A 54,131-nucleotide genomic window follows, 5' to 3' on the forward strand; every position below is an offset into this window, starting at 1 on the left:
AGCCAGCCCCCCGCACCCCCGGATGGGCACATCGCCCCCAGTGTCCACGTTCGGACGACGAATCCGGCTGTCCACGGTGCAATGAGGGTCACCATGGGTACTCCGCTCCGGCCGCGCGGGCGCTGGTATCGTTCTCCCTCGTTGCCTCGCACGCGGGACGACACGCGCCATTAGCTCAATTGGCAGAGCAGCTGACTCTTAATCAGCGGGTTCGGGGTTCGAGTCCCTGATGGCGCACCACCCTCGACCAGCGGCTTCGTCCTGACGGACGGGGCCGCTTCGTCGTCCCGGCCCTTCCCCGAGCTCGTCAGGTGCACGTGTGGGCACCCCGCGCAGGCCGCCGTCGACCGGCTTCGATCCCCTAGCGAGGTCCGTACACGGTGTTCATCCCTGTCCAGTCACCCCGCCCCAGCGTCCGCTGGAAGGTGGAGCACGCGGTCAGGTAGGGATTCATCGTCTGCTGACGGTGATCAGCTGCCGGATCGGGAGTGTGGCCGAGTCCGAATGCGTGGCCCCACTCATGGGTCATCAGTGCCATGACGTCGTACGAGTTCTCACAGGCCGACGTCGGCAGCGCGGCGAGATAGGAGTGCTTGTTGCCGATCTTGATGTCGGCCTCGATGATCTCCTCATAGCCTGGCAGGTCGAGCAGGAAGTCGTACCGACAGGTCAGCCCGAGGTGATCAGCGTTGTTGATGCTGCCCCAGTCCACGACGTTGACCCCGTCGAGACCGTTGCAGGTGGAGTCCGAGCTGATGTTCGACCGCGCCGTCGTGTTGCCCAGATAGGTCTGAGAGGCGCGGAACCCTCCAGCGAGCCCGCAGTCGTTGTACCCGGCGAGGAGATTGACCACCGCCGAGGTGACCCCCCGCTCGTGGTACAGCGCCGCCGGCGAACCGACGGTCGGATCGGTGTCGCTGTTGTAGTACCAGAGGCGGTCGTCCGACTCCTTGGACCCATAGCTGGTGAACGACCGGTCGCTGCACGCCGCCTGCCCGCCGACCATGTCCTGCGTGATGATCCCGGCCTGGTCGGGCGCATTCTCCGGGCCGAGCACCGATAGCAGGCCGGTGACGCGTCCGTCCGTCTCGTGTCGGACCTGGAGGACGACTTCGCCGTCGACCTCGAGGGCGTGGATGGAAGTGGCCTGACCGGCCGGCGGGACGCGGACCCCCACGCCTTCCCCGGTCACGAGCCGCCCGGTGAGATCGCACATCGGGGAGATGAGCGGCAGAGTCGTCACGGCGAGGGTCGCCCCGTCCATGCAGGGGTCCTCGGCGGCGGACCCGGTCGACGCTGCCGCCGGTTCGACAGCGAGAGCCAGCAGCGCGCAGACGGCCAGGGCGACGCGTCGACGACAACGGTGGGCAGACATGCGGTTTCGCCACCTCTCGGGCTCGGGGGGCCTTCTCGTGGGGTCTGCTAGCGGCTCGGCTGCTCGGGCCAGACCTGGATGAGGTAGTCCTCGGTCGGTGTGTCGACGAAGCGGCCGGGGGCGGTGTCCCTCCCCCTCGCGTACACCCGCAGTCGGTATTCCCCCGGCCCTGACGTGAGGACGCCGATCTGCGGGACCGGGTCCTCGAACAGCGGCGTCACCCGAACGCTGCCCGTGGGGGCGGCGAACACGATCTCGGCCACCTCGTCCCACGCCGCCGTCTCCGGCGGTGGTGGCGTCGCGGACACCTGCGCCCGTACGTGCACCGGGCCGGCGCTGATCCCGCAGAGCACCGCTGCTCCCCCGTTGATCAGCGGGACGGCGAGCCCACCCACGTTGTCACCGATCTCCGGGACGACGTCGTAGTCGGTCAGCTGGAAGATCGCGTGGGAGATGGCGAAGACGGCCTCGTACTCCTGTGGCTCCGTCATGGGGTGATCTCGACCATGAACGGATCGGCGTTGATGACCCGGTTGCGGGTGTAGAACCCGCCGAGGTCCGCCCCTGCGTTCCGGTTCTGGTCGAGGTTGACCGAGCAGATGCTGTAGCCGCTGGATCCCGTCGACGGGTTGACGATGACGTAGTAGCAGCCGGCCTGCGTGCGGGCCGTGCCCCCGCCGGTGTAGGCACCCTCGTAGGTGCTCCGGAACGGGTACTCGTCACAGCTGCTCCCGGCCGGAGCCAGTGGTGCCGGAGGCGGCGACCCGCACGCGGTGCTGCCGTTCTTGGTGGTCAGGGTGCTGTTGGTCAATCGGTGGAGGAAGGACCGGGCCGAGGCCGAACCTGGCAGCCCGGACGCCTGCGCCTGCTGGATGTGTGCCGCCACCTGGGCGCGGGAGCCGCTGCGCGAGTACTGCATGGTCGGGACGAACTGGTCGAAGGCGCAGCCGGTGTTGATGGTTCCGGGCATGGCGTTGTCGCACCGGATCCGCGGCGCGGTGATGGAGCCCTCCGTGCTGGTGCCGTTGGACCCGGTGAAGTGGTAGTAGGTGGTCGCGCTGCTGTGCGCGATCGCGCCGGATGTCGTCGCCGTCGTGGTGTTCAGGGCCGTGGCGTAGGCCTGGCGACCGACGGTGGCCGGCTGGCTGGGGAAGTCGAGAGTGTTGACGTAGCAGTTGCCTGTGCAGCTCGCTCGTCCCGAGATGGTCTGCGGCAGGGTCTGGCCCACACCGGTCGCTGCGTGGAAATCCCACTGGACCTGGTGCATGAAGTTCACCGACGTGTTGGACGAGTAGATGTAATCGACGACACCGTATTCGAGGGTTCCCACGATGGCGCCGGTGCGCGTGTCGATGAAGTTGAGTCTGTTGAGCCACACACCGCACATCCAGAAACGCGTCATCGTGTAATAGCCCTGCGTACCGCAGTTGCTGGGCGGTGGGATCGGCCCCCCGGCGGTCGTCTTCGGGAGCGCCACCCCCGGCTCGGCGGTGATGCAGGCGGCGAGGTCGCGTCCCGCCTGGATCGCGTCGGCGATGAGGGCCGGGACATCACTGCAGGTCGACCACGCGACCATCGGCACCCGAACGGCCTCCACCCCCGGATCGAGCGCGATCGGAGCAGGAACGGCCGGATCGACCGGCGCAGCGGAGGTGCTCGGTGCGGCGAACGGCGAGAGGAGTACCAGCAGAACGGCCATCACCGTTCCTGCCCGGACAGCACGAAGCCGAGAAGTGCTCATAGGGGACATCCCTTGGAGGAAAGCGAATGAGGACGTTCGTGCGACCCGGGTGACGTGCGCTCGGTAAACGACGGTGTTCCGGCGGGGTTACTACCGCAGCGCGGGCCAGAAGCGTCGGTCCTCAAGGCGTCACGCCGGACCACTCCCCGATACGTCCCCGGCGTGACTCTTGATCAGCGGGTTCGGGGTTCGAGTCCCTGATGGCGCACCCTCCAGCTCGTCGTGGCCCGGCCGTCCGCCGCGCGGCGAGCGGTCCCATCCGGCTCCGGTCCGTGCCACGATGTCGCGCCCGAACTCCAGTGGTTCCGAGGGATCGCAGCGTGAACGGACGACGGATCCGGACCCCCGATCAGCGTCTCCGTGTCTTCGTGTCCTCGACCCTCGGTGAGTTGGCGCAGGAGCGCGCGACGGTCCGGGACGCGGTGCAGCAGCTCCGGCTGACCCCGATCATGTTCGAGCTGGGGGCGCGGCCCCACCCGCCGCAGGCGTTGTACCGCTCCTACCTCGAGCAGTCCGACGTCTTCATCGGCATCTACTGGCAGAGCTACGGCTGGGTGGCTCCCGACATGAGCATCTCCGGCCTGGAGGACGAGTACGTCCGGTCCGCGGGCATGCCCCGGCTCGTCTACGTCAAGCGCCCGGCGCCCGACATCCAGCCGGGCCTGGTGGCGCTCATCGGGCGCCTCAAGGACGAGGACAGCGCGTCGTACAAGTCCTTCCGCGACCCCGCCGAACTGCACGACCTGGTCCTCGATGACCTCGCGGTCCTGCTCACCGAGCGGTTCGACGCCGTCGATGAGGGGGCGGCGGCTCCGGAGGACGTGCCGACGAACCTGCCCGTCCACCCCTCGTCGTTCATCGGCCGGGAGGCGCTGCGCGGCGAGCTGCGCGGCCTCCTCCGGTCCCGCGACGTCCGCCTGGTGACGCTGACCGGCCCGGGTGGGGCCGGCAAGACCCGGTTGGCCCTCGAGGTGTCCGCCGACGTCGTCCCCGACTTCGCGGACGGCGTGTTCTTCGTGGATCTGAGCGCGGAGCACGAGCCGGACGAGGTCTTCGCCGCCATCGTTCGTGCGGTGCCCCTCCCGGGAACGACCGAGGACCCACCCCGCGAAGCGCTCGCGCGCGGCCTGCGCAATGCCCGGATGCTGCTGGTGCTCGACAACTTCGAGCAGGTGACGGACGCGGCCACCGGCGTCAGCGAGCTGCTCCAGCGCTGTCCCCACCTCACGGTGTTGGTCACCAGCAGGGAGTTCCTGCGGGTGCGCGGTGAGATCCGCGTCGCGGTCCCGCCCCTGTCGCTCCCCGAGCCGACGACGACGCTCGCCGGCGCCCGGGGGTCCGAGGCCGTCCGCCTGTTCGTCGACCGAGCCGCCGCCCTGGTGCCGGGATTCGCCTTGACCGACGAGAACGTCACCGACGTGGCCGCGATCTGCGCGCTGCTCGACGGCCTGCCCCTGGCCATCGAGCTCGCCGCGGCACGGGTGAACCTCTTCGCCGCCCACGAGCTGCGCGCCCGCCTCGAGAAGCGGCTCGACGAGCTCCGGGGCGGACCGCGCGACCTCCCGGAGCGGCAGCGGACGCTCCGCCGGACGATCGAGTGGAGCACCGAGCTGCTCCGCGACGCGGACCGGGCCGCCCTGGCCGCGCTGTCGGTGTTCAGCGGTGCACGCATCTCCGACGTGGAAGCGGTCATGGAGCGCGTGAGCGCCCTCGGCGATCTCGACGTGGTGGAGTGCCTGGGCTCACTGCTCGACAAGAACCTGCTGCTCAACGCCCTGTCCGGCGACGGCCGGCCCCGTCTGGCGATGCTCCGGACCATTCGCGGGTACGCGGCCGAGCAGCTCGACTCCCGACCCGACGTCGCGGAAGCCGTCCGTCGCGCCCACGCGGAGCACTACACCGACCTGGCCCGCCAGTGGCAGGGCTGCTTCGGCCCCGCCGATCGCGACGACGTGCTCGCGACGCTGTCGGTGGAGCTGGGCAACCTCCGGGCCGCCTGGTCCTACTGGGTGAGCGCGGGCGACATCGTCGGGCTCAACGACCTGCTGGAGACGTTGTGGGGTTACTACGACCAGCAGGGCAACTACCGGGAGGCGGTGGAGCTGGGCAACGACCTCCTCGGCGTCCTCGCCCTCCAGCCGGAGACGCCCGAGCGGGTCCGCGACGAGATCGCCGTGCAGACGAGCCTGGCCCGGTCGATGATCGCCGTCCGCGGCTACACCGCCGAGGTCGAGCGCAGCATCCGGATCGCCATCGATCGATCCGACGCCGTGGAGCACGCTCGCCAGCGCTTCTCGGTGCTGCGGTCCCTGGCGACGCTGCACATCCTCCGGGCCGACATCGCCAGCGGCGATGTCGTGGGGCGTGAGCTGCTGGCCCTCGCCGAGCAGCAACGCGAGCCCGCGCTGCTGGCCGACGCGCACCTGGTCCTCGGCGTCACCGCGATGGGTCGCGACATCGCCGAGAGCCTGCGGCACCTCGACGAGTCGATCGAGCAGTGCGACGCCCAGCGCACGTCTCAGGTCCAGTTCCGCGTCGGCCCGAGCCCCGGCGTGGTCGCCCACCTCGTCTCCGGGCTCCTGCTGTGGCACACCGGCTTCCCCGATCGCGCCCGGCTGCGCATCGATCGGGGTATCGAGGTGGCCGCGGAGATCGGGCACCCCTACTCCGCGGCCTACGCGTGGTTCCACGGGTCGCTCGCGGCGCTGTGGCAGCGGGACCTGGGCCGCGTGGCCCAGCACGCCGAGGAGATCCTGCGCATCGCCGAGGCACACGACTACCCCGTCTGGCGGGCGCTCGCGTTCATCCTGCGCGGGACCGCGTGGATCGGGTCCGGCCGGCACGACGACGGGCTCGCCGAGGTCGAGCGGGGCTTCTCCCTGTACGCGGGACTGTCGACGCCGCCGGTGTTCTGGGGCGAACTGCTCGCCGTCCGAGCCGCCGGGTGCCTGATGGCCGGCCGGCTCGACCACGCCTCCGACCTCGTGGCGGAGGCCGCGGCCGCGATCTGGGACGGCGACCCCGTCGAGGCCGATCTCGAGATCCTCCGGGGCGACCTGCTCCTCGCCTCCCCGGCCCCCGACAGCGCCGCAGCGGAGGTCGCGTTCGAGCGCGCTGCGGCGATCGCCGGCGAGCGCGGCGCGCGGATCAGCCACCTCGTCGCGGCGACGCGACTCGCGGAGCTCCGACGAGGAACTCCTCGTGCCCGCGAGGCACACGCCGTGCTGCAGGACGTCTACGACAGCTTCACCGAGGGGTTCGGCATCCCGCAGCTCGTGGCCGCCCGCGCCCTCCTCGACGGCGGTCCGGCGACGACGCCTGTCGAGAGCTGAACGGCCGGATCAGCCGGCCAGGACGTGCGCCCGGATCGCGGCGCCGATCACCGCCGCCGCGGCGTCGGTCGGGTGCACCCCGTCCCACGACATCCCGTCGGCGAACCGGTCTCCGGACCGGATCCCGGCCATCGCGTCCACGAACTCCCAGCCCTCGTCCGCGGCGAACAATCGGAGCAGGTCGTTGTAGCCGGTCGCGAGGCCCGGCGCGTAGTCGATGGGCGGGATCGTCGACACGACGACCCGCGCGACGCCGACGGTGCCCGCGATGCTGCGCAGGTTGGCCGCGCACGTCGGGAACGGGAGCCCCCTGGCGACGTCGTTGGTCCCGGCCAGGATCACCAGCACGTCGGCGGGGATCCGCCAGGCCCCGCGGGCCATCTGCGACGTCAGCGCTCCGGACACCGCCCAGCCACCGGCGAACCGGAGGTCGTCGCCGACGGCGTGACTCACCCACGACCCGGGCCCCAGCAGGCCGGCGGAGAAGTCGCGGCTGTCGGCCTCGCTGATCGAGTCCCCCACGACGGCGAGGGCGATCGAGGGGACCGCCGGATCACCGGCGGGGGCCGCGGCCATGCGCGGCAAGATAGTCGCCGGCGCACGTCTCCGGACCCGCGTCAGCGACGGCCCGCCCCATCGACGGCGGCGGCCGGTCGGTCCGGGGTCAGCTTCCGCCAGATCCAGCTCGAGGGCGTCCGCCGTCCCGACGTCACGTACTCGCGGACGGCGTCGACGAACAGGATCGTGCCGAGCGCGCGGCGCGCGGCCGGCCAGCCGGCGATGAGCAACTCGTCCCCCGCCGCGAGCTCGAAGTCGTCGTCGGGCGCGAGCGTCGTGTCCGAACCCCGCAGCACGAGCAGCACCACGGCGTGCAACGGCTCGTCCCGGTTCTCGGGGTTGCGCAGCAGGTCGCCGATGCGCACCCGGCCCTCCCCCAGGCACGACACCAGCGCGGGCGCCTCGTCGCGGGTCAGGCGCACCTTCCACAGCGACTGCAACTTCTCCCCGCACAGCCCGCCGAGCCGGTCGATGAGTTCCTGCGCCCAGGCGTCCCCGCGCTCGGGCATCTCGCGCAGGAACCGCCACAGCAGCGGCGTGGACAGCTGGGCATAGATCTCGTGCGCGATCACCTCGCTGGGGACGAGCAGCGCGTCGAGGTCCATGGCCGCGAACAGCGGGGCGCTCGCGGCCCGGTTCTGGCGGGCGCCGAGGAACAGCCGGGGGTTCGCCCGGCGGGCGGCCGCGACGAGCGAGAGGTTGGTGGTGTCGTTGTCGGTGCCGGCGACGAAGCCGACCGCCCGGTCGAGGTCGGCCTGCGCCATCACCCACGGGTCCGAACCGTCGCCGACCAGCAGGCCCTCGTCGTCCGGATCGTCCGGATCGGGGTCGATCACCGTGACCTCGAGGCCTTCCGCGCGCAGGTCGGCCGTGAGCTCCTGCCCGAGGCGGCCGTACCCGCACACCACCCAGCGACCACTGCGCGGTGGGTCCCCGCGCGGGGGAAGCGGCTCCCCGGGACCGCTCTCCAACCAGGTCAGCAGCTGGTAGGAGGCCGGGGCCTTGAGCGCGAGGCGCAGGTGGTCGCCGAAGCGGTCGAACGGGTTGACCAGGCTCGGGTTGCCGAACTCCTGCATGCGCTGGGCGAGGCTGCGCGAGGTGACGCGGGCGACGACCGGGACGTCGGGGCGCAGCAGCGCGGCCGCCATGACGACGGCCAGGTTGGCCTCCTCGTCGTCGGTCAGCGCGACGACGGCCTCGCACGAGGGATGGTCGAGCCCGGCCACCGCGAGGGTCCCGGGATCGCGGACGTCGGCGGCCAGACCGGGCACGTCGGCGAAGTAGGAGTCCAGTTCCAGCCCGTCGATCCGCTCGGCGGAGTCGTCCAGGACGACGAAGCGGCGCCCCAACCGGTCCAGCGAATGACCGAGCAGTTCGCCCGTGCGCCCGTAGCCGGCGATGAGCACGAACGGCCCGCCGAGGCGGGCCACCTTGCGGGTGAAGTGCTGCAGCGCCAGCGCCTGGCGGAACGCGCGGTCCTGGAGGAGCGCCAGCAACGACCCGATGGCGTACGCCCACCCGATCACCGTGAGGTAGATCGAGATGGTCACCCACATCCGCTGGTTGTAGGTGAACGGGTACGGGATCTCGCCGAAGCCGATCGTCGAGGCGGTGTAGCTCATGACGTAGAAGGCGTCGAAGAAGCCCATGCGCCAGGGGCGGCCCTGCGCGTCCTCGCCCGGGATGAGCGTCAGCCCGAGCACGCTCACGGCGAAGATGACGATCAGCACGATCAGCGGGGCGCGCATCCGGCGCAGGACCAGGAAGATCGACGCCGACGCCCGGGCGGCCGAGGCCGCGGCCACCCGCACGGTGGCCCGGTGGGGCCGCCGCTCCTCGTCCCGCCGCAGCAGGTCGACGAGGAAGGCGAGCAGGGGGTTGCTCATGACGCCCTCCGGTCAGCCGCGGTGGAAGGACACCGTCTCGACGACCAGCAGCACGACGGAGATGATGTTGGCCAGGAGGGCGCCGCCGGAGAGCGAGACGACGCTGGCCGTCCACGAGGCGGTCATGCCCGCGGTGGAGACGTAGGTCGCGTAGCCGAACAGCAGCGCGGCGCCGATGAGCTGGAGGTCGGCGACCAGGCTGGTCGCCAGGTGCACCGCGCCGATCTGCGTGCGGTCCCCGAACTTCAGCACGGTCGCGATCAGGTTGACCACGACCGCCGCGAACAGTTCGTACGGGTTGTGCAGCTCCGGATCGGAGATGTCGCCGATGAAGAAGCCGAAGTTCAGCGTCGCGGCGAGCACGACGAAGAAACCGAAGACCACCTTCTCCAGGTTCACCCGGCCCGCCTTTCCTCGGTCAGGCCTGATCATGGCGGTCAGCGCCGGGTTCGGCGCGCCGTCCACCGGGACGGGTGACGTCGCCGGCCCCCGAACACGGCAGAGCGGCCCCGTCCCCCCCAGGAACGAGGCCGCTCCGCGGCTCAGGTGGGCGTCAGCGAGCGGCGCCGGCCCGCTGGGTGCCCAGGAACGTGAAGTCGAGGGAACTGGTGGCTCCTTCGAAGGCGTCGCCGGAGGCGGTCGACGGGAGCGCCGCCGTCAGGAGGAGGTGGTCGACACCGCCGGCCGCGAGGCTGGCCGCACCCGCGAGGGCCCGGTCCGAGGCCACGATCGGGCCGGAGTAGAAGGTGTTCTGGGTGCCGGCGCACGAGAAGTCGGCGGCCCAGGAGACCGAGCAGGACGTCACGGTCAGCTGCAGGCCGTTGACCGTGTCGGTGTCGAGGATGCTCGAGGCGGTGGCCCGCGACGTCATGGTCAGCGAGCTCAGCGCCGCGTTGCCGTCGTTGACGAGGTCCACGCGGTAGCTGCGCGAGTCCCCGGCGAGGAACAGCCCGCCGCCGAACGGCATGGCCAGCGAGTCACCGGCGTCGGCGACGTTGATCGAGAGGACGCCGGTGTCGACCGTGGTGTCGACCGGGGCGCTGCTGGTCGTGAAGCTGCCGAAGGTGCCGAGGCCGGCGATCGTCGCGGCCACGCCCAGGACACCGACGGTGCCGACGATGCGGGCTGCGGTGGCGTGGCGGCTGCGCGCCACGCGGGTCTGACTGGTCACGGTTGCGGTCTCCCTGGCTCGCTCCCGGCGGTGGTTCCGCTGGGGACGGACCCACCGTGGGCCCCCAACCGCAGGCAGTCCGCGAGGGAACCGCAAGGAACCCGCAAGAAGTTCGGACACGAACGAGACGATGCGGTACCAGAACCCCTGGTGCCCGGAAGCCGCGAGGAGGACGCTCCCCGCGTCGGCCGTGACCCCGCCGACGACGGCGGCCCCCGGCCTGCCGGAGCAGGACGGGGGCCGCCGGTCGTGCGGGTGCGCCGGTCAGGTCACCGGCGGCCCGGAGGGACGGTGCCGTTCGGCGTCGTGACCGTGACGTCGGCCTCGTCCACCGACGTCGACGTCCCGTCGTTCACCTGCACGGCCACCGTGTGGTGGCCGGGCGGGCGGTTGCCGCGGAAGGACGCCGTCGGACCGGTCGCGTCGTCGAACGCGCCGTCCCCGTCGAGGTCCCACGCGTACGTGAGCAGGTCACCGTTGCCGTCCGAACCCTCAGCCTCGAGCTGCACGGTCTTCCCGACCCGCGTGGTGTACGGCCCACCCGCATCGGCGACCGGGGCCAGGTTCAGGTCCAGGCCGACGAGGACGGGGTCGTGGTCGGACGAGGCGAACGCGTCCTCCGAGTACAGCGCCTCCTGGTTGAAGTCGTTGTAGTCGTACGCCGGGGCCTCCGCACTGTTGATGTGCCAGATGTCGACGCCGGTGAGGCCGCCGGCCAGACCCGGAGACGCGAAGACGTAGTCGAGCGTCCCGAACTCGCCGTCGAAGCTGTAGCTGTACCTGTCCTCGACGGGCAGGGTGGCGGCTGCGCTCACGTAACCGGCCCGCTCCAGGACACCGATGGGCTCCTCCGTCTCGTAGGAGTTGAAGTCACCGAGCAGGAGCGCATCCTCGGCCCCGAGTGCGTCGACGAGTTCCACGAGGGCGGCGGACTGCCGCTCCCGCAGGTCGTCACAGTTGCCGCCGAGCGGGTCGGGCTCGCCGCACTGTTCGTTGGTCGACCCCTTGGACTTCAGGTGGTTGACCACCACGGTGAACTCCCGCTGGTCGCCCACCGGCACGAATGTCTGCACGGCCGGCGGCCGGTCGAAGACCGGCTCCGCCGGGTAGTCCTCGTCGACCGGGTTCAGCAGCGCAGCGTCGCTGGGCGGATCACCGAGCGTCGAGACGACATCCGCCCGGTAGATGATCGCCGTGCGGATCGCGTCCGTGCCGTACGTCCCGCCGAGCGACGTGGGGTCGTTGAGCCTCGGGGCCACGACGGCGGTGTAGTGATCGGCCGGGTCGGACTGCGCGCCATTGAGCAGATCGACGAGCCTGCTCAGCGCAGCGCCGTCGTCGTTGGCGATCTCGATGAGACCCACCACGTCGGCATCGAGGGCCGTGATGGCGCTGACCAGCTTGCTCTCCTGGCGCTGCAGTTCTACTGCGTTGTTCGCGCCCCGGTTCTGGCCGCCGAAGCGGGTGAAGTAGTTCAGCACGTTGAACGACGCCACCTGGATCTCGCCGCCGACCGCGTCGGGCGCGGCAGGGCGCGGGTTCAGTGATGCGAAGGCCGCTTCAGTACCGACCACAGGCTCGACCCGGTACTCACCGAAGCCGAACCCGAGGACACCGGTCACGTCCTCGGCGAGCCGGTCCCCGGCTCGAGGCAGCCTCCCGTCCTCGACGGTGTAGGGAAGCTCGTCGAGGTTCTGCCACGACATGCCGTCGTCCAGCAGGATGACGTCCCGCTCGTTCGCCTCGTCCTGTTCCAGCGAGCTGGGGATCCGGAGAACCTCGTTGGTGGTCAGCCCGACCTCCCCGTACCTGCCCAAGGTGTACAGATCGGTGGCCACCAGACCGGCGGGCACCGTGACGCGCATGCCTTCCAGGTGCTCGCGGCCGTCCACGCCGTCCACGGTCGGGGCGAAGGGCAGATGCAGGCCCACGGGCAACGGCAGCGACGGTGCCGTGCCCGTCACGGTGACGACGGCGCCGCCGAGCTGCGTCTCGCTGCCGGGGTAGCCGCCATCGACGTACTCCTCCACCCAACCGGTCACTCGGACGGTCTGGCCGACCTCGACGGCGGTGGCGTTGTCGTAGACGCGGATCCCCTCGCTCGTGGCCTGGTCGCCGTCCGGCGCGAGACTCTGCACGTAGATGCCACCGAACTGGCCCTGGCCCTGGAAGTCGCCGACGACGACGCCGTCAACAGAGACCTTCCGGTACACCAGGGGGCTCTCCGCACCGGCGCCCTGCACCTCGGCGATCGACGCCTCTCGCGCCGTGTCGTCGCAGGCGAACGTGGGGCTGGCACTGTTCCGCGGCGCGGGAGCGACCCGGCCGAAGTCCACGACGTTGTTGTCCGTCTCGGCGCAACCGGCCCCGCGCCGCAGCGCGGCGGTCGTCGCGGAGAGCGCAGACAGCGGGGTGCCCTCCGCCTGGTTGGCGGAGCCGTATCCGACGAGGTCGATCAGCGTGGCCGGGGAGCTGTACCGCGCCGTGCCGTTGACCAGGGCGACCTTGCCGTTGGAGCCCGACAGCTCGGTCCCGCCGGTCGCGTCGGCTGATGGGAGGGCGGTCGTGCCGCCGCTGCCGCGAGCGAGCTGCACCAAGAAGTAGCCCCCGGCGGGCACCGTCGCGCTGGGCAGCGTCGTGATCAGGCCCGCATTGGAGCCGATGGCACCGGATGCGCTGCCGTACTGGACGGAGAGTCCGCTGGTGGAGATGGGCGTCGTGCCGCGGTTGTACAGCTCGACGAAGTCGTGGGTGAACGTGGCGCCGGAGTTGCCGCCGCCGCCGTAGACCTGGCTGATCACCAGGCCGGTGGAGGGGGCCGCGTTGGCTGCGGTGACGGGGATGGTGGCGAGCAGGCCCGCGCTGAGTGTGGTCAGCGCGACCCCGGCCACCGTGCGACGGATGCGCATGGAGGTCCTCGTGCGAGAAGGGAAAGGGCAGGGCGAAGCAGGGGCCACGAGAATCGAGTGCCCCACGAACTGGTCAGGGTGAGAAGAGGTGGGGCCCGCCCCTCCGGGCGGAAGGACGGGCCCCGGTGACGCAGGGGTTACGGCTGGCCGACGACGCTGATGCGGTCGAGCGGCGGGGCGACGATCCCGGGGTTGGCCGCGATGTACTGGATCAGCGCGGCCAGGTCGTCCTCGGGGTCCACGACGTTGACCCGCTCGGTCCCGGCAAGCAGGGTCGAGAAGCTGTCACCGCCGTCGGCGAGGAAGTTGTTGACCGTGATCCGGTACTCCGTGGTGGGGACGACCGCCGTGCCGCCGATCTTCACCGTCGAGTCCACGACGCGGCTGCCGGTGCAGGGGTCTGCCGACGACCCGAGGGCGCCGGCCGGGTCGACCGTGTAGCGCAGCGTCGACGACGGCTGCAGCACGGTCCCGAGCACGAACTGCTGCTCGAGCACGCACTGGAGCTGCGCCCCGGTGAGCGTGATGGTCGACAAGTAGTTGCCGAAGGGCTGCACCGTGAACGCCTCGCCGTAGGTCACCTGACCGGTGTCGAGGCCGCCCCGGACTCCGCCCGGATTCATGAGCGCAGCGACCGCATCACCGCTGGTGGCGGCGAGCTGGCCGTCGGCGATGAGGTTGCCCATGGGCGACTCGCCCCGCTGAGTGCCGAACAGGGTCTCCTGGCTGCTGCTGATCGCGCCGCCGACGGTTCCGACAGGCTGATTGGCGATCGGGTCCACGAGCTTCTTGTAGAGCGCGATCAGCTCCGTCTGGTCGGCGTCCGGTGTGACCGTGCGCACGACGGGCACGTTGTCCGCGACGGCGGAACGCACATCACCGGTGCGCGGGTCGAGCTGCAGGTCGATGTCGGTGACCAGGCGTCCGATCGAGGCGCCGCTGGTGACCAGCCGCCCCTTCGTCGTGCTCGAACTGGGGACGAAGCGACCGTTGACCTCGCGGCAGTTGTAGGCCTGGTGCGTGTGCCCCGTGATGACCACATCGATGGCTCGCGACATCTGCGGGACGATCCCGGTGACGGGACCGGTGAGCTGGTTGCAGCCGTCGACGTCGGTGGCACTGGTCTGGACGCCGCCCTCGTGCATCAGCACGACGATCGCCTCGACGCCCTGCTGCTGCAGTTCCCGGGCATACCGGTTGGCGGTCTCCGCCTCGTCGGCGAAGTCGAGTCCGGCGACGCCGGAAGGCGTGACGACGCCCGGGGTGCCCTCCAGGGTCATGCCGATGAAGCCGACCTTGATGCCCTGCACCTCGTGGACGGCGTACGGCGGGAGCAGCGTCTCGCCCGAGTCCTCGTAGAACGCGTTGGCCGACAGGTAGTCCCAATCGGCGCCCTGGAACGTGTGGTCAGGGCAGCTCTCCAGCTCGAGCTCCCCCTCGAGGCAGCCGCCGTTCTGCATGCGCAGCAGCTCCTCGGGGCCCTCGTCGAACTCGTGGTTCCCGACGCTCGCGTAGTCCAGGCCCATGAGGTTGAGCGCCTCGATGGCCGGCTCGTCGTGGTAGGCGGCCGACAGGAGCGGCGACGCGCCGATCAGGTCACCGGCGGCGACGGTCAGGGTGTTGGGCTCCTGGCTCTGGCCCTCGAGCTGCTTGATCTGGGTGGCCAGGTACGCGGCGCCACCGAACGCGGGGCCGCCGTCCCGCGGAGCCGCGTAGCCGGGCAGGCCGCTGGACGAGCTGGTCGGCGACGACGGCTCGAGCTGGCCGTGGAAGTCGTTGATCGCGAGGAGCTGGAGCGGGACGGCCGGGGCGTGCGGGTGCGGCTTCTTGGGCGCGGCACCGGCGGGCGAGGCGCCGGCGATCAGCGTCGCGGTGAGCGCCGCGATGCCGAGACCGGCTGCGAACGCCCTGCGGGCAGGGAGAGACGTCATGAAGTGAGGGCTCCTACGTTGGGTGCGGACCTGCCCGCAGCCCATCAGCGCGGCGTGACCGCGAGACGTCGCGAACGTCAACTGATGGTTATGGCTCGGTGACCGAGCGCGTTCTGAGGGCACGCAGATCACACATCGAGATCGCCCAGAAGTCCACCCTTTGTGGTGACGAAATCACGATGCGTGAGCTTTCAAGAACTCCTGCCCCACTCGACCCCGACGAGCGTGACCTCAGGGGCGATGCGTCGTTTCCTCGGCAACTGGTCCTGTCCCGGGAGGAACACGATGACCGCGCCCACACACCCCCGCCGGTGGCTCCCCCGAGCCCTCGGGCTCAGCCTCGCCGTCGCCCTCGCCGTCTCGCTCCCGCAGACCGCGCTGGCGGCACCCCGGGACGACAACCCCGGCCGCGGTCACGCCAACCGGCCCTCCCCCGCCGAGCCGGCCCAGGCGTTCGACTACACCCAGGTCCAGGGCCTCACGACCGACCGCTACGGGACGGTCGAGGAGACCCTGTCGCTGCCGATGGCCGACGGCACCGAGGTCTACATCGAGGTCACCCGCCCCGCCGACGACGCCGGCCAGCCGCTCGACGGCCAGTGGCCGGTCATCCTCGAGGCCAGCCCGTACCACGGCACGCTGGCCGACCGGGAGGGCCGGCGGATCCTCCCCGACCCCCGCGACGAGGACGGCACCTCGCTCGGGCTGACCGGCTACTTCGTGCCCAAGGGCTACGCCGTCGTGATGATGGACCTGCGGGGCACGGGCAAGAGCGACGGCTGCCTGGACCACCTCGGCGCCAAGGACGCGCAGGACCTGAAGGACGTCGTCGAGTGGGCCGCCTCCCAGCCCTGGTCCAACGGCCGGGTCGGCATGACCGGGCACTCCTACGTCGGCTCCACACCGTCGCTCGCCGCGGCCATGCAGCCCGAAGGCCTGGCGACGATCGTGCCCAGCGCCGGCATGGCCACCATGTACGACCACCAGTTCCAGGCCGGTGTCCCCTACTTCCTGCAGTGGGCCGGCCCCATGGAGGCCTACGAGCAGATCGCGCTCGAGCGGGACCTGCCCGGCGGTGAGCACTTCGGCGAGAAGCCCGAGGAGACCGGCTGCGGGCTGCCCAACAGCTCGCTGACCGCGGGCGAGGCCCAGCTGTCGGGCCAGTACACCGCCTGGCACGGGGAGCGCGACTGGCGCGAGGCCGCGACGGCCGCCGACGTCCCGGTCTTCATGGTCCACGGCGTCAACGACAACGCCGCCCGCGTCGCCGGCATGCAGTGGTTCACCGACCGCGGCGGCCGCGAGGGCGACAAGATCTGGCTGGGCCAGTGGGACCACGGCTCCGGCTGCTGCCCGACCCGCCGCGGCATCCAGTGGACCTACGCGCTGCACGCGTGGTTCGACCACCACCTCGCCCAGCGCGACGTCGAGACCGGCCCCGCCGCCGAGCTGTTCCTCTCCGACGGCACCTTCGAGGGCGGCCGCACCGGTGACCGCAGCCAGATCCTGACCGACTCGCAGTGGCCGACCAGCACCGAGCAGAGCCTGACCCTCTACCCGTCGTCCGACGGGAGCCTGGGGACGACGGCGCCGGTGACGCCGGGCTCGGTCAGCTTCAGCGGCGACCCGACCGGCTTCACCGACCCGCAGGCAACCGGCGGCGTCGACTTCGCCACCGCCCCCATGACCGAGGACACCGTGCTCGCCGGCGTCCCGGTGCTGGACCTGGTCGCGTCGGTGACCGCGCCCCGCATGCACCTGATCGGCACCGTCTACGACGAGGGCCCCGACGGTGACCGGCGCCGGATCAGCCAGTTCGCCATCAACCCCGAGCTCCGGGTGGGCGTCGCGACGCCGAAGCCGGTGATCCCCGGCGTGCTGATGGACATGCAGCCGCCCGGCTTCGCGATGGCGCACGACCTGCGCGAGGGCCACCGGCTGGTGCTGCGGTTCACGACGTCGGACCCCGACAAGGTGCCGACCTTCGCCGTCGACCCGCGGGTGACCATCGCGACGGGGCCGGGCGGCACCGTCCTCCAGGTGCCGGTGGTCGGCTCCCCCGCCCTCGCCGACGACACCGTCCCCTTCGACCTCGACGGCGAGCCGACGGTCGGCCCGGCGCAGCCGGAGGAGACGGCGTCGGTCACCCCGGCCGCCGGCGGGCCGGAGCGCACGCCGGTCACGGTCGCCTACCACGAGTTCGACGTGCAGGAGGGCTTCGACAACGCCGCCCTGCTGGTCAGCGCCGTGCCGAGCATGTCGGCCGACATCGACCTGTACCTGCAGCGGCAGAACGCCGACGGGACGTGGAGCGCCGACCTGGCCTCGGGCGGCAGCAGCAGCCTGACCGAGGAGCAGCTGCGGCTGGCCAATCCGGAACCGGGCCGCTACCGCCTCGAGGTGCACAACTGGGCGGGCCTGCCGGGCACCCGGGTCGACCTGACGCTGACCTACCTCAACACCGCAGGCGAGCCCGGCCCGGCAGCCTGAGCCGGGCGCCGCGACCCGTCGAGGGTCCCCTCCGGGGCAGGGAGGGGCCCCTCGGCGTCCAGCGGGTGACCGCATGACGATGGGGACGGGCCACCTGGCCCGTCCCATCGTCTCGCCCCGGCCTAGGTCACGGTCCTTCGGCGGGCCGGCGGTCCACGCCGGCGTCCTCCTGCGCGGCCCAGAGGACGTCGAGGTCCACGTACTTCGTCCAGTCGGTGCCGGAGGGAACCTGCTCGCCCTCCACAGCGCGCTCGACCATGGCCTCCATGTCCTCGAGCTCGAACCCGGCGTCGGGGCTCTGCTGGCCCAGCTCCGGCTCGTAGGACCGCTCCAGCTCGGTGGTGTCGAAGCCGTTGTCGGCCATGATCTGCAGGACCTCGTCCTTGTTGGCCGGGTCCGAGTACCACTGCTTGGTCTTGATGAGCCCGGCGAGGAACGCCTGCGCCGTCGCCTCGTTCTCGCTCAGGAACGCCTCCGTCGTGACGAAGCCGTCCTGGGGCGCCGCCCGCAGGTCCTGGTAGAGGAACGAACCGCCCGCGTCCTCCAGCGGAGCGATGTGGCGGGCGAAGAGCATCGCGCCGTCCAGTTGCTCGCCGAGGACGGCCGCCAGCCAGGCGTCCGACCCCGGGTTGGTGGGCACGATCTCGACGTCGTCCTCGGACAGGCCGATCTCGCCGAGCACGAAGCGGAGGTTGGCCTCGTTGGCACTCCCCGCCGGTCCGGCCGTCACCTGACCGCCCCGGAGATCCTCCGGCGACTCGATGCCCGGCCGGACCCCGAGCTGCAGCAGCTCGTTGTCGCGCAGCGTGCCCATGAACCTCAGCTCCTCCCCCGATGCCTCCCCGGCGGCGAACCAGTCCAGCGTCGCCCCGTGCGAGATGTCGACCGAATCGCTGATCAGTGCGGACACGAACTGGTCACCGGTGACGGTGACCTCCACGTTCTCGATGCCGAACTCCGCGAAGAATCCCTTCTCCTGGCCGACGTACAGCGGCATGTTCGTCATGAAGTTCTCGGAGTCCACGCCCACGGCGAGCGTCGACATGACCTCGCCGCCACCGTCGTCACCCGCCGATTCGTCACCGTCCCCCGACCCGCAGGCGGCCAGGACCAGCGAGACCGCTGAGATGCCTACTCCCAGCCGGAGCCGGGAGCTTCGGTGGCGCTCGGTACGCCGGGACGTTCTCGGGAATGCGCGCGAGGTGTGCACGGGTCTCCTTCTCGGGTTGGTGGATCGATCGGGCCGTTCGGGAACGGGCTAGATGGCCACCTGCGTGCGCCAGGGCGCCAGCCGTCGCTCGAGGCGGTCGACGACGGCGACGATGACCAGCGCGGCGAGCACGATGAAGACGAGCAGGGCGTAGAGCAGAGCCACGTTGAAGCGCTGGCCGGCCATGACGATCACGAAGCCGATGCCCTGGGACCCGCCGAACATCTCCGAGACGACGACCGCGGCCAGGGCCCTGGTCATGCCCTGCTTGAAGCCGCTGACGATGTAGGGCAGCGCGTGCGGCAGCACGATCATCACGTAGCGGTGGCGCCACTTGGCTCCGAACACCTTGCCTGCGGTCAGCAGCGTCCGGTCCACCGTCTTCACCCCGGCGAGACCGTTGATGATCATGGGGAAGACCGCGCTGATGAAGATCAGGATCAGCTTCGACATCTCGGAGAAGCCGAAGATCAGGATCAGCAACGGCAGCCAGGCGATGCGCGGCACGGACGACATACCCCAGATGTAGGGGCTCAGCAGGCGGTAGAAGAGCCGGTTGCTCCCCGCGGCGAGGCCCAACGGAACACCGATCACGATGGCGAGCAGGACGCCGATCGCGAAGTTGCGGGCGCTGTAGCCCAGGTGCCCCCACAGGTCGCCGCGGGAGAACTCGTCCACCAGCGCCGTCCACATCCGGGTGGGTTCCGGGAGGAAGAGGGAGCTGACCACGCCCGACCGGGCGAACAGCTCCCAGCCCACGAAGAAGAGCGTCAGGTTGACGACCGTGAACAGGGTCCAGAAGACCCGCTCACCGAGCCGGCGCCGGAGCCGTGCGACGGCGCCCATCAGAAGAGTTCCATCAGATGCCGTCCAGGGTCTGCCAGGGGGCGACTCGCGCTTCGAGCCGGCGCATGATCTCCACGAACGTCAGGGAGATCACGACGAGGAGGATCAGCACGCCGTACAGCAGGGGGGCGTTGAAGGACTCCTGCGCACGGACCATGAGGTAGCCCAGGCCCTGCCGGGTCGCGAACATCTCGGCGACGACCAGCCCGATGAGCGCCTGGGACATCCCCTGGTTGACGCCGCTGATCACGAAGGGCGCCGCGCTGGGGAGGACGACGCGGCTGTACAGCTGCCGCTTCTTCGCACCGAAGACCTGCCCGGCGGTGAGCAGCGACTTGTCGACCGTCTTCACGCCGGCCATGCAGTTGATCATGATCGGGAAGACCGCACTGAGGACGATCAGGCTGATCTTCGCCGCGTCCGTGAAACCCAGCATCAGCACCAGGAGCGGCACGAGTGCCACGCTCGGCATCGAGGCGAGCGCCCAGACGTAGGGGCTGACCAGCGCGTCCACGTACCGGTTGGCCCCCATCACCAGGCCGAGCGGGATGGCGATGAGACAGGACAACCCCAGACCGATGGTGAAGTTCTGGAAGCTCGACCCGATGTGCACCCAGAGGAAACCGGTGCTGAACCCCTCCCAGAGTTCGGCGAAGACGGCCGTCGGCGCCGGGAAGAACAGGTCGCTGAGCACTCCTGCCGAGGCGAGCCACTGCCACAGCAGCAGGAAGGTCCCGACGTTCGCGACGCTGAACAACCACGGCGCGCGGCGCCACGCTCCCGCCATCCGGCTCCGTAGACCGCCGGGCGCTGGAGGAGTGGACGGGTCGTCGGTCGCTCTCCCCCGGGCCACCGTGGCGGCAGATGACACTGCCGTCCGGGCACTCATGCGGCCGGCCCGGACTGTTCGTGCGCCCCGAGAGCCTCACCCTTGAGCAGGTTCCAGGTGTACTCCCGCAGACGGGCGTACTCCGCACTGCCGCGCACGGCGTCGTCCATCCGCGGCCGTGGCAGCGGCACGTCGACGACCTCGAGGACGGTCCCCGGCCGATGGGAGACGACGACCACCCGGTCGGCGAGGGTGATCGCCTCGTCGATGGAGTGGGTGATCAGGACGACGGTCTGGCCAGTGGCGGCGAGAATCCGCTCGAGTTCGCCCTGCATCGCCTCGCGGGTCATGGCGTCCACGGCGCCGAAGGGCTCGTCGGCCAGCAGGATCGCGGGCTCGCCGACGAGCGCGCGGGCGATCCCGACACGCTGCTGCATGCCGCCGGACAGTTGGTACGGGTAGCGCTTCTCGAACCCGCGCAGGCCGACCAGGTCGATGAACCGCTCGATCCGGGCGTCCGCCTCCGACTTGCTCAGCTTCCTGCCCTGGAACTCGAGTCCGAACCGGATGTTGGCCACGACGGTGCGCCACGGCATCAGCGCGTAGTTCTGGAAGACCATCGCCCGGTCCGGCCCGGGCCCGACGACGGGCTTCCCGCCGACGCGCACCTCCCCCTGGCAGGGCTTGACGATCCCCGCGATGGTGCTGATCAACGTCGTCTTGCCACAACCGGACGGACCGACCACGGCGATGAACTCGCCGGCGCGGATCTCCAGATCGACGTCCCGGAGCGCCACGAAACGGCCGGCACCACCGTCGGTCTCGTACGCCACGGTCATGCCGGAGATGCTCACGAGAGGGGCACCGCCGGCCGTGGGACGACCTGTCGCCGACTCGGGATCACTCGTCCGCTGGTCACTCATCGCGATGCCGGCTCCTCGCTCACGGTGCAATCGGTTGCTGCACGCTAGGGGTGATGCGCATCACGGTCAAGAAGGAAGTCCGGTCATTCTCGAAGCTCGTTGATCAGCACAATCACCGCATCGATTTGGTCGAGTTAGTGTCGTTGACCAACCACTTGATCAGCCCTAGGGTCCTGTTTCGCAAACGTTTGTTTCCCTGTCGGTGACCCCGTTCGGTCCTGTTCCAGGACCCAGCGGGCCGTCCAAGGAGCTGAGATGGTCGACCGCGGAGCCAGTCAGGAAGTCGTCGGTATCGCCGAGACGCTGCTGTCGCGGGAGGTGCTCTCCCGCAGCCTGCACGGCAACATCTCGGTGCGACTTCCCGACGGCGAACGTCTGGTCATGACCGGCAGTTCGCTCGTGGGCCTGAGCGAGGACGACCTGGCAACCGTCGACCTCGACGGCCAGGTCCTCGACGGCCACATGGCGCCGACCGAGCGAGAGATCGTGCTGATGCACGCCGCGATCTACCGGGAGCGCCCGGACGTCACGTGCATCGTGCACACCCATTCGCCGTACGCGACGACGTTCGCGGTGGCCGGCCGTCCCCTGCCACTGGTGGCGGAGAGCCTGGCGCGCTGGGGCGTGACCGATCCGATCCCGGTGGCCCGGTGGGCTCCCCGCGGGTCGGACGACGCGGTCGGCTTCATCCTGGACGCCGTCCGGACCAGCGACACGACGCCGGCCGTGCTGCTGGAGAGCCACGGGATCCTGGCGTGGGGCGGCAGCAGCAACGAGGCCCTACGCCGGACGATCGCCATCGAGGAGAACGCCCAGCTCGCCGTTCTGGCGCAGGCCCTCGGCGGCCCGAAGGAGCTCACCCCCGACATGGCGCGTGCCGCCGTCGCGCGCAAGGACGCGTTCAGCGGGACCACCGGCCAGCGCTGACCCGCCCAGCCGCCTACCGGAAGAGGGAGACCATGCAGGTTCAGGTGCAGCAGGTGCAGGGGCATCGACTCGAGGTGACGAACGGAACCGCGGTCGCGGTCGTGGATGGTCAGTCCGGCACCGGCGAGTCCTTCCGCTCGGTGGAGCTGCTGCTCGCGTCGCTGGGGTCCTGCATGATCGGGACGATGCTGACCGAGGCCGAGAAGCAGGGCATCGAGGTGTCCGACGTGCGCGTGCAGCTGCGGCCCGTCGTGACGATGGCACCGGAGCGGGTCTCGCGGATCCGGATGACGATGACGTTCAAGGGCAAGGTCGACGACGTGCAGCTGAAGATCCTCACCGAGGCCGCCGAGTCGTGCAAGGTGCACAACAGCCTGCACAACGGCGTCGCGACGAGTCTGGAGATCGTCCCCGAGTCGTAGGAACTCCGCGCAGGTCTGCGAGTAGCGTCCGCCGGGTGCGGCAGGCGGGGGTCCGACGGAACCCTGCCCGCCGCCACCTCGACGCCCTCACCCTCGGCCTGTTCACCGTGGCGCTGGGCACGAACATCCCGACCCCTCTGCTGCTGATCTACCGCCGCACCCTGGGCCTGTCCGATTCCGACCTGACGGCGATCTTCGGGTGCTACGCGATCGGTCTGATCGCCGCCCTCACGGTGTCCGGGGCGGCATCGGACCGGTTCGGCCGCCGGGCGCTCGTCCTCCCCTTCGCCGTCCTCGCCGGTCTGGTGTCGCTGCTGTTCATCCCGGCCGTGAACTCGCTCCCCCTGCTCTACGCGGGCCGGCTGCTGCAGGGGGTCGTCTCCGGCGTCGTGTTCTCGGTCGCCAACGCCTGGCTGCAGGAGCTGGCCGGACCGGACGGGCAGCGGTCCGCGGCGACCCGGGGTGCGGTGTCGACCTCGCTCGGCTTCGCGATCGCCCCGGCCATGAGCGGCGTCCTCGCGCAGTACGGCCCCGCGCCGACGACGCTGCCCTACCTCGTGCACGTCGCCGTCCTGGTCGTCGGTCTCGGGGCGCTGCTCGCCGTCCCCGAGACCGTGCACGAGCGGCGGCCGGGCCGGCTGATGCACCTCGGACTTCCACCGGAGGCACGGCGACCTTTCTGGGCCGTGCTGGCCCCGACCGCCGTCGGCGTCTTCGCGTTCCCGGCGGTGGCGGCGACCCTGCTCCCGCTGCTCGTCGTGCCCGACGGTGTCGGCGTCGCCTACGCCGGCCTGATCGGCGGGGTGTCGCTGGCGGCCAGCGCCGTGGCCGCCCGGCTGGGGCGGCGGTCCGATCGTGGCGCCGCGCCGCTCGGGATGGCGCTCGGCGCCGCGGGCTACGCCCTCGGCGTGGTGGCCATCGTGGCGACGTCGGAGCCGCTGCTGCTGCCCTCGGCAGCGCTGCTGGGCGCCGGTGGCGGGCTGTGCCTGACCGCCGGGCTCACCCTGACCGCCCGGCTGGCCCCGCCGCACACCCGCGGCGCGATGAACAGCGCCTTCTACGCGTTCGCCTACGCCGGATTCGGCACTCCCCTGCTGCTGGCGTCGCTCGGGTCGACCTTCGGCACCGTCCCCGCCATGTCGGCCTTCCTGGTCGTGCCGGTCGCCCTCACCGCCTGGCTCGCCGTCGAACTGCGCCGGGTCGGGCGCTGACACCCCGAGTCGCAAGACCAGGGACGGATCCGGGTGTTCCCCGATGGTTCCCGGCCCCCGCCCCGCGCAGGCTTGCTGCCATGACCTCCGCACCGATCCCCGGCCCGCCCCTCGACCAGCCCCGCAGCCCGTCCGCCCGGCCACCCCTGCTGCGCAGCGGCACCGACCGCATGGCCGGCGGCGTCTGCGGCGGCCTCGCCGACTACAGCGGCATCGACTCGCTGCTCTGGCGGGTCGGATTCGTGGCGCTGACCCTCGCCGGCGGTGCCGGCATCGTCGTGTACCTGCTGCTGTGGGTGCTCATGCCGTCGGCCCCGCTCGCACCGGGCGAGCAGCCCAGCGCCGCCGAGCAGCTGGTCGGCCGCCTGCACGGCGCGGTCTCCCGCCCCCGCTCCACCAGCTGACCGTCGAGGGCCCCTATCCGGCGAGGAACGGGGCCCTCAGGGCGGAGTGATCACGAACGCGCGCGCCCACGCCGCGCGCCCAGGCCGTCGAACAGCGTCGCGGGCACCAGGTCCGTGGCCTCCTGGACGGTCACCACTCCCGCGGCGGCCGCACGCACAGCGCTCATCAGGAGACCGGCCAGCACGACGGCGACCCAGCCGGGGTCGACCGTCGGCTCGAATTCCCCCTCGGCAATGCCCCGACCGACCAGGTGGACGAGGGGCTGCAGCACCTCGTTCCGGGCCGATACGAAGGCCGGGTCGTTGTCCGCCCCCTCGGCCAGCAGGATCCGGAACCTCATGCCCAGGGGAACGAGCACCGCTGCCGCGCGCGAGATGCCTTCCCGCGCTCCGCATCCCTCCAGCCCCGCGCCGGCGAGCGCGGCGGCCGCCCGCGCCAGCGCCTCCTCGCGGATGGCCGAGCGCAGCGACTCCCTGCTCTCGAAGTGCCGGTACAGGGTCGCGCGGCCTACCCCCGCCCTGGTCGCGACCTCGGCCAGCGAGGCCGAGGGCTCGACGGCGAGCACGTCGACGGCCGCTTCCAGGATCGCACCCCGGTTGCGCAGCGCATCGGCGCGCAGCGGGTCGGCGTCGGCGCTCCCCATACCGGTGAACGTACCGCGCCGAACGACCCCACGAGTGCTAATCTGAGACATCGTTGTCTCAGTTACTACGTGGGAGTGAGCCCGATGAACCCCTCGCCGATCGCCTGCGAGGCGTGATGCTGCGCCTGTTGGCCACCTTCTCGGTCCGTCACCGGTGGCTCGTCATCGCGACGTGGCTGCTGCTCGTCGTGGGCGCCACCCTGGCGGGTCAGACCTACGGCGGTTCGTTCACCAACGACCTCTCGGTCCAGGGCGCCGACTCCCAGGCCGCCTACGACGCCCTGGCGGAGAAGTTCCCGGAGGTGTCCGGCGACGGCATGCAGGTCGTGCTCCACGACGACGGCGGCGTGGACAGCCCGGCGGTCCGGCAAGCGGTCGACTCCGCGCTCGAGACCGTCCGCGACCAGAGCGGCGTCGCCTCGGCCCAGTCACCCTTCGGACCGGGACCCACGATGGTGTCCGACGACGGGACGACGGCCGTGGCGACCGTGCGGTTCACCGAGCGGGCCGCGGATCTCGACCAGAGCCAGATCCAGGAAGCCCAGTCCGCCTTCGCCGCCGTCGAGGGCTCCGGCGTGCAGGTCGAGTTCGGCGGTCCCGCGCTCAGCGGTGAGTCCGGTCCGTCCGGCAGCGAGGCGATCGGGCTGGCCGCCGCGGTGCTCGTCCTCCTCGTCGCCTTCGGCTCGGTCTTCGCCATGCTGGTGCCGCTGCTCACCGCGGTGCTGGCGCTCGGGCTCGGGCTCGGGGCGATCCACCTGCTCGCCGGGTCGATCTCCGTCGGCACGGCCGGGCCGGTCGTCGCGGCGATGATCGGGCTCGGTGTCGGGATCGACTACGCCCTGCTGGTCGTGACCCGGCACCGCGAGGGTCTGGCTGCCGGACACCGGGCGACGGACTCCATCCCGATCGCGCTGGCCATCGCCGGCCGTTCGGTGCTGGTGGCCGGCACGACCGTCGTCATCGCCATCCTGTCGCTGTACCTCATCGGCATCCCGTTCGTGGCCACCCTGGGCCTGGCCAGCGCGATCACGGTCAGCGCGACCCTCCTGGCCGCGGTCACCCTGCTTCCCGCGCTGCTCGCCGTCTTCGGCGACCGGCTGGACCGCTTCCGGGTGCGCCGCCCCCGGCGGGACGGCGGCCATCGCACCAGCGGCTGGCACCGCTGGACCCGCCACGTCCAACGACGTCCCCTCCCCTACCTCCTCGCCTCGGTCGCCCTGCTCGTCGCGCTGGCGGTCCCCCTGCTCGACCTGCGACTCGGCACGGCCGACGACGGCTCGGCTCCCACGGGCAGTACTGAGCGCCAGGCCTTCGACCTGATCGACGAGCACTTCGGCCCCGGCTGGACCGGACCGCTCGTGGTCACCGCCGAGTACGGCGAGGCGGGAGCTTCCGCCCTGCAGGAGGCCACGGCACTGCGCGACGAGCTGGCCGCCACCCCCGGGGTCGCCGCGGTGCCTCCGCCCGCGATGAACGATGCCGGCGACACCGCCGTCCTCACGGTCGTCCCCGCGGCCTCCCCCGACGACGAGCTGACCGAGGATCTCGTCCACCGGCTCCGGGCCGACGCGGCCGGCGACCGGTCGGGGCAGGAGTCGGGTGAGGTGCACGTCGGCGGGCCGACCGCGACGTCGATCGACCTCGCCGACCGGCTCGGCGAACGCATGGGCTGGTTCATGGCTTTCGTCGTCGGCCTGAGCTTCCTGCTCCTGCTCGTGGAGTTCCGCTCGGTCTTCGTGCCGATCAAGGCCGCGCTGATGAATCTGCTGTCGGTCGGGGCCGCCTACGGTGCAGTGGTCGCGGTCTTCCAGTGGGGATGGCTGGCCGACGTGTTCGGCGCCGAACCGGGGCCGATCGAGTCCTTCGCCCCGATGATGCTCTTCGCCGTCCTCTTCGGCCTGTCCATGGACTACGAGGTGTTCCTGCTCAGCCGGGTCCGTGAGGAGTACCTGCGCACCGGCGACGCGGGGGCGGCCGTCGCGGACGGGGTCGCGGCCACCGCCCGGGTCATCACCGCCGCCGCTGCGGTCATGGTCGTCGTCTTCTCCAGCTTCCTGCTCAACGACGAGCGCGTGGTCAACCTGTTCGGGTTCGGCCTGGCCGTGGCGATCGCCATCGACGCGACCCTCGTGCGGTTGGTGCTCGTGCCGGCCCTGATGGCACTCGCCGGGCGTCGCGCCTGGTACCTGCCTCGGTGGCTGGACCGGCTCCTTCCCGGCGCGGGCGCCCCCCGACCGGCCGGGGCCCGGGCCATGGCCGTCCCGACGGGGACGCCGGAGCCGGTCACGGCAGCGCAGGAGACGGGGGCGCGGCCGTGACCTGCGGGATCGAGGTGCCCCGGCGGGCCCACGAGCAGCTCCGCCTGGGGCTGATGACGGCGGGCAGCCGGATGCTCGCGGCCGACGGCGACGCCGACTTCCGGGAGGCCCATGCCGCGCTCGCGGCGTTCTGCGCGTCGGAGCTGGTGCCGCACCTGGAGGCCGACGAGCGGTGGCTCGTCCGGGCCGGCAGCTGCCCTGAGGCCCGTCTGCTGGCCACGGCGATGCGCGCCGAGGCCCGCGCCCTCACCGCTGCCGTCGGGGAGCTGGCGGCCGCCACCGACCCGTGCGGGGCGGCCGCGGCCGCCCGCGTGGTGCACGCCCTGCTGTCGGCGCACATCAACCACACCGGCCTCCTGGCCGAGGCGATCGGACCGGCCGGCAACCGGCCCCGGCAGCGCTCCGTCTGACCGGAAGAAGCGCCCGGAACCCGGTGTTGCCCGGTCGTGAGCGCACCGCACGACACCGCCGGACGCGAGACCGAGGTCGTCGTCATCGGCGCCGGTCAGGCCGGGCTGAGCACGGCCTGGGCGCTGGCGAGGCAGGGCTTCGCCCCCGGGACCGGCTTCGTCGTGCTCGACGCGGAGCCACGGCCGGGCGGCGCGTGGCAGCACCGCTGGCCCTCCCTCACGGTCGGCACCACCCACCGCGTCCACGACCTGCCCGGCCTCCCCCTCGCACCGGCGGACGACGGCCTGCGCGTCCGCGAGGTGGTGCCGGCCTACTTCGCCGACTACGAGCGGGCCTTCGACCTGCCGGTCCACCGCCCGGTCCGGGTGAGCGCCGTCTCCCGTACCGGCGACGACCGCTTCCTGGTCCGCACCGACTCGGGCGACTGGCTCGCCGACGCCGTCGTCAACGCCACGGGCACGTGGACCCGCCCCTTCGTGCCGCGCTATCCCGGCCAGGAGCTGTTCCGCGGCCGCCAGCTGCACACCGTCGACTACCGCGACGCCGGCGAGTTCGCCGGCCGGCACGTCGTGGTCGTCGGCGGCGGCGCCTCGGCCACCCAGCTGCTCGGTGAGATCTCGCAGGTCACCTCGACGACCTGGGTGACCCGCCGGCCGCCGGTGTGGCGGGAGGGCCCGTTCGACGAGGACGCCGGGCGCCGGGCGGTCGCGATGGTCGAGGAGGCCGTCCGCGAGGGCCGGCGACCCGGCAGCGTCGTCGGGGTGACGGGGCTGCTCGTCTCGACGCCCTACATCGCCGACGGCCTGCGGCGCGGCGTCCTCGAGCGGCTGCCGATGTTCGACCGGATCACCGAGGACGGCGTGGCGTGGGCCGACGGGAGTTCCGTCCGCGCCGACGTCATCCTGTGGGCCACCGGCTTCCGCGCCGCCGTCGGCCACCTCGCGCCGCTGCACCTGCGGCAGCCCGGGGGCGGCATCCGCATGGACGGCACCCACGTCGCCGGTGAGCCCCGGCTGCACCTGGTCGGGTACGGCCCCTCGGCGAGCACGATCGGCGCCAACCGCGCCGGGCAGGCAGCGGCCCGGCAGCTGCGTCGGCTGCTGCACCCCGCCGCCGGCGCGCGCAGCGCCGCGGCCTGACCCGGCCCCTGGATAGCCTGGCCGTCCCGTCCGGACCAGGAGCTCGCCGATGGCCCCCGCCGACCCGTCCCTGATGGACGCCGGCGCCGTCGTCGACCTCGTGCGGGGTGACCCCGCCCGTGGCCTGACGGCCGGCGAGGTGGCCCGCCGGCTGGAGGCGACCGGGCCCAACGAGATCGCCGGGGCCGAACCCGAGCCCACCTGGCGCCGGATCGTCGAGCAGTTCCGCGACCCGTTGAGCTACCTGCTGTTCGCGGCGATCGTCGTCTCGCTCGCCGCCTGGGCCGTCGAGGGTGCCGCCGGGGTGCCCTTCGACGCCATGGTGATCGCGGTGATCGTCGTCCTCAACGCCGTTCTCGGATACGTGCAGCAGGCCAGGGCTGAGCACGCGGTGGAGGCGCTGCAGCGGATGAGCGCGACGACGGCGACCGTGATCCGCGACGGCGCGACGCAGCGGGTGCCCACCCGGGACCTCGTGCCCGGCGACCTGCTGCTCCTCGCCGAGGGCGACACCGTCGCCGCCGACGCGCGGCTGCTGTCGGCCGCCACGCTCGAGGTGTCCGAGGCCTCCCTCACCGGCGAGAGCGAGCCGGTGCTGAAGGACGCCCGCCCCCTGCCCGCCCCGGCGCCCCTCGGCGACCGGCTCAACATGGTCTTCAACGGCACGGCGGTCAGCCGCGGCGTGGGCCGGGCAGTGGTCACCACCACCGGCATGGGCACGCAGATGGGGCGGATCGCCGGCCTGCTGCACGCCACGCAGGAGGACCCGACCCCGCTCCAGCGGGAGATCGCCCTGGTCGGCCGAAAGCTCGGGATCGCGGTGGTCCTGATCGCCGTCGTCGTCATGGCGACGGTGTTCCTCTCCTTCGGCGTCGACACCCTGGACGACGTCGTGACGGCGCTGCTGCTCGGAGTCTCGCTGGCCGTGGCCGCCGTCCCCGAGGGCCTGCCCACCGTCCTGTCCGTCGTCCTCGCCCTGGGCGTCCAGCGCATGGCCCGGCACAACGCGATCGTCAAGAAGCTCTCGTCGGTCGAGACGCTGGGCTCGGCGTCGGTGATCTGCTCCGACAAGACCGGCACCCTCACCCGGGGCGAGATGACGATCGGTCGCGTGGTCACCGCCTCCGGGGAGGTCACGGTGAGCGGCGCCGGCTACCGCCCCGACGGCCGGGTCGAGCACGACGGGGCCCTGCTCGAACCGGGCAGCGCGTTGTGGCGCGAGACGGCGGCGGTGCTCGGCGGGGGCAGCCTGGCCAACGACGCCACCCTGACCGAGGTCGACGGCGAGTGGACGATCCAGGGCGACCCCACCGAGGCCGCATTCCTGGTCGCCGAGCGCAAGCTGGCCATCCACCAGCGGCGCCTCGACCGGTTCGACCGCGTCGGCGAGATCCCCTTCACCTCCGAGCGCAAGCTCATGACCAGCCTCGAGGCCGACCTCGACCGGGCCGGGAAGCTCGCCGTCGTCACCAAGGGCGCCCCCGACGTGCTGCTCCGCCGCTGCGCCTTCCATCTGGTCGGCGCCGAGGTCCTGCCGCTGGACGACGACCGGCGCCGGCGGATCGTCGACGACGTCGAGCGGCTCTCCGACCAGGCGTTCCGCACGCTCGCCGTCGCGTACCGGGCCCTGGAGACCACCACCGCCCCGGAGCTCGACGAGTCGCTCGAGCAGGACCTCGTCTACTGCGGGATGGTCGGCATCCTCGACCCGCCCCGACCGGAGGCCGCGGTCGCCATCGCCGAGGCCCGCCGGGCCGGCGTCCGCGTCATGATGATCACCGGCGACCACCCGCGCACCGCGGCGCGGATCGCGCGCGACCTCGGCATCCTCGACGGGGCGGGAGCGCCCGCGGCGGCCGCGGTGTCGGGGACCGAGCTCGACGCGCTCGACGAGGACGGCTTCCGTGCGACCGTCCGGCGGCGGTCGGTCTACGCCCGGGTCACCCCCGAGCACAAGCTGCGCATCGTCGACGCGCTGCAGGCCGACGGCCAGGTGGTCGCGATGACCGGCGACGGCGTCAACGACGCGCCGGCCCTCAAGTCGGCCGACATCGGCATCGCGATGGGCCGCACCGGCACCGAGGTGACGAAGGAAGCGGCGAAGATGGTCCTCGCCGACGACGACTTCGCCACGATCGTGCGGGCGGTCCGCGAGGGGCGCGACATCTTCGACAACATCAGGAAATTCCTGCGCTACCTGCTGTCGTCGAACATGGGCGAGGTCCTCACCGTCTTCCTGGGCGTGATCCTGGCCGGCGTCCTCGGGCTGTCGTCGGGCGACGGCGCCATCGTGCTGCCCCTGCTCGCGACGCAGATCCTGTGGATCAACCTGCTCACCGACAGCGCCCCGGCGCTCGCGATGGGGGTCGACACGGAGACCGAGGACGTGATGAACCGGCCACCGCGCGCGCTCTCCGACCGCGTGATCGACGCGCGGATGTGGCGGGGCGTCCTGCTGATCGGCCTGGTCATGGCCCTCGCCACGCTGGCCACCATCGACCTCTACCTGCCCGGCGGCCTGCTCGACGGGGCGGAGGACCTCGACAACGCGCGCACTGCCGGGTTCACGGTGCTCGTCCTCGCCCAGCTCTTCAACGCCTTCAACGCCCGCTCGGAGACCGGCACCGCCGTCCACCGGCTGCTGGCCAACCCGTGGCTGTGGGGCGCCGTCGGGGTGTCGGCGGCACTCCAGGTCGCCGTCGTCCACGTGCCGTTCCTCGGCCGCGCGTTCGGCACGGCGCCGCTGTCGGCCGGCCAGTGGCTGGTCTGCGTGGCCATGGCCAGCTCGGTGCTGTGGGTCGGCGAGATCCGCAAGGCCGTCCTCCGCCGGCACGACCGCGTCCGTGCGGTGCCGGCTCCGGCCTGACCCCGAGCGAACCACCAGGACTTCTCAGGGTCGGATCAGGGCGCTCCCCGATGGTTCCGGGACCGCCCGGCCGACAGGCTCGTCGGCATGACCTCCCCGCACGTCCTCAGGGCTCTCGCATGATCGCCGCCCGCGGACTCACCAAGACCTACGGGCCGAAGAAGGCCGTCGACGGCATCGACTTCACCGTCGAGCCCGGCCGGGTGACCGGCTTCCTCGGCCCGAACGGCGCCGGCAAGTCCACGACCATGCGCATGGTCCTGGGCCTCGACCGCCCCACCGCCGGCAGCGTCACCGTCAACGGCCACCGCTACCAGGACTCGGCGGCCCCGCTGCGCGAGGTCGGCGCGCTCCTCGAAGCGCGGGCGCTGCACCCGGGGCGCTCCGCCCGCGACCACCTGCGCTGGCTCGCGGTCAGCAACGGCATCCCAGCCCGGCGGGTCGACCACGTGCTCGACCTCGTCGGGCTGGAGGGCGTCGCCGGCCAGCGGGTCGGCAAGTTCTCCCTCGGCATGGGCCAGCGGCTCGGGATCGCAGTCGCGCTGCTGGGCGACCCGCCGGTGGTCGTGCTCGACGAGCCGGTCAACGGGCTGGACCCCGAGGGCATCCGCTGGGTGCGGAACCTGGCCCGCGAGCTGGCCGCCGGCGGGCGCACCGTCTTCATCTCCAGCCACCTCATGTCCGAGATGGCCCTGACCGCCGACCACCTGCTCGTCATCGGGCGCGGCCGGATCCTCGCCGACTGCTCGACGTCGGACTTCATCGCCGAGCACGCCGCCTCCTACGTGCGCGTGCGCAGCCCGCAACCCGGCGACGTCGCCGACCTGCTGCTCCGGCAGGGCCTCGACGTCACCCGGCACGAGGACGACGAGCTGCGCGTGCAGGGCCTGGACGCCGCGGCGATCGGCGAACTGGTCGGCAAGAGCGGCCTGTTCCTGCACGAGCTCACCCTCGTGCGGTCCTCGCTCGAGGACGCCTTCATGACCTTGACCGCCGACAGCGTCGAGTACTCAGCAACGACCACCACGACCGCAGGGACCGCCCGATGACCGGCACCACCGTCGCCCTCGACCCGAACCGGAACGTCCCCGGCGTCACGCAGCCGGGCTTCTCGAACACCGTGCGCGCGGAGTGGATCAAGTTCTGGTCGGTCCGCTCGACCATCTGGTCCGTCGTCGCGATGGTCGTGCTGGGGGCTGGGCTGACCGCCCTGGTCACGGGCACCAGCGCCGAATGGCTGGCCAGCGGGGAGGCCGACGAGTCCCCGGCCGCCTTCCTCACCTGGGGGATGATGTTCGCCCAGATCACCGCCATCGTGCTGGGCACGCTGGTCGTGACCAGCGAGTACGGCACGGGCATGATCCGCGCGACCCTCGCGGCCACCCCGCGGCGCGGTGCCGTGCTGGCGGCCAAGGCGCTGGTGCTCACCACCACCCTCTTCGTGGCCGGCACCGCGACCGCGTTCGCCGGCTACTTCGCCGGCAACGCCTTCCTCGACGCCCACGGCATCGGGATCCCGCTCGACGCCGACGGGGTGCTGCGCGCCCTGTTCGGCAGCGGGCTCTACATGGCCGGCCTGGGGCTGCTCGCCGCCGCCGTCGGGCTGCTCGTCCGGCACACCGCCGCCGCGCTGTCGATCGTGCTCGCGCTCGTCTTCGTCGTCGGCACGATGGTGTTCCTGCTCCCCGGCGCGTGGGGCGAGTGGATCGGCAAGCTCATGCCGGGCAACGCCGGCTCCCCCGTCACCGCGGTGGTGTCGTTCAACCCCCAGGTGCTCGAGCCCTGGCCCGGGTTCGCGGTGTTCACCGCCGAGGTCGCCGCGGTGCTCGTGGTCGCCTGGATCGCCTTCCGCCGCCGCGACGCCTGACCGGTCGGGGCCGGTTCCCCGGGGGCCCTCGGGGGACCGGCCCGCCCGCCAGGGAGAGTAGGAGCGTGACCTCTCCCGATCCGGCGGCACTCGGTCGCCGCCGCGCCGAGCACTTCCTCGCCCTCCTGGACGGCGACGCAGCCGCCGCCGACACGCTCCTCGCCGGCCTGACCGAGGTGCGCGACCTGGTGTTCCTCGGGGCGGGACTCACCGCGATCGCCCGCGCCGAGTCCCGCACCCTCCCGCCGGCGCAGCGCGCGCAGGCCAACACCCGGCAGGTCCGGCTGGGCGAGCTGCGCGACGCGAACCGCAGCGACCCGGACGGCCTGCGGAGCTGGCTGCGCCGGGCGGGTGAGGAGATCCGGCTCCTGCGCTCGCAGCAGGTCGTCGCCGACCGCGTGCACGCCGCCGATCAGGAGTGGACCGCGCTCCGGGCCGCCGCGGAGGCCAGCGGGACGGACGCGACCAGCACCGCGGCGACGAGCACGTAGGTCCAGGGCAGCCCGATCCCGGCGGCGGCCAGGCCGAGCCCCAGCGCACCGGTCGCCGTGCCGGCGTCGAACGAGGCGTTCCACATCGCGCTCGCCGCCGTCGTCCCGCCGGCCCCGGCGCGGGCGAACGCCGCGAGCAGGGTGAGGTTCTGCGCCGCGCCGAACCCGGCGCCGAACACCGCCGCCCCGGCCAGGATCCAGGCCGACCCGGCCACGAGGCCCAGCGCGGTGACCACGAGGCCGACCGCCGAGACGCCCAGGGCCAGCGGCAGCAGCACCCGGCTGCCCCCGAGCCGGTCGGCCATCAGCCCCGACCGCCAGCGGGTGACCGCCCCGGTGATGCCGAACAGCAGCAGCGCCGTCGTCGCCAGGGCGCCGTCGGGCCGTTCGATGGGCAGGAAGGTGACCACCCCGCCGCCGGCCATGGTGACGACGAAGAGCACGAGGGAGGGGACGACGGCGGCGCGCGCGGCCGCCCGGCCCGTCCCGGCCGGACCGGCCGGCTCCTGCGGGCCGAGCGAGCGGACCAGCATCGGCACCAGCAGGAGACCCAGCAGCGGCGACGCCGACAGCCAGGCCAGCCACCCGACGTGGCCGTCGAGCACGAGGGCCACCCCCGCGGGGACGGCGATCAGGTTGGGCACCGCGATCGCCAGGCCGTAGAGCCCGATCGACTCCCCGCGCCGTCCGGGGGGCGCCACCTGCGCGGCCAGCATCGCGCCGAGCACCGTGAGGACGGCGAAGCCCGCGCCGCGCACCGCGGACAGCGCCGCGATCCAGCCGACGCCGTCGTCGAGGACGTAGAACGGCGACGGCGCGCCCATCGCGACCAGCCCGCCGGCCAGCACCGGTCCGAGTCCGAACCGCGCGGTGAGCGCCGGGACCGTCGCCTGCACGGCGATGGTGACGACGAGGAAGACCGCGGTCACGACGCCCGCCGTGCTCTCCCCCGCTCCCCCCGCGACCGCGTAGGCCGGCAGCGACGCGAGCGTCAGGCAGTAGCTGGCGAAGCCGAGGACCGTGACCCCGATCAGCGCCTGCATCCCCCGCGAGCGCCACAAGGAGACCCGCACCTCCACCGTTCCCCCTGCCACGCCGCTCCCCCTCGTCCGGTCCGACCGTCCAGCATGCAGGAGGACCGTCGTCGGCAGGGTATGCAGGCGGGATGGCACTGATCACGGTGGGTCACGGACCTCAGGACCGCGCCGCGCTCGCCGCCCTGCTGGGCGGTGCCGCCGTCGACGTCGTGGTCGACGTGCGGCGGTTCCCGGGCAGCCGCGCGCACCCCGATCTCCGCCGGGAAACCCTGGAGGAGTGGCTTCCCGCCGCCGGCATCGGCTACCGCTGGGAGGAACGGCTCGGCGGGCGCCGCCGGCTACCGCCCGGCGAACCCGTCGAGGACGCCTGGTGGACCGTCGCCCAGTTCGCCGCCTACGCCGCGCACACCCGGACGCCCGAGTTCCGCGCGGCGTTCGACGAGGTCCTCGTCGAGGCGGACGCCGCGACGGTCGCGGTGATGTGCAGCGAGAGCGTGTGGTGGCGCTGCCACCGCCGGTTGATCGCGGACGTCGCCGTCCTCGGCCGGGGCGTGCCGGTGCACCACCTCATGCCCGGCGGCAGGCTGACCGAGCACCGCCCGTCGGAGGGCGCGGTGCTCGGCACCGACGGCCAGGTCCACTGGCCCGCCCCCTGACCAGATCTGCACACTGGCCCCCTTCAGGCGGCTGAAGTGGGCCAGTGTGCAGATCTCGCCGAAGGCTTATGCCTGGTGGGGGTAGCGGTGGTCGGTCGGCGGGACGAACGTCTCCTTGATCACCCGGGTGCTCGTCCAGCGCATCAGGTTCTGCGCGGCGCCGGCCTTGTCGTTGGTGCCCGAGGCCCGGGCCCCGCCGAAGGGCTGCTGCCCGACGACGGCGCCGGTCGGCTTGTCGTTGACGTAGAAGTTGCCCGCTGCGAAGCGCAGGAACTGCTGCGCATGGGCGATGGCGGCGCGGTCCTGCGCGATCACCGAGCCGGTCAGCGCGTACGGCGCCACCGACTCCATCTGGGCGAGCACCGCCTCGTAGTCCGCGTCGTCGTAGACGTGGACCGCGAGCACCGGGCCGAAGTACTCGGTGGTGAAGACGTCGTGCGCCGGGTCGGTGCCCTCGATGATCGTCGGCCGGACGAAGAAGCCCTCGGAGTCGTCGGCGGTGCCCCCGGCGATCACGGTGAGCGCGTCGTCGTCCTGCGCGCGGTCGAGCACGCCCGACAGCTTCGAGAACGACTTCCGGTCGATGACGGCGCCCATGAAGTTCGACAGGTCGGTGACGTCACCCATCGACAGCGACTCCGTGGTGGCGACCAGGTCGTCCTTCAGCCGCGACCAGACGCTGCGCGGCACGTAGGCCCGCGACGCCGCCGAGCACTTCTGCCCCTGGAACTCGAACGCGCCGCGGACCAGCGCCGTGCGCAGCACGTCGACGTCGGCGGAGGCGTGCGCGACGACGAAGTCCTTGCCGCCGGTCTCGCCGACGATCCGCGGGTAGCCGCGGTAGCGGCCGATGTTCTCGCCCACCGTCCGCCACAGGTCCTGGAAGACGGCGGTGGACCCGGTGAAGTGGATCCCGGCCAGGTCGGGCGAGGCCAGCAGCACGTCGGAGACGTCGATGCCGTGGCCGGTCACCAGGTTGATGACGCCCGGCGGCAGGCCAGCCTCCTCGAGCAGCCGCATCAGGAAGTGGGCGGCGAACTGCTGGGTCGGCGCCGGCTTCCAGACGACGGTGTTGCCCATCAGCGCCGGCGCGGTGGGCAGGTTGCCGGCGATCGCGGTGAAGTTGAAGGGGGTGATCGCGTAGACGAAGCCCTCGAGCGGCCGGTGGTCGATGCGGTTCCAGATGCCCGGGCTGGAGACCGGCTGTTCCTCGAGGATCTGCCGCGCGAAGTGGACGTTGTAGCGCCAGAAGTCGATCAGCTCGCAGGCGCTGTCGATCTCGGCCTGGGTCGCGGTCTTGCTCTGGCCCAGCATCGTCGCGGCGTTGAGCGTCTGCCGCCACGGCCCGGCGAGCAGGTCCGCGGCCTTGAGGAACACCGCGGCGCGGTCGTCGAAGGACAGGTCCCGCCAGGCCGGCGCCGCCTCGGTGGCCGAGCGCACGGCGTCCTGGGCGTCGGCGTGGGTGGCGTGCGCCGACGTGCCGAGCACCGCGGCGTGCCGGTGCGGCTGGACGACGTCGAACCGGGCGCCGCGCGCCATCCGCTGCCGCCCGCCGATGGTGCTGGTCAGCTCGACCTGCTCCTTGGCGAGCTCGGCCAGCCGCGTCTGGAGCGCGGTCCGCTCGGCCGAGCCCGGCGCGTAGGTGAGCACCGGCTCGTTGCGCGGGGCCGGGACCCGGGTGATGCCGTCCATGGAAAGACCTCTCTCAGGACTTCGTGACGAGCGAGCGGAGGAAGAAGCGCACGTTGGCCGGTCGCTCGGCCAGCCGGCGCATGAAGTAGGCGTACCAGTCGACCCCGTAGGGCACGTAGGCGCGCACCCGGGTGCCCGCGGCCGCGAGCCGGCGCTGCTCGTCGGGGCGGATGCCGTAGAGCATCTGCACCTCCCACGAGTCGGCCGGCCGCGAGTTCTGGGCGGCCAGCTCGTGCGCCCGCTGCACGATCACCGGGTCGTGCGAGCCGACCATCGGGTACCCGGGGCCGGCCATGAGGATCTCCAGGCACCGCAGGTAGGCGGCGTCGACGTCCTTGCTCCTCTGGAAGGCCACGTCGGCCGGCTCGTCGTAGGCGCCCTTGACGAGCCGCACCCGCGACCCGCTCACGGCCAGCGCCTTGGCGTCGTCCTCGGTGCGGAAGAGCATCGCCTGGAGGACCGCGCCGGTGCCGGGGTGCTCCTTGCGGAGCTCGGCGAGAGCCGCGAGCGTCGACTCGACGGTGCGGTGGTCCTCCATGTCGAGGGTGACCGTGGTGCCGATCGCCGTCGCCGCCTCGACCACCGGCCGGACCAGCTCCAGGGCGACGTCGTGACCGCCGTGAAGCGCCTGGCCGAACGCCGACAGCTTGACCGAGACCTCCGCCGCCGGGCCGAGACCCAGCGGGGCGAGCCCGTCGAGCAGGGTCAGGTAGGCATCGCGGCTGCGCACGGCCTCGCTGCGGTCGGTGATGTCCTCCCCGAGGTGGTCCAGGGTCACCTGGACGCCGTCGGCGTGCAGGGCCCGGACGGCGGCGAGCGCGTCGTCGCGCGTCTCGCCGGCGACGAAGCGGTCGACGACGCGGCGGGTGGCCGGGTTGCCGACGACCGCGCGGCGCAGGCCGGGCCGGCGGGACGCGGCGAGGAGAGCCTTCTGGAGCACACCCCGGACGGTAGGCAGCCTCCCCCCTCCGGGCCAGGGACAGATGTCAGAACCTCGGTCCGTGCTCTCATACACCTGTACAAACACGCGGACGGGAGGGACGGCGGTGCGCAACGACCTGCAGGAGCTCGTCGACGACGTGTCCCGCCTGCTCTCCGCACCGGCCACGCTCGAGGACGCCGAGTTCACGCTGCTGGCGTTCTGCGCCCACGACGACAGCGCAGCCGGGGCGATGGACACGGTGCGGGCGCGCTCGATCCTCACGCGCGGTTCCCCGGCGTCGACCCGCCGCTGGTTCGAGGAGTTCGGCATCGCCTCCGCCGAAGGGCCGCTCCGGACGCCGGCCGACCCCGAGGCCGGGATCCTCACCCGGCTGATGCTGCCGGTGCGCCACGGGGGCCGGACCCACGGCTACCTCTGGCTGCTCGACGGCGGCCGGATCGATCCCACCGACACGTCGGACGCCGACCTGGCCGCGGCGACGGAGCTCGCCGCCGAGGCGGGCCGCCTGCTGGCCGAGCAGGCCGCGGCCGAACCCGACCTCGGTCGGCCGCTGGCCGCGGCACTGACCGGATCCCCGTCGGCCCGGACGACGGCGGAGCGCGCGCTGGCCGCGGCCCTCGGCGCGGACACCGCCCAGGTGCTCCTCGCGCTCACCCCCGGCGGGTCCGGCCTGCCGGTGGACTGGCAGCTGCCCGCCGCCGGGGCCATCGCCACCGTCGTCGACGGCGCGGTCGCCGTCCTGCTGCCCCTCCCCGGGCCGGCCGACCTCCGGCCCGCCGGGGCCGTGGCGGCCGCGACCCTGGCCGCACTCCCCGCGGGCAGCGCCGCCGGGATCTCCCGGGTACGGCGCGGCACCGGCGAGCTCGCGCAGCAGTGGACCGAGGCCCGCACGGCCGCCCGGGTCGCGACCGCCGTGCCGCGCTTCTCGCCGGTGGCGCACTGGGCCGAGCTCGGCGCCTGGCGCCTGGTGAGTCGCCTGGAGGGTCCCGATCCGGTTGTCGCCCCCCTGCTGGCCGACCCGGCGCTCCGCGATACCGCTGAGGTGTTCCTCGACTGCGCGGGCAGCGCCTCGCGGGCCGCGGAGCAGCTGCGGGTGCACCGGCAGACGCTGTACTACCGGCTGAGCCGGATCACCGAGCTCACCGGCCTCGACCTCGCCGACGGCGAGGCGCGGCTGCTCCTGCACGCCTCGCTGAAGGCGGCCCGACTCCCTGCGGAGAGCTGACCTACCCTCGGCGGAATGGCTGCGGCAGGAGGTTCGCCGTCCGAGGGGACCGGTGACGACGTCCTCCGGATGCTGCGCACGGGGACGGCGGACGAGCACGAGGACGTCGAGCGCACGCTCGATCTGATGGATCCCGGGCTCGAGCGGGCCAGGCTCGCGCACGTCCTGGACCGGTTGCACGGGTTCTGGACCGCCGCCGAGGCAGGCCTCGATGCCTGGGCCGAGCGCCACCCCGCCGACGCCCGGGAGCTGACCTGGTCCCGCCGCCGTCGCGCGGACCTGTTCGCGGACGACCTGCACGCCCTCGGCGCGCCGGGCAGCGACGACCTCCCCCGCCTGCCGGCCGTGGGCGCGACCGAGGCGGCACTGGGGCGCATGTACGTGCTCGAGGGCTCCACGCTCGGCGGCACGTTCATCGACCGGCACCTGGCGTCGCTCCCCCAGCTGGCCGATGTCCGGCTGCGCGCCTTCTCCCCCTACGGCGCGCAGACCGGCGCGATGTGGCACGCCTTCCGCGGCGCCACCCGCGCCAAGGTTGCCGCGGGCGCGGACCCGGCGGCCGTGGTGGCGGCCGCACGCGAGACGTTCGCCGTCCTCGCCGCCTGGTGCCGCACCCCGCTGCCGTCCGTGCCGGGCTGATTACTCCTCTTCGAACTCCGGGGCGGTGAAGGTCGGCGTCAGGCCGTCGTCGGGAACGCCTCCCGTCCCCGGCAGGGGGCCTTCGTCCTCCGCCGCGCGGACCATGGCCAGCGTCTCCTCGATCGACGGCTCGCGGGAACTGCGCGCGTCGCGCTCGAGCGCGGCCAGCAGGCGCTCCTCGTCGGGAGCGAGGTCGCCGGGGCCCAGGTGCCCCCCGGGCTCGCCGGCGTCGCTGCCCGACGCCATCGCGCTGTCCCCGTCGTCGAACAGCGGGGTGTCGGGGTCCGTTCCGTCGCGACCGATCATGCTCATGCCCTGTCCTCGCGGGTGTGCGGGGTGCTCATCCCGGCCTCCGTCGCCCTCGGCACCGCCCCCTCGGGGCCTTGCCGACAGCCTTGCGGAGATCGTCCACCGGCGCAGCCCGGATCAGGAGGCGGCGCCCGTCCCGGTCGCGCGGGCGCCGCGCAACCGGGACGCCGGGGTGGCCCAGACGTCGGCCAGCGTCACGGTCTGGAGGTTGCGCTCGGCGAGCAGACCCACCAGATCGCCGTACAGGCCGGTGACGGTCCGGTGGTTCGCGTGGCCGACCACGATCCGCTGCGCGGTGAACCAGTCGCGGGCCGACGCCATGAGCTCGGCCGGCGTGAGCACGCGGGAATCGCCGAGCGTGCCGTCCCACAGGGCGATCGTGGGGTGGCCGAGATCGGCGGCGATGCGGTCGGTGCGCTCGTCGCGCGCGCCGTAGGGCGGGCGGAAGAACGGGCTGTCCCGCACCCCGAAGGTCCGGGCGAGGAAGTCGCGGTTGCGGCGGATCTGCTCGGCGACCTCGGCGTCGGCGAGCGTGGTCAGGTCGGGATGGGACCAGGTGTGGTTGCCCAGCGCCACCTGGCCGGAGTCGACCAGCGGCCGGAGGGCCCGTGCGTTGTCCTCCCACGAGCGGTACCGCCCGTTCGGGAAGAAGGTCAGCCGGACGCCGGTGTCCGCGGCGAAGGCGGTGAACGCCGCCACCACGTCGGTGTTCGTGCCGTCGTCGATGGTCAGGGCCAGGGACGTGCCCTCCCCGGGCAGGCCGCTCACCACGCCGACGGGGGGCGGCAGGGGCGCGGGTCCTGGGCGCACGCGGGAGGCCGGGCGTGCCTCCCCCACCGGCGCGAGCCGCGGGGCCGTGCCGGGAGTTTCGAGGTCCGTGGCGGTGACGTCGGTGTCGGCGAGGTCGGCCGCGCCGTGCCCGATCGCGGCGCCCGCGAGCCCGGCGGCCAGGGCGAGGAGGAACCGGCGGCGGTCCATGCCGACCGACGCTAGGAGGGCCGCCGCAGCGGCCCCGGCAGCGTCCCGCCGACGCGCCGAACCCGTTCGGACCGCTACCGGCCAGTAACGATCAGTCATCACGATCGTGACGGAGCGCAGTATTCGACTGACGAAGCGTTGTGAACGCCCTCTCACTCAGTAGGGGGGACGTGACTCACGGCTATGTACCTCACTCGTCAAGCACCTCACACTCCGTACCGAACCCATCACGTACACGGAAGTGCGGATCTCAGGTTTCACAAGGAGGTGCACGGAATGAGCAGCAACCAGAGGGGTCCCACCCTGGTCGCGCCGAGCTACGGCGTGACCTGGGGCGGTCTCCCCATGTTCGCGAAGCGGGCCATGACCGTCGGTGTGGCCACGCTCGTGGCCGCCGGCGTCGCCGGCCCGGCCAGCGCCGCGACGACGGCGCAGCCGTCGTCGGCCGACCTGGTGTCGGTGATCGTCCGCGAGCTCGACGGCGCCGGCAACGCGCCGGAACGCGCCATCGAGGGCTACGGCGGCGAGGTCGGGCGCGCGCTCGACATCATCAACGCGTTCACCGCGGAGGTGCCGGTCGACCGGCTCGACGCGCTGCGCGCGGTGCCGGGTGTCGAGTCCGTCACCGAGGACGCCGGCCTGGAGCTCTCCAGCGTCGACGTCGAGGAGCAGGCGGCCCAGGCCGGCTCGCTCTACACGATCGCCAATGAGGTCACCGGCGCGTCCGACATGTGGGACGCCGGGTACACCGGCCGTGGTGTCGACGTGGCGGTCATCGACTCGGGCATCGTCCCGGTCGACGGCTTCCAGACGCGGGGCAAGGTCGTCTACGGCCCGGACCTGACGCTCGAGTCGAACTCCCCCGCGAAGAACAAGGACACCTACGGGCACGGGACCCACATGGCCGGCATCATCGCCGGCCGGGACTCCTCCGCCTCGACGCTGAGCGGGAACTCGTCGGACTTCGTCGGCATGGCGCCGGACGCCCGGATCGTCAGCATCAAGGTCGCTGACAGCAAGGGCCAGACCGACGTCTCGCAGGCCATCGCGGCCATCGACTGGGTCGTCCACAACCGCAACAAGAACGGCATGAACATCCGCGTGATGAACATGTCGTTCGGCACCGACGGTGTCCAGGACTACCTGCTCGACCCGCTGGCGTACGCCGCCGAGCAGGCCTGGCACAAGGGCATCGTCGTCGTCGTCGCCGTCGGCAACGAGGGCTTCGGCACGGGCAAGGTCAACAACCCGGCCTACGACCCGTACCTGCTCGCCGTCGGCAGTGCCACGACCAACGGCACCGCCACCACCGAGGACGACGTCGTCTCGCCGTTCTCGAACGACGGTGACGGCACGCGCAACCCTGACCTCCTGGCGCCCGGCGCCGGCGTGGTCAGCCTGCGCAGCGCGGGGTCGAACCTGGACACCACGTACCCGGCGGCTCGCGTCGGGGAGCGGTTCTTCCGTGGTAGCGGCACCTCGCAGGCCGCCGCGGTGGTCTCGGGTGCTGCGGCGCTGCTCATCTCGCAGCGTCCGTCGCTCACCCCCGACCAGGTGAAGGCGCTGCTCATGCAGTCGGCGTCGCTGCTGCCCAACGCCGAAGCCAGCGGTCAGGGCTCGGGGCTGCTCAACCTCACCAGCGCCAAGGACGCGCCGACCCCGGCCGCGGACAAGGTGAAGCAGAGCCACAAGGTCTCGACCGGTGTGGGTTCTCTGGAGGCCTCGCGTGGTTCGGTGCACGTCACCGTCGGTGGCCGCACCGTCCGCGGTGAGGTCGACGTCCGCGGTCGTTCCTTCGACGCCCGCACCTGGGCGGCCGGCATGCGCAACCAGGCCAACTGGAACGGCATGACGTGGTCGGGCATGACCTGGTCCGGCATGACGTGGTCGGGCATGACCTGGTCCGGCATGACGTGGTCGGGCATGACCTGGTCCGGCATGACGTGGTCGGGCATGACCTGGAGCGGCATGACGTGGTCGGGCATGACCTGGAGCGGCATGACGTGGTCGGGCATGACCTGGTCCGGCATGACGTGGTCCGGAGGTGAGTGGGCCTAGCCCACCCACGACGAGCTCGGGCAGCGGTCGGGACCTTCCCCTCCGGCCGCTGCCCGCAGCCCGTCACCGCACGCACACGAGCAACACGAAGCGGAGCGCTCGCGGCCATGCCCCTGCCGCGAGCGCTCCGAGTCGTCTGCGCAGCTCCCCACACCCTCACCCGGGCGGGTGGCCACGGACCGAAACCGTCAAGTACCACGCTGCCGGCGCCGATTTGGGTCGTGCACAAGCAATCGGTTCTGCACAGGGACGTGCAGACCTCAGCTCACACAAGGAGGTGCACGGAATGAGCAGCAACCAGCGGGGACCCGACCTGGACGCGCCGAACTACGGCGTGACCTGGGGCGGCCTCCCCATGTACGCGAAGCGGGCCATGACCGTCGGTGTGGCCACGCTCGTGGCCGCCGGCGTCGCCGGCCCGGCCAGCGCCGCGACGACGGCCCAGCCGTCCTCGGCCGACCTGGTGTCGGTGATCGTCCGCGAGCTCGACGGCGCCGGCAACGCGCCGGAGCGCGCCGTCGAGGGCTACGGCGGCGAGGTCGGGCGCGCGCTCGGCATCATCAACGGGTTCACCGCGGAGGTGCCGGTCGACCGGCTCGACGCGTTGCGCTCGGTGCCGGGCGTGGAGTCGGTGACCGAGGACGCCGGACTCGCTCTGCAGAGCGCCGACGTGGAGTCGCAGGCGGCCCAGGCCGGTTCGCTCTTCACGCTGGCCAACGAGGTCGCCGGTGCATCGGCTCTCTGGGATGCGGGCTACACCGGCCGCGGCGTCGACGTGGCCGTCGTCGACTCGGGCATCGTCCCGGTCGACGGCCTGTCCGGCTCCGGCAAGATCGTCTATGGCCCGGACCTCACCATGGAGGCCAACGGCTCGGCGAAGAACCTGGACACCTACGGGCACGGGACGAACATGTCCGGCATCATCGCCGGTCGCGACTCGTCCGCCACCTCGGTGAGCGGGAACTCGTCGGACTTCGTCGGCATGGCGCCGGACGCCCGCATCGTCAGCATCAAGGTCGCTGACGCCAACGGTCAGACCGACGTCTCGCAGGCCATCGCGGCCATCGACTGGGTCGTCCAGAACAAGGCCAAGAACGGTCTGAACATCCGGGTGCTGAACATGTCGTTCGGCACCGACGGTGTCCAGGACTACCTGCTCGACCCGCTGGCCTTCGCAGCCGAGCAGGCCTGGCACAAGGGCATCGTCGTCGTCGTCGCCGTCGGCAACGAGGGCTTCGGCACGGGCAAGGTCAACAACCCGGCCTACGACCCCTACTTGATCGCCGTCGGCAGCGCCACCACCAACGGCACCGCCACCACCGCCGACGACGTCGTGTCGCCCTTCTCCAACGACGGTGACGGCACCCGCAACCCCGACATCCTGGCGCCCGGCGCCAGCGTGGTCAGCCTGCGCGCTCCTGGTTCCTACCTGGACCAGCAGTTCCCGGCTGCCCGCGTCGGGGAGCGGCTGTTCCGCGGTAGCGGCACCTCCCAGGCCGCTGCGGTGGTCTCGGGGGCCGCGGCGCTGCTCATCTCGCAGCGTCCCGGGATCACTCCGGACCAGGTGAAGGCATTGCTCATGGACACGGCCCAGCCGTTGCCCAACGCCGGCGCCACCGCCCAGGGCGAGGGTCTGATCGACCTGCGCACCGCCAAGAACACCGCGACTCCGGTCGCAGACCAGACGTTCGCGCTCTCCACCGGTGTGGGCTCGCTCGAGCTCTCCCGTGGATCCGTGCACGTCAAGGTGGGCGGTGTGGAGGTCCGCGGCGAGGTCGACGCTCGTGGTCGAGCGTTCGACTCGCGTGCCTTCGCCGAGGGCCTGCGCAACGGCGGCAACTGGCGTCAGACCCTCACCGGGATGACGTGGTCGGGCATGACCTGGTCCGGCATGACCTGGTCCGGCATGACCTGGTCCGGCATGACCTGGTCCGGCATGACCTGGTCCGGCATGACCTGGTCCGGCATGACCTGGTCCGGCATGACCTGGTCCGGCATGACCTGGTCGGGCATGACCTGGTCGGGCATGACCTGGTCCGGTCGCGACTGGGCGTAAGCCCCACCCAGAGCGGCGGCGGACAGCGGCCGGCGGCATCGACTGCCGGTTCGCTGTCCGCCCCGCCACCTGCACACCCGCACGGAGCGCCCACCGCTCTGCCCCCGCAGTGGGCGCTCCGCGCGGAGCGACGAGCACGACCGACGAGGACGGGCAACCACCGCGTGACCGCCCTCACCCCCTCGGGGGACATCGCAACCGATCAAGTACCGCAAGCGTCAAGGACCCATCGGCTCCTGCCGACATCCATCCCGCACACGGAAGTGCGGAACCGGAGCTCTCACAAGGAGGTGCACGGAATGAGCAGCAACACGTGGGGACGTCCCCAGGTCACGCCGGTGGACGGCGATCGACCGGGCGTGTCCGTCCTGCTCGCCGTCGCCGAGCTCGCTCCTCCCAACCCAGGCGTCCAGCGATGACCGCGACCGTCGAGAGCGGCCAGGCCCCCGGTGCCGACCGGCCCCGTCTGAGCCCCTCACAGCGGATCACCCTGCTCACCGCGTCCCTCGCGGCGGCCGGGCTGGCCCTGTTCTTCCTCGTCGTCCGGACGCTTCCCGACGCCCCCACGGCGGTCGTCCTGCCCTGGGTGCTGTGGGTGGTCGCGTTCGCCGTCTCCGAGGCGCTGGTCGTCCACGTCCAGTGGCAGACGGAGGCGCACACCTTCTCTGTCGGCGACCTCGTCCTCGGCGCCGGCCTGATCCTGGCCGCGCCGCAGGACCTGGTCATCGCCCAGGTCGTCGGTGCCGGCGCCACGCTGCTGCTCTACCGCAAGCAGCGCGGCCTGAAGCTGGCCTTCAACATTGCGCAGTACGCGCTGGGCGGCAGCATCGCCACGGCGATGTTCGCCTTCCTGTCCGGCCCGGCGGTCGGCGCGTGGGACTGGCTGGCCGCGCTCGTGGCCATCCTGACCACCACCGTCGTGTCCGACCTGTGCATCTTCGCCGTCATCAGCCTCTCCGAGGGGCGGGCGCACCTGCAGCCGCTGGTGGAGATGCTGGCCCTGTCGCTGCCCTTCACCCTGGGGTCCGCGGCGGTCGGCCTGGTGCTCGCCCGCTCCGCGGCGAGCGACCCGGCCGCGCTGGCCCTGCTGGCGCTGCCCACCTTCCTCATCGTGGCCGCCTACCGGGCGTACACCCACGCCCGCGAGCAGCAGGAGAACCTGCGCCTGCTGCACGAGGTGACCTCGCTGCTGCACGCCAGCGGTGACACGCAGGAGGCGATCGGCGACTTCCTGGCGTCGGTCCGCTCGGCCTTCCGCGCGGAGCTCGCCGAGCTCGTCCTGCTCGGCCCCGCCGGCCGGGACGGCGCGACGGTGAGCCGCAGCCGCGAAGGTGCCGAGGGAGTCGTCATGGCACCGCTCGACGACCCCGAGGACCACCACCGCCTGCTCCGGCTGGCCACCGCCTCCGGTGCGCTGACCACGCGGACCAGCTCGGGCCGCGGCCAGCAGCTGGACGCCTACGCCAGCGGTCGCGGGCTCAAGGACGCCATGGCGGCCGCGCTGCGCACCGACGACCGCGTCCACGGTCTGCTGCTGGTCGGCGGTCGCCTCGGCGACGTCACGACCTTCAGCTCGAGCGACCTCGCACTGCTCGACACCTTCGCCCGGCACGTGGCGACGTCCCTGGAGCGCGGCCGCCTGGAGGAGAACCTCCGCCAGGTGACCGACCTCAAGGAGCAGCTGCGGCACCAGGCGCTGCACGACCCGCTCACCGGTCTGCCGAACCGCACCCTGTTCCTGGACCGGGCGCGGCACGCGGTCGACACCGCCGGCCGGACCCGCATCCACCCCGCGGTGCTCTACATCGACCTCGACGGGTTCAAGCCGGTCAACGACACGTTCGGCCACGAGGCCGGCGACTCACTGCTGCGCACGGTCGCCGACCGCCTCCGCGGCTGCCTGCGCCCGGCCGACACCGCTGCGCGTCTGGGCGGTGACGAGTTCGCGGTGCTGCTGAACGGTCCCATCGACCGGTTCGGCATCGCGCGGGTCATCGACCGCATCCGCACGCAGCTCGACGTGCCGGTGATCCTCGGCGAGGGCGTCGTCGCGACCGTCGGCGCCAGCATCGGCGTCGCCCTGGGCGACACCGAGACGCCGGACGCCGACACCCTGGTCCGCCAGTCGGACATCGCGATGTACGTCGCCAAGCGCTCGGCCGGCACCGACTTCGTCGTGTACGAGCCCGGCATGGGCGACACGACGGTGAGCCGCAAGGACACGACGGCCGAGCTGGCGGCGGCCATCCGCAACGGCGAGCTGACGACGGTCTACCAGCCGCTGATCAACGTCTCGACGGGTCGGCCGATCGGCGCCGAGGCGCTGGTGCGCTGGCAGCACCCGGTCGACGGGATGCGGCCGCCGGACCAGTTCATCGCGCTCGCCGAGGAGAGCGGCCTGATCACCGAGATCGGCAAGCTCGTGCTCAACGACGCCTGCCGCCAGGCCGCACGCTGGGTGTCCGAGGCACCGGCGGTCAACGACCTGCTGGTGACGGTGAACCTGTCGGCCCGCCAGGTCGGCGACGACGAGATCGTCGACCAGGTCCGGGAGGCCCTCGAGGCCTCGGGGCTCGAGCCCTTCCGGCTCGTCCTCGAGATCACCGAGACCGTCCTGATGCACGACCGTGACGCCGCGGCCGCCACCCTGTGGCAGCTCAAGGGTCTCGGCGTGCGCATCGCGATCGACGACTTCGGGACCGGCTACTCGTCGCTGGCCTACCTGCGGCGCTTCCCGATCGACATGCTGAAGGTGGCCCGCGAGTTCGTCGACGGTCTCGGCCGCGACGCGCACGACGACGTCATCACGCGCGCGATCGTGGAGCTGGCCTCGACCCTCGGCCTGCTCACCGTCGCCGAGGGCATCGAGACCACCCAGCAGCAGGAGCACGTCAGCGCGCTCGGCTGCGACCTGGCCCAGGGCTACCTGTTCTCGCGTCCCATCGACGCAGAGGCCGTGCGCGCCCTCGTCGGCGAGCAGGACTGGCCCCAGCCCAAGCCCGCCCTGCGCGCGGTCTGATCGCAGGTCAGCCGGACGGCACCAGGCCGGCGACCTCGATCAGCAGGGCCTGCTCCCGGCACCAGGGCGACCACGCGTCGCCCTCGGACTCCTGCCGCCGTCGGAACGCCGCCCAGTCCAGCAGCTCCCAGTCCGCGACCTCGGTCGGGTCGGGCGCGGGGGTGCCGGTGAACCGGCCCACGTACACCGGACAGATCTCGTTCTCGACGACGCCGCGGAACTCGGCGCGATACCGGTAGTCCGGCAGCGCCGGCCGCAGGTCGGTGACTCCCAGGCCCAGCTCGAAGCCCGCCCGGCGCGCGATGGCCGCGCCGTCGTCCTCCCCCGGCCCCGGGTGGCCGCACACGGTGTTGGTCCACATACCGGGGAACGTGGCCTTCTCCAGCGCCCGCCGGGTGACCAGCAGCCGGCCCGCGTCGTCGAACAGGTACGCGGAGAACGCGCGGTGCAACGGCGTCTCCCCGTGGTGCACCTGCGCCTTGGGAAGGGTGCCGATCGCCCGCCCCTCGTCATCCACCAGGACGATCAGCTCCATGTCCATCAGTCTCCCTGCCGGTCGACGACCGCGGCCAATTGCCGTCCCCCTACTGCGTTGAGCCGTTTCCGGCGCTTCTCGGGGACCCTTCGGGCCCCGCTCGTCGCGCCGCCTCGCAGGGCGGCATCCGCCGTTCCTCGGGGGACCCTTCGGGCCCCCGCTCGTCACGGCGACCCTTCGGGCCCCCGCTCGGAGCGGCACTGACACCATCTCGGCCGTGGAGAGCTTTCAGCGGGACGGTCTGACCTTCGATGTCCGGGACGGCGGGCCTCCGGACGGGGAGCCGGTCGTGCTGCTGCACGGCTTCCCGCAGGATTCGGCCGCCTGGGACCAGGTGGTCCCCCTGCTGCACGAGCACGGGCTGCGCACGCTGGCGCCCGACCAGCGGGGGTACTCGCCGATGGCCCGGCCGCGCGGACGCTCGGCATACCGGCTCCGCGAGACCGTCGAGGACGTCGTCGCCCTGCTCGACGCCGCCGGGCTGGGCTCTGCGCACCTCGTCGGCCACGACTGGGGCGCCATGGTGGCCTGGGCGATGGCCGCCTGGCACCCGGAGCGGGTCCGGACCCTGACCGCGATCTCCGTGCCGCACCCCGGGGCCATGGCCCGGGCCATGGTGACCAGCAACCAGGCGCTGCGCTCCTACTACATGGGCGTCTTCCAGCTGCCGTTCGTGCCCGAGCTGCTCCTGCTGTCCCGCGGCGGCACTCCCCTGCGCCGGATGCTGCGCGGCGGCGGGCTGTCCCGGGAGGCGGCCGCGCACTACGTGGCGCGGATGCGCGAGCCGGGCGCGCTCACGGCGGCCCTCGGCTGGTACCGCGCGATGCCGTTGAGCGCGCGCGATCGGGTCGGGAAGGTCCGGGTGCCCACGGTGCACGTGTGGAGCACGGGTGACGCGTTCCTCGGGCGGGCCGGGGCCGAGGCGACCGAGCAGTTCGTCGACGCCCCGTACCGGCTCGAGGTGCTCGACGGCGTGACGCACTGGATCCCCGAGCTCGCCGCCGAGCGGGTCGCCGAACTGGTCCTCGAGCAGGTCGGGCGCGACTAGCTCGACCCGCCGGCGACGGCGTCGCGGTAGTGCGGCAGGAGCGTCGTCCAGCCCTGGTGGTTGCGCTCGCGCCAGGCGCCGCCGCGGGTGCCGAGCCGTTCCCACCCGTCGTGCTCGATCTCGACGCGGGTGCCCGACTCCGACGACAGGAATCGGATGCTCACGTCGGTGGCGTCGGCCCGGTCGGCTCGCAGATACCACCGGTAGCCGAGGTGGTGGGGTGGCTCCCAGATCGTGATCTCCCCCCACTGGTGCTCGGCACCGTCGGAGGTGCGTTCGAAGATCCGGCCGTCCTCGCCGGGCTCCAGGACGACGGTCAGCCCCGGCTCGCCGCTCACGCTGTGGTCGGCCGGCCACCACGAGCCGATGCCCGCCGTCCAGACCCGGAAGGCGTGCTCGACGGAGCAGGCGACGTCGAAGGCGAAGCGCAGCGGCTCGCTCACGTCCGGTCCTCCGTGTTCTCCGCCATGAGCCGGAAACGCGCGCCGGCCTCGCCCCACACCCGGGCCAGGTACTCGCGGACGGCGGCGGGACCCTCGTCCTGCAGCCGGTAGATCCGCCGCGTGCCGCGGGCCTCCTCGCTGACGAACCCGGCCTCCTTCAGCAGGCGGAGATGACGGGAGACCGCCGGCCGGCTGATCGGCAACTGCTCGGCGATCTGGTGGACCGACCGCTCCCCCGCACCGAGCAGGCTGAGGATGGCCCGACGGTTCGGGTCGCCCAGCGCCTCGAACGGATCGCGCGACGGAGCCCCGGACGACGGAGCCTCAGACACCGGACTCGACGCGCTGCTTGAGGCCTGCCCCGAACCGGTCGAACGAGGGCTGGAGGTCGGGCATGGACCGCCAGATCAGTCCCAGCAGCGGCCCCGTGTACTCCTCGCGCATCCGGAAGCTGCTGCCGTTTCCCTCCGGCGTGACCGTGTACGTGCGGGTCCCCCGGAACAGCCCGAGCGGCATCCCCCCGCGGAACTCCATGCGGTGCGGCGGTTCCAGGGCGGTGACGGTGACGGGGAACGCGCGTCCCGGCGCCGCCTCGGAGCGGACGGTGATCTTCTCGCCCTGCGCGATCCGCCCGTCGACGGCGGTGACGCCGGAGTCCCAGCTCGGCCACGCGGCGCCGTCGGACAGCACGGCCCAGACGGCCTCCGGTGACGCATCGATCCTGCTCGCCGTCTCGTAGAACCTCATCGCCTCATCCCTCCATCGGTAACAGGAGAGTTACCGTAGCCGAGAGGTTACCGATGACGGGGCGCTCCGGGAACCCCCGGCTCGCCGGGTAGGTCGCGCACCCGGTTGAGAGACTGCCCGCATGACCCGGACCGCCGCGCCCGTCACCCGCGCCGAGCGGCTCGACCGGCTCCCGTTCACCCGGGAGCACGGTCGCCTGGTCGTCGGCTCCGGGCTCGGCTGGGCACTGGACGCGATGGACGTCGGCCTCATCTCCTTCGTGATGGCGGCCCTGCTCGCCCAGGAGGAGTGGGGCATCACCCCCGGCGAGCTGTCCTGGATCGGGTCGATCGGGTTCGTCGGGATGGCGCTGGGCGCCACGCTCGGCGGGTTGCTGGCCGATCGCTTCGGGCGGCGTCAGGTCTTCGCGGTCACCCTGCTGATCTTCGGGGTCGCGACCGGGGCGGCGGCGCTGGCGTGGTCGGTCGGGGCACTGCTGGTGTTCCGCTTCCTCATCGGCCTGGGACTCGGCGCCGAACTTCCGGTCGCCTCGACGCTGGTCAGCGAGTACGCGCCGGCGAAGGTCCGCGGTCGCGTCGTGGTCCTGCTCGAGGCCTTCTGGGCGGTCGGCTGGACCCTGGCCGCCGTGATCGGCTATCTCGTGGTGCCGGGGAGCGACGACGGCTGGCGGTGGGCCTTCGCCCTGGGTGCCGCGCCGGCGGTCTACGCCGTCGTCGTCCGCTGGGGGTTGCCGGAGTCGGTCCGCTTCCTGGAACTCCGCGGGCGCGTCGACGAGGCGGAGGCCGCGGTCAGGAGGTTCGAGGCGGCCGCGGGAGTGACGCCGGTCGACTCGCCGCCGCTGCGCCCGTCCACGGAGTCCGCCGGGTGGAGCGCGCTCTGGGCGCGCGGTTCCCGGTTGCGGACGGCGTCGCTCTGGGCGGTCTGGTTCTGCATCAACTTCAGCTACTACGGGGCGTTCATCTGGCTGCCGAGCCTGCTGTTCAGCTCCGGGTTCACGCTGGTGAAGTCGTTCGGGTACACGCTCGTGATCACCCTCGCCCAGTTGCCGGGCTACGCCGTCGCGGCCTTCCTGATCGAACGCTGGGGACGGCGCCCGACCCTGGCCGTGTTCCTGGTCGGCTCGGCCGCCGGCGCCGGCATGTTCGCCGCGGCCGACGGCGACACCGCGGTGCTGATCACCGGCATGGTGCTGTCGTTCTTCAACCTCGGCGCGTGGGGCGCGCTGTACGCCGTGACGCCGGAGGCCTACCAGACGGCGCTGCGGGCCTCGGGTGCCGGTGCCGCGGCAGGCTTCGGGCGGCTGGCCTCGATCGCCGCGCCGCTCTGCGTGCCGCCGCTGCTCGACGCCGGTGGCTCCGGGCTGGTGTTCGGCGTGTTCGCGGCGTTCTTCGTCGTGGGCGCACTGGCCACCTGGGGTCTGCCTGAACTTCGCGGCCAGACGTTGGACGCCGAGCCCGGATCGGGATCCGAAGACCTGTTCAGCCGGTCGGCGCCGGTGCACAGTGACCCGGCATGAGCCTGGACCCGGTCGCGACGAATCCCGCTCACTACCGCGTCGTGTTCGAGAACGAGCGGGTGCGCGTCCTGGAGTACACCGATGTGCCCGGTGACCGCACGACCCCGCACGAGCACCCCGACAGCGTGATGGTGACGCTGAGCAGCTTCCGGCGGCGGCTGCACGCCGGGGACGGCCATCGGGACGTCGACCTGCCGGCCGGACTGAGCGGCTGGCTGCCGGCGCAGCGGCACGCCGGCGAGAACATCGGCGACTCCCCGAGCCACGTGATCTTCGTGGAGCTCAAGGAGAACGCCGGGACGGTGCCGTCCGGACCGGCGCTCGGCCCCGACGTCTGAGGGAGCCACGGAGTGGACCCCGACGACCTGAGCCTGCGCAACGAGACCTACCGGCTGGTCGTCGCCCTGGGACGGGTGCCGTCGGCGGCGGAGGTCGCGGACTCGACGGGCCGAACGGCGGATGCGGTCCGCGCCGGGTGGCAGCGGCTGCACGCCGCCCATGCGCTCGTGCTCGATGCGACCGGCGCCGAGATCCGGATGGCCAACCCGTTCAGCGCCGTCCCCACGCCCTACCGCGTGCGTGCCGACGGTCGCTGGTGGTTCGCCAACTGCGCCTGGGACGCGTTCGGCATCTGCGCCGCCCTCCACGTCGACGGACGCATCGAGACCGCATGCGCCGACTGCGGGGAGCCGCTCACGATCGAGGTGCGCGACCGTCGGCCCGACGACACGACATTGCTGTTCCACTGCCTGGTGCCGGCCCGCCGATGGTGGGACGACATCGCCTTCACCTAGGGCGCGATGAACCTCTTCCGGTCGGAAGAACACATGCGGCACTGGCTGGGTGACCGTGCTCCCGGCACCACGATTCCGGTGACGACGCTGGCCGCGCTGGCCGTGGCCTGGTGGGACGACCGACTGTCACCGGACTGGCAACCGCACACGCGCGAGCGGAACCAGGCGATCCTCGAGGGCCTCGGGCTCACCGGGGGTTTCTGGGCGCTCGCGTGAGTCAGGTCCGGAGCGGCTGGTGGATCAGGATCTCGGTGCCGTCGGGGCGGTAGGTGCGCCAGGTGCCGTCGGGTTGTCGTTCGACCCGGAAGCCGTGGTGCACCTTGGTGTGGTGCCGCTCGCACAGCAGGGCTGAGTTCTCCAGCGACGTCGGGCCCTGGTCGGCGAGCCATTCCTCGACATGATGGACCTTGGGCTTGCCCGGGTTCGGCGGACGGCTAGGCGGCGAGCTTGGCATAGCTGATGGGGCTGCGATAGCCGAGGGCCGAGTGGAGCCGATGGTTGTTGTAGTCCCAGATGTAGTCGAACAGTCGGGAGC

General features: G+C 72.2%; 48 protein-coding genes, 1 tRNA gene and 1 pseudogene. 25 read left to right on the plus strand and 25 right to left on the minus strand.

Going from position 1 to position 54,131, the window contains the following annotated elements; genetic code table 11:
• Positions 1–164 precede the first annotated feature (164 nt).
• A tRNA-Lys gene (locus tag ABD644_RS09315) sits at positions 165–240 on the plus strand.
• A gap of 121 nt (positions 241–361) precedes the next feature.
• Here ABD644_RS09315 and ABD644_RS09320 read toward each other — a convergent pair.
• From ABD644_RS09320 to ABD644_RS09330, 3 genes are all read right to left on the minus strand, one after another.
• A complete protein-coding gene (locus tag ABD644_RS09320) occupies positions 362–1,216 on the minus strand; it encodes a matrixin family metalloprotease (protein WP_344688533.1) in 855 nt (284 codons plus the stop codon).
• A 206-nt stretch (positions 1,217–1,422) separates the two neighbouring features.
• The gene (locus tag ABD644_RS09325) at positions 1,423–1,866 is read right to left on the minus strand and encodes a hypothetical protein (RefSeq protein WP_344688534.1); all 444 of its coding nucleotides are present in this window, start codon (positions 1,864–1,866) and stop codon (positions 1,423–1,425) included.
• Positions 1,863–3,074, minus strand: coding sequence for a NucA/NucB deoxyribonuclease domain-containing protein (locus ABD644_RS09330; protein ID WP_344688535.1), 1,212 nt, complete (start codon positions 3,072–3,074; stop codon positions 1,863–1,865). Before ABD644_RS09330 ends, ABD644_RS09325 begins: the two co-directional genes overlap by 4 nt.
• A gap of 410 nt (positions 3,075–3,484) precedes the next feature.
• Here ABD644_RS09330 and ABD644_RS09335 point away from each other — a divergent pair, with 410 nt between their 5' ends.
• Positions 3,485–6,448, plus strand: a complete 2,964-nt coding sequence (locus tag ABD644_RS09335; protein ID WP_344688536.1) for a DUF4062 domain-containing protein — start codon at positions 3,485–3,487, stop codon at positions 6,446–6,448.
• A gap of 9 nt (positions 6,449–6,457) precedes the next feature.
• Here the strand turns inward: ABD644_RS09335 and ABD644_RS09340 are convergent, their stop codons facing one another.
• From ABD644_RS09340 to ABD644_RS09365, 6 genes are all read right to left on the minus strand, one after another.
• Positions 6,458–7,024 (minus strand): SGNH/GDSL hydrolase family protein, encoded by a 567-nt coding sequence (locus ABD644_RS09340; protein WP_344688538.1) that lies wholly within the window; start codon positions 7,022–7,024, stop codon positions 6,458–6,460.
• 41 nt (positions 7,025–7,065) lie between these two features.
• Positions 7,066–8,892, minus strand: a complete 1,827-nt coding sequence (locus tag ABD644_RS09345; RefSeq protein ID WP_344688539.1) for a potassium channel family protein — start codon at positions 8,890–8,892, stop codon at positions 7,066–7,068.
• A gap of 12 nt (positions 8,893–8,904) precedes the next feature.
• Positions 8,905–9,291: a DUF6394 family protein gene (locus tag ABD644_RS09350; protein ID WP_344688541.1), complete on the minus strand. Its 387-nt coding sequence runs from the start codon at positions 9,289–9,291 to the stop codon at positions 8,905–8,907.
• Between the two features lie 154 nt (positions 9,292–9,445).
• Positions 9,446–10,063, minus strand: coding sequence for a hypothetical protein (locus ABD644_RS09355; RefSeq protein WP_344688543.1), 618 nt, complete (start codon positions 10,061–10,063; stop codon positions 9,446–9,448).
• A gap of 269 nt (positions 10,064–10,332) precedes the next feature.
• A complete protein-coding gene (locus tag ABD644_RS09360; protein WP_344688544.1) occupies positions 10,333–12,972 on the minus strand; it encodes an ExeM/NucH family extracellular endonuclease in 2,640 nt (879 codons plus the stop codon).
• A gap of 137 nt (positions 12,973–13,109) precedes the next feature.
• Complete coding sequence (locus ABD644_RS09365) at positions 13,110–14,903, minus strand: bifunctional metallophosphatase/5'-nucleotidase (RefSeq protein ID WP_344688545.1); 1,794 nt, start codon at positions 14,901–14,903, stop codon at positions 13,110–13,112.
• Positions 14,904–15,188: 285 nt separating this feature from the next.
• On the opposite strand from ABD644_RS09365, the gene ABD644_RS09370 reads away from it, so the two are divergent.
• Positions 15,189–17,393, plus strand: a complete 2,205-nt coding sequence (locus ABD644_RS09370; RefSeq protein ID WP_344688546.1) for a CocE/NonD family hydrolase — start codon at positions 15,189–15,191, stop codon at positions 17,391–17,393.
• Between the two features lie 127 nt (positions 17,394–17,520).
• On the opposite strand, the gene ABD644_RS09375 is transcribed toward ABD644_RS09370, so the two are convergent.
• The 4 genes from ABD644_RS09375 to ABD644_RS09390 form a co-directional block, all read right to left on the minus strand.
• Positions 17,521–18,438: an ABC transporter substrate-binding protein gene (locus tag ABD644_RS09375; RefSeq protein WP_344688548.1), complete on the minus strand. Its 918-nt coding sequence runs from the start codon at positions 18,436–18,438 to the stop codon at positions 17,521–17,523.
• A 213-nt stretch (positions 18,439–18,651) separates the two neighbouring features.
• Entirely contained in the window at positions 18,652–19,449 is a 798-nt protein-coding gene (locus ABD644_RS09380) for an ABC transporter permease (RefSeq protein WP_344688549.1), read from the minus strand.
• 13 nt (positions 19,450–19,462) lie between these two features.
• Positions 19,463–20,236 carry an ABC transporter permease gene (locus ABD644_RS09385; protein WP_344688550.1) on the minus strand — a complete coding sequence of 258 codons (774 nt, stop codon included), beginning with the start codon at positions 20,234–20,236 and terminating at the stop codon, positions 19,463–19,465.
• Between the two features lie 98 nt (positions 20,237–20,334).
• Positions 20,335–21,117 carry an ABC transporter ATP-binding protein gene (locus ABD644_RS09390; RefSeq protein WP_344688552.1) on the minus strand — a complete coding sequence of 261 codons (783 nt, stop codon included), beginning with the start codon at positions 21,115–21,117 and terminating at the stop codon, positions 20,335–20,337.
• A 339-nt stretch (positions 21,118–21,456) separates the two neighbouring features.
• Between ABD644_RS09390 and ABD644_RS09395 the strand changes: the two genes are divergently transcribed.
• The 4 genes from ABD644_RS09395 to ABD644_RS09410 all read left to right on the plus strand — a co-directional run bounded on the left by ABD644_RS09395 (position 21,457) and on the right by ABD644_RS09410 (position 24,165).
• Complete coding sequence (locus tag ABD644_RS09395) at positions 21,457–22,128, plus strand: class II aldolase/adducin family protein (protein WP_344688554.1); 672 nt, start codon at positions 21,457–21,459, stop codon at positions 22,126–22,128.
• A gap of 32 nt (positions 22,129–22,160) precedes the next feature.
• Complete coding sequence (locus tag ABD644_RS09400) at positions 22,161–22,550, plus strand: OsmC family protein (protein WP_344688556.1); 390 nt, start codon at positions 22,161–22,163, stop codon at positions 22,548–22,550.
• A 35-nt stretch (positions 22,551–22,585) separates the two neighbouring features.
• Positions 22,586–23,761, plus strand: coding sequence for an MFS transporter (locus ABD644_RS09405; protein WP_344688558.1), 1,176 nt, complete (start codon positions 22,586–22,588; stop codon positions 23,759–23,761).
• 80 nt (positions 23,762–23,841) lie between these two features.
• The gene (locus ABD644_RS09410; protein WP_344688559.1) at positions 23,842–24,165 is read left to right on the plus strand and encodes a PspC domain-containing protein; all 324 of its coding nucleotides are present in this window, start codon (positions 23,842–23,844) and stop codon (positions 24,163–24,165) included.
• A gap of 50 nt (positions 24,166–24,215) precedes the next feature.
• On the opposite strand, the gene ABD644_RS09415 is transcribed toward ABD644_RS09410, so the two are convergent.
• On the minus strand, positions 24,216–24,809 hold the full coding sequence (locus ABD644_RS09415) for a TetR/AcrR family transcriptional regulator (protein WP_344688561.1): 594 nt from the start codon (positions 24,807–24,809) through the stop codon (positions 24,216–24,218).
• A 116-nt stretch (positions 24,810–24,925) separates the two neighbouring features.
• Between ABD644_RS09415 and ABD644_RS09420 the strand changes: the two genes are divergently transcribed.
• From ABD644_RS09420 to ABD644_RS09450, 7 genes are all read left to right on the plus strand, one after another.
• Positions 24,926–27,127, plus strand: a complete 2,202-nt coding sequence (locus tag ABD644_RS09420) for an MMPL family transporter (RefSeq protein ID WP_344688617.1) — start codon at positions 24,926–24,928, stop codon at positions 27,125–27,127.
• On the plus strand, positions 27,124–27,537 hold the full coding sequence (locus tag ABD644_RS09425) for a hypothetical protein (protein ID WP_344688563.1): 414 nt from the start codon (positions 27,124–27,126) through the stop codon (positions 27,535–27,537). The genes ABD644_RS09420 and ABD644_RS09425 overlap by 4 nt, the downstream gene beginning before the upstream one ends.
• Positions 27,538–27,573: 36 nt before the next feature.
• Positions 27,574–28,677 (plus strand): FAD-dependent oxidoreductase, encoded by a 1,104-nt coding sequence (locus ABD644_RS09430; RefSeq protein ID WP_344688565.1) that lies wholly within the window; start codon positions 27,574–27,576, stop codon positions 28,675–28,677.
• A 49-nt stretch (positions 28,678–28,726) separates the two neighbouring features.
• Positions 28,727–31,543, plus strand: coding sequence for a cation-translocating P-type ATPase (locus ABD644_RS09435; RefSeq protein WP_344688566.1), 2,817 nt, complete (start codon positions 28,727–28,729; stop codon positions 31,541–31,543).
• A 119-nt stretch (positions 31,544–31,662) separates the two neighbouring features.
• A complete protein-coding gene (locus ABD644_RS09440) occupies positions 31,663–32,592 on the plus strand; it encodes an ABC transporter ATP-binding protein (RefSeq protein WP_344688567.1) in 930 nt (309 codons plus the stop codon).
• Complete coding sequence (locus tag ABD644_RS09445; RefSeq protein ID WP_344688568.1) at positions 32,589–33,410, plus strand: ABC transporter permease subunit; 822 nt, start codon at positions 32,589–32,591, stop codon at positions 33,408–33,410. The genes ABD644_RS09440 and ABD644_RS09445 overlap by 4 nt, the downstream gene beginning before the upstream one ends.
• 65 nt (positions 33,411–33,475) lie before the next feature.
• A complete protein-coding gene (locus tag ABD644_RS09450; protein WP_344688569.1) occupies positions 33,476–33,901 on the plus strand; it encodes a hypothetical protein in 426 nt (141 codons plus the stop codon).
• Here ABD644_RS09450 and ABD644_RS09455 read toward each other — a convergent pair.
• A complete protein-coding gene (locus ABD644_RS09455) occupies positions 33,823–34,995 on the minus strand; it encodes an MFS transporter (RefSeq protein WP_344688570.1) in 1,173 nt (390 codons plus the stop codon). The genes ABD644_RS09450 and ABD644_RS09455 overlap by 79 nt on opposite strands.
• 71 nt (positions 34,996–35,066) lie before the next feature.
• Here ABD644_RS09455 and ABD644_RS09460 point away from each other — a divergent pair, with 71 nt between their 5' ends.
• Positions 35,067–35,594, plus strand: a complete 528-nt coding sequence (locus tag ABD644_RS09460) for a DUF488 domain-containing protein (protein WP_344688571.1) — start codon at positions 35,067–35,069, stop codon at positions 35,592–35,594.
• A 66-nt stretch (positions 35,595–35,660) separates the two neighbouring features.
• Here ABD644_RS09460 and pruA read toward each other — a convergent pair whose 3' ends face one another.
• Complete coding sequence (gene pruA, locus ABD644_RS09465) at positions 35,661–37,286, minus strand: L-glutamate gamma-semialdehyde dehydrogenase (protein WP_344688572.1); 1,626 nt, start codon at positions 37,284–37,286, stop codon at positions 35,661–35,663.
• 13 nt (positions 37,287–37,299) lie between these two features.
• Positions 37,300–38,226: a proline dehydrogenase family protein gene (locus ABD644_RS09470; RefSeq protein ID WP_344688573.1), complete on the minus strand. Its 927-nt coding sequence runs from the start codon at positions 38,224–38,226 to the stop codon at positions 37,300–37,302.
• A gap of 106 nt (positions 38,227–38,332) precedes the next feature.
• Here ABD644_RS09470 and ABD644_RS09475 point away from each other — a divergent pair, with 106 nt between their 5' ends.
• Positions 38,333–39,454 (plus strand): PucR family transcriptional regulator, encoded by a 1,122-nt coding sequence (locus ABD644_RS09475; RefSeq protein WP_344688574.1) that lies wholly within the window; start codon positions 38,333–38,335, stop codon positions 39,452–39,454.
• 15 nt (positions 39,455–39,469) lie between these two features.
• Entirely contained in the window at positions 39,470–40,093 is a 624-nt protein-coding gene (locus ABD644_RS09480; protein ID WP_344688576.1) for a biliverdin-producing heme oxygenase, read from the plus strand.
• Here the strand turns inward: ABD644_RS09480 and ABD644_RS09485 are convergent, their stop codons facing one another.
• Both ABD644_RS09485 and ABD644_RS09490 read right to left on the minus strand, forming a co-directional pair.
• A complete protein-coding gene (locus ABD644_RS09485; protein ID WP_344688578.1) occupies positions 40,094–40,405 on the minus strand; it encodes a hypothetical protein in 312 nt (103 codons plus the stop codon). It abuts the gene before it with no gap.
• 114 nt (positions 40,406–40,519) lie between these two features.
• Positions 40,520–41,380 carry a polysaccharide deacetylase family protein gene (locus ABD644_RS09490; protein ID WP_344688580.1) on the minus strand — a complete coding sequence of 287 codons (861 nt, stop codon included), beginning with the start codon at positions 41,378–41,380 and terminating at the stop codon, positions 40,520–40,522.
• Positions 41,381–41,656: 276 nt separating this feature from the next.
• Here ABD644_RS09490 and ABD644_RS09495 point away from each other — a divergent pair, with 276 nt between their 5' ends.
• From ABD644_RS09495 to ABD644_RS09505, 3 genes are all read left to right on the plus strand, one after another.
• The gene (locus ABD644_RS09495; protein WP_344688582.1) at positions 41,657–43,438 is read left to right on the plus strand and encodes a S8 family serine peptidase; all 1,782 of its coding nucleotides are present in this window, start codon (positions 41,657–41,659) and stop codon (positions 43,436–43,438) included.
• Positions 43,439–43,724: 286 nt separating this feature from the next.
• The gene (locus ABD644_RS09500; protein ID WP_344688584.1) at positions 43,725–45,494 is read left to right on the plus strand and encodes a S8 family serine peptidase; all 1,770 of its coding nucleotides are present in this window, start codon (positions 43,725–43,727) and stop codon (positions 45,492–45,494) included.
• A 415-nt stretch (positions 45,495–45,909) separates the two neighbouring features.
• A complete protein-coding gene (locus tag ABD644_RS09505; RefSeq protein ID WP_344688586.1) occupies positions 45,910–48,513 on the plus strand; it encodes a putative bifunctional diguanylate cyclase/phosphodiesterase in 2,604 nt (867 codons plus the stop codon).
• A gap of 7 nt (positions 48,514–48,520) precedes the next feature.
• Here ABD644_RS09505 and idi read toward each other — a convergent pair whose 3' ends face one another.
• On the minus strand, positions 48,521–49,048 hold the full coding sequence (gene idi / locus ABD644_RS09510) for an isopentenyl-diphosphate Delta-isomerase (protein WP_344688588.1): 528 nt from the start codon (positions 49,046–49,048) through the stop codon (positions 48,521–48,523).
• Positions 49,049–49,265: 217 nt separating this feature from the next.
• Between idi and ABD644_RS09515 the strand changes: the two genes are divergently transcribed.
• A complete protein-coding gene (locus ABD644_RS09515; protein WP_344688590.1) occupies positions 49,266–50,096 on the plus strand; it encodes an alpha/beta fold hydrolase in 831 nt (276 codons plus the stop codon).
• Here ABD644_RS09515 and ABD644_RS09520 read toward each other — a convergent pair.
• The 3 genes from ABD644_RS09520 to ABD644_RS09530 are packed head-to-tail and all read right to left on the minus strand — an operon-like array spanning position 50,093 to position 51,286.
• Positions 50,093–50,539: an SRPBCC domain-containing protein gene (locus ABD644_RS09520; protein ID WP_344688592.1), complete on the minus strand. Its 447-nt coding sequence runs from the start codon at positions 50,537–50,539 to the stop codon at positions 50,093–50,095. The two genes, ABD644_RS09515 and ABD644_RS09520, sit on opposite strands and share 4 nt — an antisense overlap.
• Positions 50,536–50,871: an ArsR/SmtB family transcription factor gene (locus ABD644_RS09525; RefSeq protein ID WP_344688594.1), complete on the minus strand. Its 336-nt coding sequence runs from the start codon at positions 50,869–50,871 to the stop codon at positions 50,536–50,538. Before ABD644_RS09525 ends, ABD644_RS09520 begins: the two co-directional genes overlap by 4 nt.
• Positions 50,864–51,286, minus strand: coding sequence for an SRPBCC family protein (locus ABD644_RS09530; protein WP_344688596.1), 423 nt, complete (start codon positions 51,284–51,286; stop codon positions 50,864–50,866). The genes ABD644_RS09525 and ABD644_RS09530 overlap by 8 nt, the downstream gene beginning before the upstream one ends.
• Positions 51,287–51,407: 121 nt before the next feature.
• Here ABD644_RS09530 and ABD644_RS09535 point away from each other — a divergent pair, with 121 nt between their 5' ends.
• Genes ABD644_RS09535 through ABD644_RS09550 form a run of 4 tightly spaced genes read left to right on the plus strand, consistent with a single transcriptional unit; the run spans position 51,408 to position 53,812 of the window.
• The gene (locus tag ABD644_RS09535; protein WP_344688599.1) at positions 51,408–52,802 is read left to right on the plus strand and encodes an MFS transporter; all 1,395 of its coding nucleotides are present in this window, start codon (positions 51,408–51,410) and stop codon (positions 52,800–52,802) included.
• The gene (locus ABD644_RS09540; RefSeq protein ID WP_344688601.1) at positions 52,799–53,140 is read left to right on the plus strand and encodes a cupin domain-containing protein; all 342 of its coding nucleotides are present in this window, start codon (positions 52,799–52,801) and stop codon (positions 53,138–53,140) included. The genes ABD644_RS09535 and ABD644_RS09540 overlap by 4 nt, the downstream gene beginning before the upstream one ends.
• Positions 53,141–53,152: 12 nt before the next feature.
• The gene (gene merB, locus ABD644_RS09545; RefSeq protein WP_344688603.1) at positions 53,153–53,596 is read left to right on the plus strand and encodes an organomercurial lyase; all 444 of its coding nucleotides are present in this window, start codon (positions 53,153–53,155) and stop codon (positions 53,594–53,596) included.
• 33 nt (positions 53,597–53,629) lie between these two features.
• Complete coding sequence (locus ABD644_RS09550) at positions 53,630–53,812, plus strand: hypothetical protein (protein ID WP_344688604.1); 183 nt, start codon at positions 53,630–53,632, stop codon at positions 53,810–53,812.
• A 1-nt stretch (position 53,813) separates the two neighbouring features.
• Here the strand turns inward: ABD644_RS09550 and ABD644_RS09555 are convergent.
• Together ABD644_RS09555 and ABD644_RS22705 are read right to left on the minus strand one after the other, a co-directional pair.
• Positions 53,814–54,002: pseudogene (locus ABD644_RS09555) on the minus strand (HNH endonuclease); the annotation flags it as partial.
• Between the two features lie 28 nt (positions 54,003–54,030).
• Complete coding sequence (locus tag ABD644_RS22705) at positions 54,031–54,123, minus strand: IS3 family transposase (protein ID WP_425547417.1); 93 nt, start codon at positions 54,121–54,123, stop codon at positions 54,031–54,033.
• Between the last annotated feature and the right edge of the window lie 8 nt (positions 54,124–54,131).

The organism is Blastococcus jejuensis (assembly GCF_039534705.1).
In the GTDB taxonomy this organism is placed as follows: domain Bacteria; phylum Actinomycetota; class Actinomycetes; order Mycobacteriales; family Geodermatophilaceae; genus Blastococcus_B; species Blastococcus_B jejuensis.

Excerpts from the sequence above, each read along its gene's own strand:
- ABD644_RS09320 (WP_344688533.1), bottom strand. The coding sequence starts at position 1,216 with ATGTGCGATCTCACCGGGCGGCTCGTGACCGGGGAAGGCGTGGGGGTC.
- ABD644_RS09325 (WP_344688534.1), bottom strand. The coding sequence starts at position 1,866 with ATGACGGAGCCACAGGAGTACGAGGCCGTCTTCGCCATCTCCCACGCG.
- ABD644_RS09330 (WP_344688535.1), bottom strand. The coding sequence starts at position 3,074 with ATGGCCGTTCTGCTGGTACTCCTCTCGCCGTTCGCCGCACCGAGCACC.
- ABD644_RS09340 (WP_344688538.1), bottom strand. The coding sequence starts at position 7,024 with ATGGCCGCGGCCCCCGCCGGTGATCCGGCGGTCCCCTCGATCGCCCTC.
- ABD644_RS09345 (WP_344688539.1), bottom strand. The coding sequence starts at position 8,892 with ATGAGCAACCCCCTGCTCGCCTTCCTCGTCGACCTGCTGCGGCGGGAC.
- ABD644_RS09360 (WP_344688544.1), bottom strand. The coding sequence starts at position 12,972 with ATGCGCATCCGTCGCACGGTGGCCGGGGTCGCGCTGACCACACTCAGC.
- ABD644_RS09365 (WP_344688545.1), bottom strand. The coding sequence starts at position 14,903 with ATGACGTCTCTCCCTGCCCGCAGGGCGTTCGCAGCCGGTCTCGGCATC.
- ABD644_RS09370 (WP_344688546.1), top strand. The coding sequence starts at position 15,189 with ATGACCGCGCCCACACACCCCCGCCGGTGGCTCCCCCGAGCCCTCGGG.
- ABD644_RS09375 (WP_344688548.1), bottom strand. The coding sequence starts at position 18,438 with ATGTCGACGCTCGCCGTGGGCGTGGACTCCGAGAACTTCATGACGAAC.
- ABD644_RS09380 (WP_344688549.1), bottom strand. The coding sequence starts at position 19,449 with ATGGGCGCCGTCGCACGGCTCCGGCGCCGGCTCGGTGAGCGGGTCTTC.
- ABD644_RS09385 (WP_344688550.1), bottom strand. The coding sequence starts at position 20,236 with ATGGCGGGAGCGTGGCGCCGCGCGCCGTGGTTGTTCAGCGTCGCGAAC.
- ABD644_RS09390 (WP_344688552.1), bottom strand. The coding sequence starts at position 21,117 with ATGACCGTGGCGTACGAGACCGACGGTGGTGCCGGCCGTTTCGTGGCG.
- ABD644_RS09395 (WP_344688554.1), top strand. The coding sequence starts at position 21,457 with ATGGTCGACCGCGGAGCCAGTCAGGAAGTCGTCGGTATCGCCGAGACG.
- ABD644_RS09400 (WP_344688556.1), top strand. The coding sequence starts at position 22,161 with ATGCAGGTTCAGGTGCAGCAGGTGCAGGGGCATCGACTCGAGGTGACG.
- ABD644_RS09410 (WP_344688559.1), top strand. The coding sequence starts at position 23,842 with ATGACCTCCGCACCGATCCCCGGCCCGCCCCTCGACCAGCCCCGCAGC.
- ABD644_RS09415 (WP_344688561.1), bottom strand. The coding sequence starts at position 24,809 with ATGGGGAGCGCCGACGCCGACCCGCTGCGCGCCGATGCGCTGCGCAAC.
- ABD644_RS09420 (WP_344688617.1), top strand. The coding sequence starts at position 24,926 with ATGCTGCGCCTGTTGGCCACCTTCTCGGTCCGTCACCGGTGGCTCGTC.
- ABD644_RS09435 (WP_344688566.1), top strand. The coding sequence starts at position 28,727 with ATGGCCCCCGCCGACCCGTCCCTGATGGACGCCGGCGCCGTCGTCGAC.
- ABD644_RS09440 (WP_344688567.1), top strand. The coding sequence starts at position 31,663 with ATGATCGCCGCCCGCGGACTCACCAAGACCTACGGGCCGAAGAAGGCC.
- ABD644_RS09445 (WP_344688568.1), top strand. The coding sequence starts at position 32,589 with ATGACCGGCACCACCGTCGCCCTCGACCCGAACCGGAACGTCCCCGGC.
- ABD644_RS09460 (WP_344688571.1), top strand. The coding sequence starts at position 35,067 with ATGGCACTGATCACGGTGGGTCACGGACCTCAGGACCGCGCCGCGCTC.
- pruA (WP_344688572.1), bottom strand. The coding sequence starts at position 37,286 with ATGGACGGCATCACCCGGGTCCCGGCCCCGCGCAACGAGCCGGTGCTC.
- ABD644_RS09480 (WP_344688576.1), top strand. The coding sequence starts at position 39,470 with ATGGCTGCGGCAGGAGGTTCGCCGTCCGAGGGGACCGGTGACGACGTC.
- ABD644_RS09485 (WP_344688578.1), bottom strand. The coding sequence starts at position 40,405 with ATGAGCATGATCGGTCGCGACGGAACGGACCCCGACACCCCGCTGTTC.
- ABD644_RS09490 (WP_344688580.1), bottom strand. The coding sequence starts at position 41,380 with ATGGACCGCCGCCGGTTCCTCCTCGCCCTGGCCGCCGGGCTCGCGGGC.
- ABD644_RS09495 (WP_344688582.1), top strand. The coding sequence starts at position 41,657 with ATGAGCAGCAACCAGAGGGGTCCCACCCTGGTCGCGCCGAGCTACGGC.
- ABD644_RS09500 (WP_344688584.1), top strand. The coding sequence starts at position 43,725 with ATGAGCAGCAACCAGCGGGGACCCGACCTGGACGCGCCGAACTACGGC.
- ABD644_RS09505 (WP_344688586.1), top strand. The coding sequence starts at position 45,910 with ATGACCGCGACCGTCGAGAGCGGCCAGGCCCCCGGTGCCGACCGGCCC.
- idi (WP_344688588.1), bottom strand. The coding sequence starts at position 49,048 with ATGGAGCTGATCGTCCTGGTGGATGACGAGGGGCGGGCGATCGGCACC.
- ABD644_RS09530 (WP_344688596.1), bottom strand. The coding sequence starts at position 51,286 with ATGAGGTTCTACGAGACGGCGAGCAGGATCGATGCGTCACCGGAGGCC.
- ABD644_RS09535 (WP_344688599.1), top strand. The coding sequence starts at position 51,408 with ATGACCCGGACCGCCGCGCCCGTCACCCGCGCCGAGCGGCTCGACCGG.
- ABD644_RS09540 (WP_344688601.1), top strand. The coding sequence starts at position 52,799 with ATGAGCCTGGACCCGGTCGCGACGAATCCCGCTCACTACCGCGTCGTG.
- ABD644_RS09550 (WP_344688604.1), top strand. The coding sequence starts at position 53,630 with ATGCGGCACTGGCTGGGTGACCGTGCTCCCGGCACCACGATTCCGGTG.